Below are 41054 nucleotides of genomic sequence, written 5' to 3'. Positions count from 1 at the left end.
GCGGCAAAGCCGTCCACCCTACGTGATACCGCGGCGAGATTCAGGGCGCCAGCGCCGCCAGCACCTGCCCTTTCAAGGCCTTGATCAGGGACGTCTCATCCGGCGGCACGCCCTCCGGCGCGGGATTGGTGCGGTCCGCGTAGAACAGCCCCAGCTGCGCCTTGCCCACTACCAGCGGCAGGACGATGAAGCTCTTGGCGTCCGGCAGCAGCTCCTTGTGCCAGGCCGGCAGCAGGTCGCGGATCTTGGGGCTGCCTGCGTCCGAGATCATCAGGTCGGCGTCGTTTTCCATCGCCAGGTGGAACAGGTCGCGCCCCGCCGCGGCCGGGAAGGCGAAACCGGCCTGCAGGCGCGCGCCGTCCTCGCCCAGGGACACGCGGGCCCGGTACTGGCCGGCGCGCGCGTCCTTCAGGCAGACGCAGGCGAAGCGGAAGCCCAGCGCCCCGTACAGGGTCTCGAGCACCGCGAGGATCACGTCGTTGACCTTGCCCTCGCCCGAGGCGCGCAGCTGGGTCACGTCCTGCACGCCCGCCAGCAGCAGTTCGCGCGCGTTCTTCGGCTTGCCGCTCGGGTGCACGCCGTCCTGGTCGTCCTCGCCGGCGTCCAGCGTGGCCAGCAGCAGCACGTTGGGCAGCCCGCTCGCGCCTTCCGGCTCGGCCTTGGGCGCGGGCTCCATGTTCATGCTCTGCAGCAGGGCGCTCATGCCGTCCTGTACGGCGGAGAACATGGCGTCCATGCGCTCCTTGTCCAGGTCCAGCGCCTGGCCGTAGCGCAGCAGCAGCGTGCGCGCCTCGAGGGTATCGGCCGGGTCGTGGCTGCGCGCCATCAGGCGCGCCATGTCGAGGCCGAAGGCGGCCACCTGGCGCATCCATTCGCCGCGGTTGGCCGCCACCCGCACGGCGGTCGGCGGCAGCGCGGCCTGGGCGCGCACGATCACGTCCGGGATCTTCCATTCCGCCAGCACGGCCTCGGACAAGGCGTCGTAGCTGCAGCCCAGGATCAGCTGCGATGCCTGGCCGGCGGTGTGCTTGCCGCCCGCGGTGAGGGCCGCGATCTCGCGGTAGCGGTCGTGCTCGTGGCAGGCCACCAGCAGCGGGCCCAGGTTCTTGAACAGCGCGCAGATCGCCGCTTCCTCGGCGCCCTGGTAGAAGCTGTGGCGCGCCATCTCGCGCCCCACCAGGCTGGCGCACAGGGCGGCTTCCAGTTCCACCCGCACGCTGCCCGCATGCTCGCCGCTGTCGAGGGCGTCGACCAGCAGCATGGCCAGTGCGGTGGCCTTGACGTTGTCGAAGCCGAGCAGCGAAATCGCGCGCGAGATCGTGGTCACCGGCGTGCCGGACGCGGTGCGGTACTGGACGGTATTGGACAGGCGCAGGATGCGCTGGGTCAGCGCCATGTCCGAGACCACGTAATAGGCCAGGTCATGGGTGCCCTGGTCGTCGCTGGAGGCCATCTCGACCACGCGCGCGACCGAGGCCCCGAGGGCGAACATCTCTTCGTCGCCGCAGACCTTGTGCATCAGGGCTGCGCGCACGCGGCGGGTCACGCCTTCGGGTGGGCGGGTGGTCATGGCGGCTTATTGTGCTTTCTGTGCGGCGCCCAGCACGGGCACGGCCAGCGCGGACGGCGCTGCGGGCGGGCGCGCGGCGGCCGCCGCGGGACGGGACACGGCCTTGTTGTATTTCTTGAGCACCTGCTGGTGCAGGGACGACAGCGCGCCCAGCTTGGCGTTGGCTGGATCGAGCTGGCGGATCTTGCCGATCAGTGCCGGCACCTGCTGGCCGAGGCGATCTTCCCAGCCTTCGTGCTCCAGGCAGCGCAGCACCGCCAGCGCGGCGTTGAAGGCCACGGAAGGGTTCTGCGGCAGCTTGACGGCCGCTTCCAGCATCAGGGTCACGGCGCCCTTGTAGTCGCCGCTCCTGGCGCGCGCGGCGCCGCCGGCGACCAGGTCGACCACGTGCTGGCGGCTTTCCTGGGCCAGGGTGCGGGCCAGTTCGGGGAAGCCGGCCTGCTCCATCACGCCCATGGCGCGCGTCATCACGGCGTCGCTCGAGGCATTGCGCATCACGTCGCGCACGATGTCCGAGGCGCCCTCCTCCATGTTGTTCTGGAGGCAGGTGCGGGCCAGCTCCAGCTTGAGGTCGGAGGACAGGGTGGGCGCCTCCTTGCAGGCCGCCAGCGCGGTGTTGAGGGCGTCGTTCAGGCGGGTCTCGTTGCCGGTGTATTCATGCAGCAGGGCCGAGGAGATCGCGCTGCACAGGGCGGTGTTCGGGCGTCCGCCCATCGAGCGGTCGAGGTCGCGGATCACCGAGGCGGCGGCCACCGGGTCGCCCTTGACGACCAGGGCGCGCACCAGCTTGACGTGGTCTTCGGGATCGCGGAATTCGGAATACTTGGCCTTGTCGACCACCTTCCTGAAGGCCTTTTCGGCGGCCTCGGCGTCGCCCGCCTCGAACGCGGTCTCGGCCAGGGTGCGCAGGCGCCTCACGGCGTGCGGCGACACCGCCACCGCCTCGTTCAGCACCGCCTGCGACTTGGCCAGGTCGCCCACCGCGGCATGGGTGCGGGCCAGCCAGTCGGCGGCGTCGACGAAGGTGCGGTTGGAGGACACCAGGTCTTCCAGGATCTCGCGCGCCTCCTCGAAGCGCTTGCGCACGAACAGGGTCTTGGCCAGGCCCAGGCGCGCCCAGGCGATCGCCTTGGCCTCGGCCAGCTGGCGGTAGATCGGCTCGGCCAGGTCGGCTTCGCCCAGGAACATGTGCAGCTCGGCGCGCAGGCGCAGGAAGTCGATGGCGTAGCGCGGATACTGGGCCTGGGCCTCGATGCAGACGGCGATCGCCTCGCGCTGGTCGCCGGCGTCCATCAGGGCGTAGACCGGCAGGAAGGCGTTGCGCCGGTCGAGGGCGCGCGCGATGCGCTCCAGCAGGCGGTCGGCGGTGAAGGGCTTGAGCACGTAGTCGGTCGGCGCCAGCTCGGCGGCGCTGACCACCTTGCTCTGGTTGCCTTCGGCCGTGACCATGAAGAACATGGTCGACAGGGGCATCAGCTTGTGGTGGCGCAGGTCTTCCAGCAGCTGCTGGCCATCCTGGCCGCCCTCGAGGTCGTACTCGCACAGGATCAGGTCGAACGCGCGCAAACCCAGGTGCTTGACGGCCTGGTTCGAGCTGCTGGCGTGCTCGATCCGGGTCAGTCCACACAGGTTGAGCATGCTGTGGATGTTGGCGCGCATCCCTGCATGGGGCTCGATGATCAGGGCGGTGAGGCCTTCAAGTTCGTTCATGGGTTCCGTTTTCAGCCTGCGTTGGGCGTGCCGGCCGGGCTGCATGGGCGCACGGCATCGACCCAGTATATTACGGCAGGGGAACAAAATAATTAAATCGGGTAAATACGACAATACCGCCGTGGCCGGGGTGCGGGGAAAATGCGACAGCCGGCTGGCCGCTCAGCCTTCCGGGGTGACGGCGGCGGCCTGGCGCAGCGGCAGGCGGCGGCCGTTGACGCACTCGCCCCGCGGGGCGCCGACCAGGATGTTCTGGTAGCGGACTTCGTACTTGCCGGCCGCAAGCTTGTCGATCAGGAAGCTTTCGCGCGCCTGGACGAAGGCGTGGCGCACGTTCGAGCGGCGGTCCAGGTCGTAGACCTTGACGAACACGGGCGAGGTATTGGCGCTGTTGTCGACCACCACCTGCATCTCGCTGCCGCTGTTGCCCACCGGGTAGCCGGCCAGGTAGCCGGAATCCTCGGGCCAGGGGTCGCCGGTGGGGGCATGTAGGGTCTGCAGGTCGGTGCCGCAGTCCGGCGCGCGCTGGGGCACGATCAGCTGGGTGACGGCGAGCGCCTTGATCTCGGGCGGCGGCTCCTTGCCCGCCTCGCCGCTGTAGCGGCGCGCCCAGCCTTCGATGCTGGTATCGTTGCCCAGCTCGTCCTGCGGGGCCGGGTTGGCGGCCGCCGTGTCGGCGGGGCCGGCGGCCGGTCCCGGCTTGCCGGGCCAGGCCAGGGCGCTGGGCAGCATGCTGGGCTGCTGGGCCAGCAGCACCGCGCAGGCGGCGCCGGCCACGAAGCAGGTGGTCAGGCCCAGCCACCAGCGCGGATCGCGCAGCAGGCGCGCGCGGCGCGGGCCCTCGGGCGGACGCGCTTCCCAGCTTTCCGGGCGGCCGCTGCCTTCCTCGGCGTTCGAGCTTTCCACCCACTCGACTTCCCATTCCTCGGACGCGATCCAGTCGTCGTGCTCCTTGCGGCGCACCGGGTCGGACAGGGTGTTGTAGGCGGTGTTGACGATCGCCATGATGCGGGCGGCCTTTTCGTCGCCCGGATTCTTGTCGGGATGGTATTTCTGGCTGAGGGCCTTGTACGCCGCACGAATGACTTCCTGCGGCGCGCCGCGCGCAACCTTCAGGTTGTCATAGTGGGTGTGGATCTTGGCCATGGTGTGTGGTGTGCGTGTTCAGCGAATGATAGCCGATCCGGCTGCCGCGCCACCGTACAGCTTAGCCGGATTTGTGTCCGCTGTGCAAGTTATTACCGGGTCTAGAGGCGGTGGCTGCGGTCGGCCGCCGCGATGGCGTCCGGCAGGTCCACGTCGCGGCCCACCACCAGCACCTTGAACAGTTCGCCCATCTCGGCCGGCGAGACCAGTTTCTGCACCGCCTTGGCCTGGGGCAGGAAGCGCAGCGCGTCTTCCGGATCGTGCTCCATCAGCAGCTCGCCGATGCCGGCGCCCAGCAGGAAGGAGGCCTGGTTCATGTAGGCCAGCACCGGCAGGCCGGCTTCCTGGGAGGCCAGCGCCATCGCCGTGAAATCGACGTGGGCCGTGATGTCCTGCAGTCCCGGCAGGTAGAAGGGGTCGGGATGGGAGTGATGGCGATAGTGGCACATCAGGGTGCCGCCCATGCGCTGGTCGAGGTAGTACTCGTGGGCAGGGAAGCCGTAGTCCAGCAGGATGGCCGCGCCCTTGCCACCTTCGAACATGGCGGCCAGCGAGCGCATGAAGCCGGCGCTTACCGGGTGCAGCTCGGTCAGGTAGCCTTCCGGGCGCGCGTCGTGCTCCGGCACCTGGCGCGCCAGCTGGGCTTCCAGTTCCGCGCCCAGCGGCTGCTGCACGAAGGCGAACGCGCCGTTCTCGATGGTCACCATCTGGCGCCGCCAGCCGGCGGCCGTGTTCAGCACCAGCTCGACCGGCATGGCGTCGAGCACCTCGTTGGCCAGCACCACGCCCGAGAAGCGCTCGGGCATGGCGTCCAGCCAGCGCACTTGGGGCAGGTCCTTCAGGGCTTCCTGCTGGCGCGCGCGCAGCTCGCCCGAGAGTTCGATGATGGTGTACGAATTCACCGCCACGCCCTGGGCCGCCAGCGCGGCGAGCACGTCGCGCGCCAGCTTGCCGGTGCCGGCGCCGAACTCGATGATGTCGGGCGCGCTTTGGGCGATAATAGCGGCGGCCACGCGCGCGAGCGCCGCGCCGAACAGCGGCGAGATCTCGGGCGCGGTGGTGAAATCGCCTTCCGCGCCGAGCTTCGAGGCGCCGCCGCTGTAGTAGCCGAGCCGGGGCGCGTACAGCGCCAGCTCCATGAAACGCGAAAACGGAATCGCTCCGCCCTGCCCTTCGATCTCGTCGGCGATGAGCTGTTGCAGGGAATGGGACGCGGCGAGGGCGTCGTGGTCGGGTGCTGGCAGGGACATGCCGGCATTGTAGCGAGATCGGCCCGTATCAACAATTTAGCTGCTTTGACGACACCAAGATGACGGAAACCGCTTCGACCGCCCTGCCCAGGGTCGCGCTCGTGACCGGCGGCGCGCGCCGCCTGGGACGCGCCATCGCGCTCGGCCTGGCCCACGCCGGCTGGGACGTGGCCGTGCACTACCGCCATTCCGAACCGGATGCGCTGGCCACCGTCGACGCCATCCGCGCGCTCGGCCGGCGCGCCGTGGCGCTGCAGTGCGACCTCGCCAGCGAGGACGCGGTGCGCGCCCTGCCCGGCCGCGCGGCCACCGAACTCGGCCCCCTGTCTTGCATTGTGAACAACGCTTCGTTGTTTCAATACGACAGCGCCACCGAATTCTCCCCGTCCCTGCTGGCCACCCACATGCAGGCCAACGTCGCTGCGCCGCTGCTGCTGGCCCAGGCCCTGCACGCGGCCACGCCGGAAGGGGGGCAGTCCGTGGTGATCAACTTGCTGGACCAGAAACTGTACAATCTCAACCCGGATTTTCTGTCGTACACGCTGTCGAAGGCGGCGCTGCACAGCGCCACCACGATGCTGGCCCAGGCGCTGGCGCCGAAGCTGCGCGTGGTCGGCGTGGCGCCCGGCATCACGATGGTGTCGGGAGAACAGAGCGAGGAAGGCTTCGCGCGCGCCCACCGGGCGACGCCGCTGGGGCGTTCCTCGACCCCGCAGGACATCGCCGACGCGGTGGTCTACGCCGCCGCGGCGCGCGCGCTGACCGGCACCACCCTGCTGGTCGACGGCGGCCAGCACCTGGTGCCGCTGGGCCGCGACGTGATGTTCCTGACCGAAGCACCTCATTCTATTTAATCAATAAGGCTAACCATGTTGTCCGCCCTGTCCCACCCGAGCTTGCGCGATTGCCGCCGGCTGTTCCTGCGCAACTACGAAGTGATGATCAACATCGGCGTCCACGACTTCGAGAAGAAGGCGGAACAGCGTGTCCTGATCAACGTCGACCTGTTCATCCCGCTCGAGCAGTCGACCCCGAAGGCCGACCAGCTGTCGGAAGTGGTCGACTACGACTTCATGCGCGAGACGATCGCCAAGCGCGTGTCCAAGGGCCACATCCACCTGCAGGAAACCCTGTGCGACGACGTGGTCAAGGCGATGCTGACCCACCCGCGCGTGCGCGCGGCCCGGGTGTCGACCATGAAGCCCGACGTCTACCCCGACTGCGAAGGCGTGGGCGTGGAAGTGTTCCAAGTGAAGGAAGAAGCATGAGCGAAGCGGATCTCGACCAGCTGGCGGTCGACACCAAGAAGGCGGAAAAGGTCGCCTACGAGAACAACAAGCTGCACAAGCGCCTGTGCCGCCTGGTGGGCCAGGCGATCGGCGACTTCAACATGATCGAGGACGGCGACAAGGTGATGGTCTGCCTGTCGGGCGGCAAGGACAGCTACGCCCTGCTCGACATCCTGATGACCCTGCGCGAGCGCGCGCCGATCCACTTCGACATCGTGGCGGTGAACCTCGACCAGAAGCAGCCGAACTTCCCGGCCGAGGTGCTGCCGGCCTACCTGGACAAGCTCGGCGTGCCCTACCACATCGAGAACCAGGACACCTACAGCATCGTCAAGCGCCTGATCCCGGAAGGCAAGACCACCTGCTCGCTGTGCTCGCGCCTGCGGCGCGGCATCCTCTACCGCGTGGCGGACGAGCTGGGCTGCAACAAGATCGCCCTGGGCCACCACCGCGACGACATCCTCGAGACCTTCTTCCTGAATATGTTCTTCGGCGGCAAGCTGAAGGGCATGCCGGCCAAGCTGGTCTCGGACGACGGCAAGCACATGGTGATCCGCCCGCTGGCCTACGTGAAGGAAGAAGACACCGAGCGCTACGCCGCGGTGAAGGGCTTCCCGATCATCCCGTGCGACCTGTGCGGCTCGCAGGAAAACCTGCAGCGCAAGCAGATCAAGGCCATGCTGCGCGAGTGGGAAAAGAAGCACCCGGGCCGCGTGGACAATGTGTTCTCCTCGCTCAGCACCGTGGTGCCTTCGCACCTGCAGGACCGCAACCTGTTCGGCTTCGCCGACCTGAAGGTGGACGGCGTGGCGAATCCGAACGGCGACATCGCCTTCGACGAGGAGCCGTGCTCGACGCCGGCCCCGAACACCATCTCGCTGACCCAGCTTTAAGCCGGCCGGTCACGGGATGAAACGGAGAAGCAGGGTCGTGGTACCCTGCTTTTTTTTCGCTCGAAAGGATCGGAATGTGCGTGACTTCCCGCCTGCTGCGGCAGCTGACCCTGGCCCTGGCCATCCTCCTGCCCTGCGCGGCGATGGCTGAACCGACCATCATCTACCTGGTGCGGCATGGCGAAAAGGCCGCCGTCGGCCAGGATCCCGAGCTCACCCCGCAAGGACAGGCGCGGGCGCGCAATATCGCCACCATCCTGGGGCGCGCTGGCATCACGGCCATCTTCAGCACGCCGTATGCGCGTACCCAGCAAACCGCGAAACCGCTGGCCGCGTCTCTGGCGCTGGAGGTGCAGAGCTACGATCCGCGCGCGCCGAAGGCGCTGGTGGAGAAGGTCAGGACGATCCAGGGCCCGGTGCTGGTGGTGGGGCACTCGAATACGCTGGGGGAGCTGGTGACGCTGTTCGGCGGGGCGCCGGGAACGGAGATCGGGGATGACGAGTATGACCGGCTGTACCAGCTGATCGGGGCGGAGGGGAAGGTGACGACGGTGATGTTGAGGTCGGTGGGGCAGTGATTTCCACCGTCGGCGCTTGAACCGTCATCCCCGCCAGTGGCGGGAATGACGGTTTTTAGGCTAGGGGTGAAAGGGCGTGACGCCGTCATTCGCCCAATCACAACGCCACATTCGTCCGCATCACCGGATACAGGTTGAAGCGCTCATCCCACGACGCATGCCGCTTCGCGAAGAACTCCAGGCGTGCGTGCGGGTTCTTGGCGAAGGCCGGGTCGGTCGCCAGCAGGCGCTGGAACTCCGCGGCCACCTGCGGATCGGCCGCCATCTGCTCGCGCGCCACGTCTTCCGCCACGTACTCTTCCATGTATTCCTTGCGCTCGTAGGCGGTGTTGAACAGGCCCCAGCCGGCCAGCGAGTCGGGCGCCTGCGGCTCCAGCATCGCCATCACCAGGCGCGCCTTCGGCTGGTCGATCGGCACGAACAGCGCGCCGCGCCCGATGGTGCGCGCCTCGGTCTTCCACTGGCCATCCAGGGTCAGGCGCTGGTGGCCTTCGAAGGAGGTGGCGCCGAAGCTGGCCTTGTCGGCGCGGAAGGTCTCGACCTCGGCGCGCTCGACGGCCTTGTCCAGCTTACGGAAGGCGATGCCGTGCAGCTTGAGTTTGGCGGCCACCTGCGCCGCATGCGCGGCCGGCACGATGTAGCCGGCGCGCGGCGCGGTCACTTCCAGGTCCGGCACCACTTCCTGGCGCAGCGGCACGCGCCACACCTGCGGCTTGCTTTCGTCGTAGCGGGTCATCAGCATGCCCGACACGTCCGAATGCTGGCGCGTGTACTCGTAGCCCTGGAAGTCGACCATCTCGGTCTTGTCGGTGGTGCGGTAGGTCAGCGCCACCTTGGCTTCGGCCAGCTTCGCGGCGCGCGCGTCGGCGGCCCAGGCGGCCTGCTGCCAGGCCTTGCCGTGTTTGGCGACCTGCTCCAGGATCGAAATCACGGTGTTGTGGGTGACGCGCACGCGGGTCGGGTAGTCCTTCCACGAATGGGTCTCGACCAGCAGCGCCATGCGGTTGCGCAGCTGGAAGTAGCCGGTCGAGAAGCGCGGTTCGGACACGCTGTCGACGAAGCCCGACATCGGGTCGTCGGTCTTGGCGAAGGACATGTAGTAGGACTGCGGCGTCGAGCCCTGCCTGGCGATGTCGGCGATGACGTTGGTGCGCAGCGCCAGGCCGGCCTTGCGGAATTCCGGGTCGCCCGAATACACCGGCTCGACCTGGATCGAGACGTCGTGCTGGAACTTGGCGCCGTCGGTCACGTGCAGGTCGACATAGGTCAGCGGATCCCAGGCGTTCACCAGGCCCAGCATGGCCTGCATCTCGGGCGCGTCGGCCTTCACGTAGTCGCGGTTCAGGTTGTAGTTCTGGGCGGTGGTGCGCCAGCCCATCTCGACCGGGCCGCGCTGGTTCGGGCGGTTCCACTTGCCGAAGCGCTCGTGGCCGTCGACGTTGAACACCGGGACGAAGAGCAGCACCTGCTTGCTCAGCGCGCCCTTGGCCAGGCGCCCTTCCAGTATTTCGCGCAGGGCCAGGAAGCCGGCGTCCTTGCCGTCGATCTCGCCCGCGTGGATGCCGCCCTGGATCAGGGTCACCGGCAGGCCCTGGCGCTTGGCGTCGAGCGGCGTGAAGGCGCCGCTGGCGCTCACGATCAGGGCTTTCATCGGGCGGTCTTCCGGGGTGCGGCCGAAGTCGATGCACTTGACCTGCTTCGGATAGGCCTTCTGGAAGGCGGCGCACAGGGCGATCACTTCCTCGTAGCGGCCGGTGGCCTGGAAGCCGGAGCGTTCCGAGACGGTGCTCAAGGCGGAAGCGGGAGCGGCATGGGACAGCGGCGCGGCGGTAAGCAGGGCTAGCAGGAACGCGGAACGGATCATCGGGAAGGTCTCCGGCAAGTGAAGAGGTCGCAAAGCCGGAGATTATAGACGCGTTGCCCGACGCCGGAAGGCATCGGGTAACGGGAAGTGCAGTTTAGCGGCGCTCGGGGTAGATCGCGATTTCCTTCGCCTGCGGGCGCACCAGTTCCATCTTGACTTGGCGCGCACGGCTCTGCGCCGACGGCGCCGGGCAGGCGTTGCTGGTGCGGTAGGCCAGGGCCGCGGCCAGCAGGCCTTCGGCCGGGTCGCCCACCGGGCGCGACAGGTCGTCCGCCACCTGGCAGGTTGGCGCCAGGCCGTCCGCGAAGTCGCCGTAGCCCTTGTGGTTCACGCCCTTGAACTCGATCGAGAAATAAGTCGTGCCGCAGTTCGGCACCGGCGTGAAGCCATAGGGCTTGCCGCAGGTGGCGCCGCCGATCTGGATCACCTCGATGTCGGCGCCGCGCAGGCCGTTAATGACCGCCTCGCTGGCCGAGCAGGTGCCCGAGGTGCTCAGCACCGTCACGCGGTTCAAGCCCAGGTAAGGCAGGGCCGTGCCGCCGCGGATCGGGTCGGGCGAGGAGAAGCCGTAGGCCGTGGAGCGGAACATGATCGGCGCCTCGGCGCCCTGCTTGTCGTTGTACTGCGGGCGCTCGAACACCTTGCCGGCGGTGGCCGCCGGGCCGGCGATCATGTAGGCCAGCTCGCTGGCGACGTAGAGCAGGCCACCGCCGTTGTAGCGCATGTCCAGCACCAGGTCGCTCACGCCCTGCTGCTTGAAGGTGGTGAAGGCGTCCACCAGCTGCTTCTCGGACACGCCGTTATGCGTGTCGAAGGTCAGGTAGCCGACCTTGCCGTTGGCGGTGTCCAGCACCTTGACGTTCTTCACCGGATCGACGCGCACTTCGGCGCCGGTCATGGTGACCTCGAAGGGCGCGCCGGCGCGCTGGAAGGTGAAGCGGTGCGCCGTGCCCGCCGAGGTCGGGAACAGGCCCTCGTTGATGGCGTCGACCGCGGCGTCGCCGCTGGCATTGATGAAATCGATGTTGTCGACCCGGGTCAGCATGTCGCCGCGGCGCACGCCGGCCGCTTCCGCCGGCGAGCCCGGTTCGACCGCGGTCACCAGCCAGGTGCGCGGGATCTTCGGCTCGGTGTTGCGCGAGAAGGTAAGGCCGTAGCCCAGGTCGATGCCTTCGTTCTGCATCGCTTCCCATTCCGCGGTCGGATAGGTGAAGTGATACCGGTCCTTGGCCTTGCCCGAGGCGGTCAGCGCCGGGGTCTTGAGGACGTCGAAGTAGTCGAGCGCGCTGGTGAAATCCGCCATCCGGTAGGTGTTCGGCACCTCGTTGTACCAGAGGTAATACTCGTTGGTCCAGGCGCGCAGGAACTTCAGCTCGTCGAGCAGGGTGCCCTGGCGGTCCGGGAAAGGCCGGCCGCTGGCGTCGACGCCGGTGCGCGGGGCGGCGCACAGGTTCCAGTAGGTGCCGAAGGCCTCGCCCAGCAGGTTGGGATTGAGGTCTTCCGGCGACTGCTGGCCGGCGGGCGGCGGCGGAGGCGTCGTGGCCGGGGGCGGCTGCTGGCCGGTGGGCGGAGGTGTCGTCGTGCCGGCCGTGGCGCCGGGCGAGCCTCCCCCACCGCCGCAAGCGGCGAGCAGCAGCAGCGCTGCGAGCGAGGTGGAGACGAGGCGGAGGGAGGCGGAAGGCGTTCTCATGCGCCCGATTATAGACGTGCATATCGGGCGCAAGTGCAAGCAACTGTAACAGTTGGGTCTGCCGAACAACAGGTGATGCTAGAGATACATTAATTGTAGGGTTGGCGATTTCGCCGCCGACGCGTTCAACGGTTGCCGGAACCGATGCGATATTGATACGTTACGTATCACCGCGTCGGCGGCAAAGCCGCCAACCCTGCGGCTTATGCAGCCTGCGACGCCGCGCCGGCCGGCGCATGGAAAGCCTGCACCAGCGCGGCTTCCTTCTGCTTGGCCGCCTTCAGGTGGCGCTCCTTCACGTGGCCGTAGCCGCGGATGTCTTCCGGGATGCTGGCGATCGCCACGGCCTGAGGAAGGTTTTCGAGCGTTAGCTTCGGCAGCAGCGCCTCGACGGTCGCACGGTATTCGCCGATCAGGGCGCGTTCGGTGCGGCGCTCGGCGGTGTAGCCGAACACGTCGAGCGGGGTGCCGCGCAGACCCTTGAACTTGGCCAGCACGCCGAAGGCGCGCATCATCCAGGGACCGTATTCCTTCTTGATCGCGCGGCCTTCCTTGTCGTGCTTGGCCAGCAGCGGCGGCGCCAGGTGGAACTTGAGCTTGATGTCGCCTTCGAACATGCCCGCGATCTTGGCCTTGAAGGCCGGATCGGTGTGCAGGCGGGCGACTTCGTACTCGTCCTTGTAGGCCATCAGCTTGTAGAAGTAGCGCGCGACCGCCTCGGCCAGGCGGGTGCCCTTGCCCAGCTTGGCTTCCTCGGCGCGCACCTGGTCCACGAAGGCCTTGTACTGCGCGGCGTAGGCGGCGTTCTGGTAGGCGGTCAGCAGCTCGACGCGGCGGTTGATCAGCTCGTCCAGGGTCTGGGTGCGCTTGAACTCGATCACCTGGGCCGGGGTGGTCAGCTTCTTGACCGCTGCCAGGTCGTGCGCCGCGGTGCGGCCCCAGTTGAAGGCGGCCTTGTTGAAGGGCACCGAGACGCCGTTCAGTTCGATCGCCTTCAGCAGCGAGGCTTCCTGCAGCGGCACATGGCCCTTCTGGAAGGCGTAGCCCAGCATGAACATGTTGGTCGCGATCGCGTCGCCCATCAGGGCGGTGGCGATCTGGCCGGCGTCGACGAAGTCGACGTTCTGGGCGCCGCAAGCCTGCAGGATGGCGCCGCGCGAACCCTCGGCCGGGAATTGCCAGTCCGGGTTCTTGACGAAGGCCGCGGTGGTGGCGCCGGTCGAATTGACGGCGGCCCAGGTACGGCCTTCGCCCATGCGGCTCAGGGCGTCGCGGCTGGAGGTGACGATCTGGTCGCAGCCGATCACGAGGTCGGCGCTGCCGGTGCCCACGCGGGTCGAGTGCAGGTCGGACTGGCGTTCGGCCAGGCGCACGTGCGACATCACCGGGCCGCCCTTCTGGGCCAGGCCGGACTGGTCGAGCACGATCGCGCCCTTGCCTTCGACGTGGGCCGCCACCGCCAGGATCTGGCCGACGGTGACCACGCCGGTGCCGCCGACGCCAGCGACCAGGATGCCGAAGGGCTCGGCCACCGACGGGATGGCGGGCGACGGCAGGGCCGGCGGAGCCGCTTCGGAAGTCGCCGCTTTCTTCGGCTTCTTCAGGCCGCCGCCTTCGACGGTCACGAAGCTCGGGCAGAAGCCCGACACGCAGGAGAAGTCTTTGTTGCAGGAGGACTGGTTGATCTGGCGCTTGCGGCCCAGTTCGGTTTCCAGCGGCTCGACCGACAGGCAGTTCGACTGCACCGAGCAGTCGCCGCAGCCTTCGCACACGGCTTCGTTGATGACGGCGCGCTTGGCCGGGTCGGGGAACTCGCCTTTCTTGCGGCGGCGGCGCTTCTCGGAGGCGCAGGTCTGGTCGTAGATCACGGCCGACACGCCCGGCATCTCGCGCAGTTCCTTCTGCACGTCCATCAGTTCGGAACGGTGGCGCACGGTGACGCCTTCGGCCCAGGCGTAGTCGTCCGGGTATTTCTCCGGCTCGTCGGTGACCACGATGATCGGGCGCACGCCTTCGGCCGCGATCTGGCGCGTGATCATGCCCGGATCGAGCGGGCCGTCGACGTTCTGGCCGCCGGTCATGGCGACCGCGTCGTTGTACAGGATCTTGTAGGTGATGTTGACCTTCGCGGCCACGGCCGCGCGGATCGCCAGGATGCCCGAGTGGAAATAGGTGCCGTCGCCCAGGTTGACGAAGACGTGCTTCTCGTCGGTGAACGGCGACTGGCCGATCCAGGTCGTGCCTTCCGCGCCCATGTGGGTGAAGGTGGAGGTCTCGCGGTCCATCCACAGCACCATGTAGTGGCAGCCGATGCCGGCCATGGCGCGCGAGCCTTCCGGCACCTTGGTCGAGCTGTTGTGCGGGCAGCCCGAGCAGAAATAAGGAATGCGGTCGGTCTGCGGATTGCCCTTGGCCGGGATGTTCTTCAGCACCAGTTCCTTGGCTTCCAGGAAGGCGATGCGTTCCTTCACGCGCTGCTCGACCGGGTGGCCGGCGCAGTAGTGCGAGATGCGCGACGCGATGGCGCGCGCGATCTGGGCCGGGCTCAGCTCGTAGGTGGCCGGCAGCAGCCAGTCGCCGTGGCCCATGCGGTCCTTGTTGCTCCATTCGCCAGTGTCATCGAACTTGCCGACCACGCGCGGGCGCTCGCTGTCCGGCAGGTTGTACAGGGCTTCCTTGAGCGCGTATTCCATCACCTGACGCTTTTCTTCGACCACCAGGATCTCGTCCAGGCCGCGCGCGAACTCGTGCACGCCTTCGGATTCGAGCGGCCAGGTCATGCCGACCTTGTACAGGCGCAGGCCGATGTCGCGCGCCGCTTCTTCGTCGATGCCGAGGTCGGCCAGGGCCTGGCGGGTGTCGACATAGCTCTTGCCGGCGGTGATGATGCCGATCTTCGGCTTCGGGCTGTCCCAGATGATGCGGTTCAGCTTGTTGGCGCGCGCGTAGGCCAGCGCGGCGTACCACTTGAAGTTGTTCATCCGGACTTCCTGGTCCAGCACGGCGTCCGGCCAGCGGATGTTCAGGCCGCCCTGGGGCAGTTCGAAGTCGGTGGGGGTGACGATCTGGACGCGGTCCGGGTCGAGGTCGACCACGGCGCCCGATTCGATGATGTCGGTCACGCACTTCATCGACACCCACAGGCCGGTGTAGCGGCTCATGGCCCAGGCATGCAGGCCGAAGTCGATGTATTCCTGGACCGAGGACGGGTACAGGACCGGGATGCCGCAGTGGGTCAGGATGTGGTCGGACTGGTGCGCGGTGGAGGAGGACTTGGCCGCGTGGTCGTCGCCGGCCAGCACCAGCACGCCGCCATGCTTGGCGGAGCCGGCGTTGTTGCCGTGCTTGAAGACGTCGCCGCAGCGGTCCACGCCCGGGCCCTTGCCGTACCACATGGCGAACACGCCGTCGTACTTGGCGTCCTTGTACAGGTTGGTCTGCTGGGTGCCCCAGACGGCGGTCGCCGCCAGGTCTTCGTTCATGCCCGGGTGGAACTTGACGTGGTGGGCCTCGAGGTGCTTCTTCGCCTTCATCGCGGTCTGGTCGACCGAGGTGACCGGCGAACCGCGGTAGCCGGTGATGTAGCCGGCGGTGTTCAAACCATCCTTGAGGTCGCGCTCGCGCTGCAGCATGGGCAGGCGGATCAGGGCCTGGGTGCCGGTCATGAAGGCGCGGCCGCGCTCGAGCGTCCACTTGTCGTCGAGCGTGATGTCGTGCGGCAGCGCCAGGTCGGCGCGCTCCAGGGGTGCGTTCATTGGTGTCTCCGTGTTTCGCTTCAGATGAGCGGAAGGCGGCTGGGCGCCGCCGGTCCGCATGGCGAACTGGCCTGCGTGGCGCCGGCGCGACGGACTCTTCTTGGTCTTGTGGTCGCGCGGCAGGCGTGGGTCAGTCTCCTCCCGTGTTGCGGAGAGTATAGTCCTGGCCTCCAAGCATTAAATTCCAAACAATTCCCCCCACTTCGCAATTTGCGCAATAAAATTGCGGTATGCACGAGAACACCGAGGGAAGCATGTCAAAGATTGAGCTGGATAAAACCGACCGCAAGATTCTTGAAATCCTGCAAACAGACGGGCGCCTGTCGAACCAGGACGTGGCCGAGCGCGTGAACCTGTCGCCCTCGCCCTGCCTGCGCCGCATCAAGCGGCTGGAGGAAGCGGGCGTGATCCGCCAGTACGTGGCCCTGCTCGATCCGGACAAGATCGGCCTCGGCCTGCTGGCCTATGTGAACGTGCGCCTGGAAAAGCACAGCGAAGTGGCCAGCGCCAGCCGCGCCCCGGGCCTGCCGGCCACCTCGCCGCGCAACGACTTCGCGGTGTCGGTGGGCTCCTGGCCGGAAGTGGTCGCCTGCTATGCGATGACGGGCGAGATGGATTTCCTGCTGCGCGTGCATGTGGGCGACATGGACCACTTCTCGCGCTTCATGATGGGGACCCTGCTCAAGCATCCGGCGGTGCTGGATGTGAAGTCGAGCTTTGCGCTGCAGCGGATCAAAGAGACCACGGCGATGCCATTGGTATAAGAGGCGTCAGCTGATTTTGTTCAGCTCCGCCTCATACGTCGTCCCCGCGCAGGCGGGGATCCAAGTTTGCAAGCGTATCGATGATGCAAGCAGAACTTGGGTCCCCGCCTTCGCGGGGATGACGTTTTTAAGCTAACGATTATTGTCGCGTCGAACGTTCACACCCTGATCTCACCAAAAAACCCCAGCTGCAAACTCGACGCGATCCGTTCCGCCACCAGGATCGCCTCCTTCGCCTCCTCCGCGCCGAACACCTCCACCGTGGTCAGCTTGAACAGCATCAGCCAGCGGATGAAATGCTCGCCCTCGATGCCGCTCAGCGCCATGTGCTTGCCGAACACATTGCCCTCGAACTCGCCGGTGCCGAGCAGGACCTTGGTCCAGAACCCATACATGCGCGGCATGTGTTCCTGCCAGCGCCCGGCCAGCTTGGCCTCGAACACGGGACCGAGCACGGCGTCCTCGCGTACGCGCCCGTAGAAGGTATCGACCAGCCGGATGATGGAAGACGGGGTGATTGCAGGTGCGGTCATCGCTTGCCTCTGATGGAATGCCCCATTCTATCAAATATGCATTTTCTATGCAGCTTAAAGCCGGCAGTGGCCGCCTGCCTGTCACCAAATTTCCACTTCCTCCTTGCGCCCCCCGGATTCCGACCTAAGCTGAGTAGGCGTGGCCATGTTGGCAACGCCGTGCCGCGCCCGCCAGGCGCGCCGACCACGTCGATCATCCCGGAGGGAATGATGAACCATCGCCTGATCTTCCGACTCGCAGCCGTCCTTGGGGTGGGTTTCGGCCTCATGCTGATGCTCACGCCGGATGCGCTGATGAGCGCCTATGGCGCGGAAAGCATGAATATCACGGGCCGCCACATGGCCATGCTGTACGGCGCATCGCTCGCCGGCTACGGTCTCATGAACTGGGGCGCCAGCCGCGCCGTCGAACTCGCCGAGATCCACTACGTCCTGATCGGCAACCTGGCCGGCCACGGGCTCGGGCTGGTGGTCAGCCTCTACCGCCAGCTGATGGTGCCGGGGACGCCGGACACCGCCTGGCTCAACGTCCTGATCTTCCTGACCTTCAGCATCCTGTTCGGCTACCTGTACCGAACCAGCCCGGCCGGCTACCGCCTGCATGCGGCGGCCCGCCACGCCTAGTCCGGCGCCAGCCCCGCATACCACTGCGCATAGGGCGTGTTGGCCACCATGCGCCGGTTGTGGTCCGGGGCCCCGTCGGTCCACCAGACGGGGCCGCGCTCCCCCAGCGCGCGCTTGGCCGCATCGACCGCGGCGCGCGCACGGCGTTCGGCCTCGGCGTCCTTCGCCTTGACGGCCAGGCCCACCTGGCGCCGCGCGCCCATGAGCGCATTGACCAGTTCCTGGCGCTGCTCCGGCGCCAGTCCCGGATTGCTGGCGCGCCACAGGCGGCCGTCCACCACGAAGTAGCGGCCGTCCGGCGTGACGGGATGGTGGGCGGGAGCGGTCATGGCCCCTACTTTACCCAGGTTCAGCGGCCGGCGCCGTCCTCCAGGTCGCGGATGCGCAGGGTCGCTTCCAGCCCGCCCTGAGGGTGGTTGCGCAGTTCCAGCGTGCCGTTCATCGCCGTCGCCAGCTGCCGGGCGATGGCCAGCCCCAGGCCGGTGCCGCCGGTGTCGCGGTTGCGCGAGGCTTCCAGCCGGTAGAAGGGCTCGAACACCTTCTCCAGTTCGGCCTCGGGAATGCCGGGGCCGAAATCCCTGACCCGGATCGTCACCTCGCCAGGATGCTCCCGGGCCACGCCGACCCGCACCGCGCCTGCGTACTTCAGGCCGTTGTCGATCAGGTTGCCCAGCACGCGGCGCAGGGCCTGGGGACGCGCCGCGATCGAGACGCCGGCCTTGCCTTCCAGGCTGACGTCCTGGCCCGCATCGCGGTAGTCGCCGGCCAGGCTTTCCAGCATGGAGTCCGGGTCGATCCGGACCGGCGCCTCGCGCGCGCCGTGCAGGGTGCGCGCATAGGCCACGCCGTCCTTCACCAGGGCTTCCATCTCGCGCAGGTCGCGGTTCATCTTGTCGCGCTGGACCTCGTCGTCCATCATGTCGGCCCGCATGCGCATGCGCGTGATCGGCGTCTGCAGGTCGTGCGAGATCGCGGCCAGGATCTGGGTGCGCTCGCTCATGTAGGAGGCGATGCGCTCCTGCATCGCATTGAAGGCCCGGGCGGCGCGCGCGACTTCGAGCGGGCCGGATTCGGGCAGCCGTTCGGACTGCAGGTCGGGCCCCAGGCTGTCGGCCGCGCGCGCCAGCTGGGCCAGCGGGCGGGTCGCCAGGCGCACCCCGGCCCAGGTGCACAGCGCCAGCAAGACCAGCTGGCCCGCCAGCACGGCGGGCAGCCAGGGCGACACCGGCATGCCGGCCGGCCGCATGTCGATGGTCAGGGGCATGCCGTCGCTCAGGATCACGTGGGCCTGGACCCGGTTCGGATGGCCCGGCGCGGCGCTCGCCGTGACCCGGTAACGCCGTCCGATGGACTCGACGAAGGAATCGGCGATGCGCTTCGACAGTTCGGTGTCGGGCATATGCCCTGGCTCGCCGGGACCGATGGCGAAGCGGTAGGTGCGGCGCGCCAGCCGGGGCAGCCAGTCGGCGCGCTCGGCGGCCGGAAGCCGGTCCAGCAGGGCGACCGAGCTGGCCACGTCCTGTTCCAGGAAGTTGAGCATCAGGCCGACCGTGGCTTCGCGGCGCTCGCTCATGATCCAGACATAGGTCAGCGCCTGCGCCAGCGCCAGCCCGGCCAGCAGGACCAGCATCAGCCGCATGAACAGGGAGCGCGGCAAGCGCAGTGCGCCCATGTTCATGGCGCGCCGTCCACGAACTCCACCGGCGACGAGAACACATAGCCTTCGCTGCGCAGGGTCTTGATATAGCGCGGCTCGCGCGCATCGTCGCCCAGGCGCTGGCGCACGCGGCTCACCAGGAGGTCGATCGAGCGGTCGAACAGGTCAGCCTCGCGGCCCTGGGTCAGGTTCAGCAGCTGGTCGCGGGTGAGCACGCGCTGAGGATGGTCGAGGAAGACCCGCAGCAGGCGATACTCGGCCCCGCTCAGGGACACCATCGTGCCCTCGCGGTCCAGCAGGTGGCGGCCGACCGTGTCGAGCCGCCAGTCGCCGAAGGCGATGAACTGCCCGGGCTCCTTGACCTCGAGATTGGGCGGCAGCATGCGGGTGCGGCGCAGGATCGAGCGGATGCGGGCATACAGCTCGCGCACCGCGAAGGGCTTGGTGAGGTAGTCGTCGGCGCCCATTTCGAGGCCGACGATGCGGTCGGTTTCCTCGTCGCGCGCGGTGAGCATCAGGACCGGCATGCTGCGCCACTTGCCGGCGCGCAGGTCGCGGCACAGGGTCAGGCCGTCCTCGCCCGGCATCATGAGGTCGAGCACCACCAGGTCGAACTGGTGCTGCTCCATCAGGCTGCGCATCTGGCGCCCGTTGGCGGCGGTGGCGGCGCGCATGCCCTGCTTTTCCAGGTAGGCGGCGATCAGTTCGCGGATCTCGAGGTCGTCGTCGACGATCAGGATGTGGTCGGGAGTGTCCATGGTTTCCTGGTAAAGGTTTCTTCGCTTGCTTTCACGGCTTCTTTATACCCGTCTCGCGACGGACTTTTGTATCCCAGTGTATCCGGCCCGGGAATCGGTACAGTACATTGCAAAAACCCCGGCCGTGGACACAGCCGGGATACGCCGGGGCGATGTAATGCGGTCATCCAACCAGGAGGACCGACACCATGCAACATCTTATCGACGCCCCACTCGCCCTGCTCGGCGGCGTGCTGACCATCGCCTCGCCCTGCGTGCTGCCCATCCTGCCCATTGTCCTGGGCGGCTCCTTGCAAGACACGGACCGCAGCCGCCCCGTCTTCATCGTCGCCGGCTTCGTGCTGGCCTTCGCCTCGCTTGGCCTGCTGCTGGCCGGCGCCTCGCAGCAATTCGAGCTGGCCCACGAGACCCTGCGCCTGGCCGGCATCGCCATGCTGGCGCTGACCGGGCTGGCCATGCTGTGGAAGGCGCCCTATGCCTGGGTGATGAACCACGCGGCCCGCTTCGCCGGCGCCCTGCTGCCCGCCTCCGCGCCGAAGCGTGCGGGCAAGCTGGGCGGCCTGCTGCTCGGCATGTCGCTGGGCGCGGTCTGGACGCCCTGCGCCGGCCCGGTGCTGGCCTCGATCCTGGTGCTGGTTGCCCAGGCACAGGATATCGGCTGGTCCGCGACCCTGCTTCTCCTCTACGCCATAGGCGCGGGCATTCCGATGCTCGCGATCGCCTACGGCGGCCAGTTCATGCGCCAGCGCATCCGCAGCGTGGCGCGCTACACCGACCGCCTGCAACAGGTGTTCGGCCTGCTGATCCTGCTGACCGCCGGCGTTATTTACTTCCAGCTCGACGTCCTGCTCTACGCCCACCTCGCCAATGTCATCTCGCTCTGAAAGGAAACACCATGAAAACCCTGATCGCCGCATTGTTCGCCGCCGCCAGCTTCTCCGCCCAGGCCGCTTCCGCCAGCCCCGCGCCCGAATTCACCGGCATCAACAACTGGCTGAACTCGCCCCCGCTGAGCATGCAGCAGCTGCGCGGCAAGGTGGTGCTGGTCGACTTCTGGACCTACACCTGCATCAACTGCATCCGCACCCTGCCCTACGTGAAGAGCTGGCACGAGAAGTACAAGGACAAGGGCCTGGTGGTGGTGGGGGTGCATACCCCCGAATACCCCTTCGAGCGCTCGAGCTCGAACGTCCAGGCGGCCATCAAGCGCTTCGGGATTCCCTACGCGGTCGCCCAGGACAACCGCTACGCCACCTGGCAGGCCTATGCGAACCAGTACTGGCCGGCGGTCTACCTGGTCAACAAGCAGGGCCAGGTCGTGTACTCGCACTTCGGCGAGGGCGACTACGCGGAGACCGAGGCCAGGATCCGCGCCCTGCTCGCGGAAGCGAACTGAGCCGACCCATTTTTGTATCCCAGTGTATCCGGGCCGGTGCCGTACACATGCGATTGCAGTCGGCTTGGATCCCGACACAGTGGGGATACCTGCAGGATTTTTAATAGAGCCATACCAAACACCAAGGACCGGACATGAACAACGCTAGCACCCAGAACAAGACCGCCCTCGTCATCGGCGGATCGCGCGGCATCGGCGCCGCCATCGCCCTGCGCCTGGCGCGCGACGGCGCCAACGTCGCCCTGACCTATGCCAGCGCCGGCGCCAAGGCGGCGGAAGTCGCCGCCGCCATCGAGGCGCAGGGCGTGCAGGCCCTGGCGCTCAAGGCGGACAGCGCCAGCGCGGCCGAGCTGCAGGACGCCGTCGGCCAGGCCGCGACGCGCTTCGGGCGCATCGACATCGTGGTCGTCAACGCGGGCATCCTGCACATCGCCGACGTGGCCGCCTTCAGCCTGGAACAGCTCGACCGCATGCTGGACGTGAACGTGCGCGGCGTCTACCTGGCGATCCAGGCGGCGCTGCCGCACATGCCGGCGGGCGGGCGCGTGATCACCATCGGCAGCAATGCCGCGGTGCGCAGCGGGCATCCGGGCTCGAGCGTGTACTCGATGACCAAGGGCGCGGTCGCCGTCATGGTCAAGGGGCTGGCGGTCGACCTGGCGCCGCGCGGCATCACGATCAACAACATCCAGCCCGGCCCGATCGAGACCGACATGACGGCCGACATGATCGAGATGGTCAAGGAATGGATACCCGTGAAGCGCGTGGGCCAGCCGCATGAAGTCGCCGCCCTGGCGGCCTACCTGGCCGGCGCCGAATCCGGCTACATGACCGGCGCCAGCCTGACCATCGACGGCGGCATGTCGCTGTGACCCCATCCACCGAGACCCTGGAGAAGATCATGAATGAGACCAACCTGAAACGCCGCAGCTTCCTCAACACCGCCTCGCTGGGCCTGGCCGCCGCCCAACTGGGCCTGGCCGGCAGCGTGCACGCCGCCGTCTCGTCCTTGGCCGTCGGCATCACGCCCGCCAGCAACACCTTCACCGACATCAGGCAGGTCCGCGCCGGCGTGCTGGACGTGGGCTATGTCGACGCCGGCCCGCGCAACGGCTATCCGATCGTGCTGTTCCATGGCTGGCCCTACGACATCCACGCCTTCATCGACGTGGTGCCGGTGCTGGCGGCGGCCGGCTATCGGGTGCTGGTGCCGCACCTGCGCGGCTACGGCAGCACCCGTTTCCTGTCCACGGACACGCCGCGCAACGGCCAGCAGGCCAGCTTCACCGCGGACGCCATCGCCTTCCTGGACGCGCTCAAGATCGACAAGGCCATCGTCGCCGGCTTCGACTGGGGCGCGCGCATCGCGGCCACCCTGGCGGCGCTGTGGCCGCAGCGCTGCACGGCCCTGGTGTCGGTCAGCGGCTATCTGATCGGCAGCCAGGAAGGCAACCGCAAGCCGCTGGCCCCAAAAGCGGAACTGCAGTGGTGGTACCAGTATTACTTCGCCACCCCGCGCGGCGAACAGGGCTACCGCGAGAACACCCACGCCTTCGCGCGCCTGATCTGGGAGCTGGCCTCGCCGGAATGGAAATTCGACGACGCCACCTTCGCGCGCTCGGCCAAATCGCTCGACAACCCCGACCACGTCGCGATCTCGGTCAGCAACTACCGCTGGCGCCTCGGCCTGGCGCCCTCGGAAGCGCGCTACGATGACCTGGAGCAGCGCCTGGCCCGCTTCCCGGACGTCAGGGTGCCGACCATCACCATGGAAGGCGACGCCAACGGCGCCCCGCATCCGGATCCCAAGGTCTATGCGAAGAAATTCCTTGGCAAGTACGAGCACCGCCACCTGACTGGCGGCATCGGCCACAACCTGCCGCAGGAAGCGCCGCAAGCCTTTGCCCAGGCCATCCTGGACGTGGCCAAGTGGATCTGACTCATCGTTGAAAGGAAACCTCATGTTCAATTCTTCCCGCCGTTTCGCCGCCCGCAGCCTCGCCGCCGGCGGTCCCACCCAGGACATCACGGTCTATGTCGCCGAATCCGGCGACGGCCGCTAAATCTTTTCACCCCACCACGAAGGAATGCATCATGCGTGATACCACCACTGTGCTTTACACCGGCAAGACCCGCACCACTGGCGGCCGCGACGGCTCCGCCCGCAGCACCGACGGCCGCCTCGACGTCAAGCTGTCCTCGCCCGGCTCGCACGGCGCCGGCACCAATCCGGAACAGCTGTTCGCTGCCGGCTGGTCGGCCTGCTTCATCGGCGCCATGGGCCTCGCTGCGGGCAAGCTCGGCCTGAAACTGCCTTCCGAGTCCTGCGTCGATGCCGAAGTCGACCTGGCCAACCTGAACGGCGAATATTTCCTCCAGGCGCGCCTGAACGTGCACCTGCCGGGCCTGCCCGCCGAGGTCGCGCAAGCGCTGGTGGACGCCGCGCACCAGACCTGTCCCTATTCGAAGGCGACGCGTGGCAATATCGACGTCGATATCCGCGTGATGTAAAAAGACCTGCCGGCATGTCGAATTCCAGTCCGCCCGTTCGTCGTGCCGGCAGAGGGCCGTCCTCTGCCACTGTCGAAAAAGGAATCGATCATGTCCACCAACAGCGTTGAACTGCACCGTGTCCTGAAAACCACCCCGGAGCGCATCTATCGCGCCTTCACCCACCCGGACGCCTTCGCCAAGTGGCTGCCGCCGCACGGCTACTTCGGCACCGTGCACGAGATGGACGCCCGGGTCGGCGGGCGTTACCGGATGTCCTTTACAGCCCTAGCGACCGGCAACAGCCATGCGTTTGGCGGCGAATACCTGGAGCTGGCGCCGGGGGAACGCCTGCGCTACACGGCCGAGTTCGACGATCCCGGCCTGCCAGGGCGGATGCAGACCACGGTCACCCTGCGCCCGGTATTCTGCGGGGTCGATGTGCGGATTACGCAGGAAGGGATTCCCGCCGCGATTCCGGCCGAGATGTGCTATCTCGGGTGGCAGGAGTCGCTGCAGCTGCTGGCGCAGCTGGTCGAGGCGGAGATCAAGGAGTAAGGTGGCGGATCGTTGGATCGGCGGCGGAGCCGCCAACCCTACGATATCTACTTCTTTGGCGAGAACCACTTCACGGCGGCGCGGGCGTTGGCCTTGACGGTGTAGTCGATGACGGCGAACTGCTCTTCCAGCGCCTCGGCCATCACGCTGCCCGGGCTGGGCGGCGGCAGTTGCAGGTAGGCGTCGGCTTCGCCGTATTCGCGCTTGATCTGCATGCCGGCCTTCTTGGCGATGTGCATCATGGTCTTGTTGGTGGACAGGCACTGCATGTACAGGGTGTCGATGTCCGAATTGCGGCAGTGGATCGCGGCGCGCTGGAACAGGCGGGTGCCGACGCCCTGCCCGCGCGCGGATGCCGAGACCGAGACGCCGAATTCGGCCACCCGCTCCTTGCTCGTGGTGCCGCGTCCCTCGGCGGTCGAGAAGGCCAGGTGGCCGACGCCGACCAGCTGGAAGACGCGGTTGACCACGCCAAACACGATGTCCTGCGAAAAGTCGATCCTGGCGACATAGGCCTTGATCTGCTCGTCAGGGATCATGCTGCCGAAGCGCAGCAGGCGGTCGTTGGCGTCCAGCGCCAGGAAATGCTTCAGCACGCGGCGGCGGTCGCGCTCGGCCAGTTCCTTGACCAGCACGGTCGGCTGGCCTTTCTTTCCGCCCAGGCCCTGGAGCCAGCGGCGCAAGGGATTGTCCAACATGGTCGCACCTTTATTGTGCACTGCAACAAACAGCATTCTAGCCGAACCCGGCTGTCCTCGCTGATTGTCGCGCTTGCCGTGCAGAAATGCCAGCGAATCCTAGACCGGGCCGATCCACTGGGATTGCGAGCTGACCACGAAGGTGCCCTTGCCCGACTGCTTGGCCTCGTACATGGCCTTGTCGGCGTCCGCCAGCAGGGCCGCCTGGCCGCGCGCGGCGCCAGCCTGGCCTTTGGCCGCGGCAATGCCGATGCTGGCCGAGATCCGCACCGGATTGCCGTCGGCTTCGGTGATCGACTCGATCTGCTCGAGCGCCAGCCTGGCCACGCGCAGCGCGCCGTCGCGCGAGCTGACGTCTTCGAGCATGATCACGAATTCGTCGCCGCCCAGGCGCGCCAGGGCGTCCTCGGCGCGCAGCTTGTCCTGGACGCGGCGCGCCACCATTTGCAGCACCAGGTCGCCGGTGGCGTGGCCCCAGGTATCGTTCACGGCCTTGAAGCCGTCCAGGTCGATGAACATCAGCACCACCACGCTGTCGCGGCGGTCGGCGCGCGCCAGGGCGCGGTCGAGCAGGCGGGTCAGCTGGCGGTAGTTGATCAGGCCGGTCAGGCTGTCGTGCTGGGCCAGGCGTTCGAGCTGCCTGGACTGGGTTTCCAGCTCGGCGGTGCGCTCGGCCACGCGCTGCTCCAGGGTTTCGTTGGCGGCCTGCAGGCGGTGGTTCACTTCGCCGATGATGCGGTAGCTGCGGCGCAGGCGCCAGCCGGCGTAGGCCAGCAGGATCAGCAGCACCGCCGAATAGGCGAACAGGTAGCCGCGGAAGCGCTGGCGCTCCAGCAGCACGGTGTCGAAGGAACGGTCGAACTCCTGGCCCAGGCGGTCGAGGGCGGCCCCGGTGCCGGCGGCGGCGATCTGCGCTTCGAGGCGGTTTTCCAGCGGACGCTTTTCCAGGATCACGCGGCAGCTGTGGATCAGGGCGTCCATCTTGTCGACCACGGCCGGCGAGAAGGCGATTTCCTGGGCCGCGACGTCGCCCAGGATCTCGTCGATGCGGGTCGCCAGCGCCGGGCTCGGCGCCAGGTTATAGCGCAGGATCTCAGTCAGCAGTGCATTCAGCGTGGTGTCGAGCCGGACCACGATGCGGGCCGGCGCCAGTGCGCCTTCGATACCGCTCAACTCCGTCTTGAGGTCGGCCACGGCCGGCGGCACGTGCAGCAGGGCGTCGCGCAGCGGCGGGTTGTGGACGGCGAACAGGGTGACCAGCTGCTCCTTGGTGCGCAAGGACTGGCGCAGCTGGGCGTAGGCGGCCGGCGCGGCGTCGCCGGTGGTGTGGGGCAGCGCCTCGCCCAGGCGGGCCATCAGGTCGTGCATGCGCGGCAGCTGGGTGGTCAGGCGCGCCTCCCGGGGGGCGCGGCCGATGTGGGCGCGCAGGATGTTGGCGTCCCATTCGGCGTCCAGCTTCTCGAGCTCGCGCAGGTTGAGCATGACCCGGTTGCGGATTTCCGGATCCACCGCCTCGGTGCGGACGAACAGGAAGATGAGCAGGAAGCTGAGCGCCCCCACCGCCAGGCCTGCCAGCAGCAGACGGCGGCGCGGACTCAGGCTCGCTACGCGCTGCGCCAATGTGGCAAGCATATTTTCCCCCAACGCAACAAATTACCGACAGGGAAGCATAGCAAAACTATTAACTGTATTGCAGGCAGGGTGTAAGCGAATGTAACACATGCATGGCGGGTTGCCCGTGTTCGACCCGGTTTTGTTCCGCTTCAGCGCATGGCGTCCAGCACAGCCGCTACCGCTTCCACCCTCCCCGCATGGACCGCGTGCGGAATCTGCTCCTTGTTCCCCGCATGCCGCTGGGCGATCTCACCCGCGTCCACGCCGCGCGCCGCCGCCAGCGCCGGCAGCAAGCGCGCTTCCTCGAGGCCTGGCGGCAGGCCCGCATCCGGGGCGGCGCAGGCGGCGGCCTGCAGCATCTGGACGAAGCGCTCCGGCTTGCGGAAGGCGTCGCAGCGCTGGAACAGCGCGACCAGGGCAGGCGCATCGGGTGCGCCCGCCTGGCGCGCCGCCAGGCCGAGTTCGCGCACCGTCATCAGGGCCAGGTCGCGGCATTCGTTGGGCGCCTTGAGGCGCTTGCACACGTCCTGGACAGGCGCCACATCGCCTTCGCCTGCAACCAGGCCGCACATCAGGACCGCGAAGCGTACCTCGAGCGGGTGCCCGCGCCGCGCCACCTCGTCGATCATGGCCACGGTGCGCGCACCGCTGTCGAGTTCGGGAAGGATGCGGGCCAGCGCGCCGCAGTCGTCCAGCACGGCCAGCATGCGCGAGGGGCGCACTTCCATCAGTCCACGCGCCAGCTCCTGCCAGACACGCTCCGGCACCAGGGCGTCGACCTCGCCCTGGTCCACCATGCGCCGCATCAGCGCGTTGGTGGCGGCGGCCACGCGGAACTCGGGCAGGCGCGCGGCGAAGCGCGCCACGCGCAGGATGCGCACCGGGTCTTCGGCGAAGGCTTCCGAGACGTGGCGGAACACGCGCTCGCGCAGGTCCCGTTGTCCGCCGTAGGGGTCGACGATCGCGCCGTCTTCGCCCAGGGCCATGGCGTTGATGGTCAGGTCGCGCCGCACCAGGTCCTGCTCCAGGGTGACGTCGGGCGCGGTGTGGAAGGCGAAGCCGTGGTAGCCCCTGGCCGTCTTGCGTTCGGTGCGCGCGAGCGCGTATTCCTCCTGGGTGGCGGGGTGCAGGAAGACCGGGAAATCCTTGCCCACCGGGCGAAAGCCGGCCGCCAGCATCTGCTCGGGCGTGGCGCCGACCACCACGTGGTCGCGGTCCTGCACGGGCAGGCCCAGCAGCTGATCGCGGACCGCGCCGCCGACGACGTAGCTGCGCATCCTCAGTCGCCCGGCAGCTCGGCGTCGTGCAGTGGGGTCGGGTCGTCCTCGAGCAGGGCTTCGTTCACCCAGCGGGCGACGGCCGGATGGGCCAGCACGCGGTCGCAATAGGCCTGCAGGGCGGGCGCCAGGGCCACGCCATAGGTGCGGAAGCGGGTCACCACCGGCGCGTAGAAGGCGTCGGCGATCGAGAACTCGCCGAACAGGAAGTGGTGGTGGCCGAAACGCGACAGGCAGTCTTCCCAGATCTCGCAGATGCGGCCGATGTCGGCCTGGGCGCCCGGCGTGCGGCCGCGGCCCGGCAGGTGGGCCTGGATGTTCATTGGCATCGCGCCGCGCAGTTCGGCAAAGCCCGAATGCATCTCGGCCACGATGGAACGGGCCAGCGCACGCGCCGCCACGTCCTGCGGCCACATGTGCTTGTCGGGGAACTGCTCGGCCAGGTATTCGGTGATCGCCAGGCTGTCCCAGACGGTCATGTCGCCAGCCAGCAGCACCGGCACCCGGCCCGCATGCGAGTAGCGCGCGATGTTGGCCGAGGTGTCGGGCTGGTCGAGCAGCACGCGCACCTCGGTGAAGGGAATGCCGAACGCGACCGCCGCGACCCAGGGACGCATCGACCAGGACGAGAGATTCTTGTTGCCGATGACGAGCGTGAGGCCCGGCCGGCGTGCCTGGTCCAGGGTGTGCGAGAGGATCGGGTCGAGTTCGATGGTCTGCATGGCGTTCCTGTGTGGTTCGTAGGGTGGACGGCTTTGCCGTCCACGCGGTGATCGTTATCGGTTCCGATTTCGCGCCGGATGAGCTTGCTGCCGACTATCACCACGTGGACGTTCGTCATTTAGGCCATTGGCCTGAATGACCCCGTCCACCCTACGGTAACGATAACGATGACATTCGTATTCTAAAACGAGTTCAGCGCCCTGCCCGGGCACGGAAAGCGTCGAGGGGATCCCTCGCCGCCAGATAGTGCGGCGCGGCGGCCTCGAGCGGTGTGAGCTTGATTCCGAGCGCCTCCGCTGTCAAGGCCTTCGTGGCCGGATCGACCACGTTGTCGGTCTTCATGGAGTCGAGGTTGTCGCGGCTGATGACGGGATCTCCGGGCAGCATCTCGAACATGCCCGCCTGGAGGCGCGCCATCCACCCGGGCAGCCCGACCACTGTGCGTTCGCAGCCCGCGTAGCGGCCGGCCAGGCGCACCAGTTCGGCCAGGGTGTAGACCCGGGGGCCGCCCAGTTCGATCACGGCGCCGCGCGTGTGCGGCTGGGCCAGCGCGCGCACGAAGGCGCTGGCGACGTCGCCGACATAGACCGGCTGGAAGCGCGCATTGGCGCAGGCCAGCGGGACCACGGGAAGGTGGCGCTGCAGGCGCGCGAACATGGTCAGGAAATGGTCGCCCGGGCCGAACACCACCGAGGGCCGGAAGATGGTGGCAGCTACCTGCGGCCGGCTGCGCGCGGCGGCTTCGCCGTCGGCCTTGGAGCGCTGGTACATCGAGGCGCCGTGCGGGCTCGCGCCCAGGGCGCTCATGTGCAGGTAGCGGGCCACGTCCAGGTCGGCGCAGGCGGCGGCGATGCGGTGCGGCAGGTCGACGTGCAGGCGCCGGAAGCCCTCGCCGTAGGGCCGGCCATGGCCGCCGTGCAGCACGCCGACCAGGTTGATCACGGCGTCGCAGCCTTCCATCAGGCCGCGCAGCACCTTGTCGTCGTGGATATTCGCCACGCGCAGGTCGACGTCAGGCAGCAGGGTCAGCTGCTTGGCGCTTTCGTAGTGGCGCGCCGGGACGATGACATCGACGCCCTCCTCGGCCAGCCGCGCCACCAGATGGCAGCCGATGAAGCCGGTCGCGCCGATCGCGACCACCTTGAGCGGGCCCATGGCGGTCTCAGGGCAGGACGGAACTGCTGCCGCGCGGCTGGATCGTGGACAGGCGCGTCTTGATCGATTGCGGCTTGTTGTCGAACACGGCGGCGTAGTTGGTGGCGTTGGCCATCACGTTGCGCACGTAGCCGCGCGTCTCGGAGAAGGGGATGGTCTCGACGAAGACCGCGCCCTCCATCGGTTCGCGCAGCAGGCCGCGCCAGGCGCGCGCGCGTCCCGGGCCGGCGTTGTAGGCGGCGGTGGCCAGCACCTCCGAGCCGTCGAAGTTTTCCAGCACCATGTTCATGTAGTTCGCTCCCAAGGTGATGTTGGTGCGCAGGTCGTTCAACATGTCGTGCACGAAGTTGTCCAGGCCGATCTTGGCGGCCACCCATTTGCCGGTGGACGGCATCACCTGCATCAGTCCCGAGGCGCCGACGCCGGAGCGCGCGTCCTGGATGAATCGCGACTCCTGGCGGATCAGGCCATACACCCAGGCCTTGTCCAGCCCGAGGTCTTGCGCGGTGGGGCGCAGGATCTCGAGGTGGGGCGCGGGGAAGCGCTGGGCGTAGTCGAGCTCGGTACGCGTGCGCAGCGAGGTCTCGACCATGCGGTCGAGCAGCTCGTTGCGGCGCGCGAATTCGGCCGCGGCCAGCAGCTGACGTTCAGACATCCCGCGCAAGGCCCAGTTCCATTCGCGGTTGCCATCCGCGCGCAGGCGCAAGGCATAGAACTTGAGTGCGCGCTGCAGGCTCGGATTGGCGGCCGCCTGCGCCAGCTCCGGGGCCGTGACCGGCGCCACCGGCGGCGGCGCCGTCACCATGCGGCCCAGTTCGTCCATCGCCAGCTGGCCATAGAAGTTCGACTGCACGGCGATGCGCTCGAACAGCTCGCGCGCCTGCTCGGCACGGCCTTCGGCCTTGTAGGCGCGGCCCAGCCAGTAGACCCAGGCCGGCTCGGCGCGCAGGCCGGCGGGCATCGCCTCGATGGCGGCGCGCACGCCCTTCCAGTCGCCGTTGCGCAGCGCGATGCGGGTCTTCCACTGCATCTGCTCATTGGTCAGGCGGGCGCCGTTGGCGCGCCGCCAGTAGTCGTCCGCCTCCGGCGACAGGCCGATCGAAGCGGCCAGCGCCAGGTTGGCCCAGCCGGTGGCGCGCTCGTCCTGCGAAAGCTTGGGGCTGTTCTTGTTCAGGGCGACGCTGGCCAGCTTGAGGCTCGAGCGCGCCATGCGGCCGAGGGCGACCAGGTAGATGGCGCGCTCGGCGCGGGTCTTGCCGATGCCGCGCGCCATGGCCACGGCCGGCAGGTCGACCGCCTGCGCCGCGCGGGTGTCCGAGGCCCCCAGCAGCAAGGCGGTGCGGCGCGCCGGGCCGGTGGCGTTCATTTCGCCGGCCAGGCGCAGTTGCCACAGCAGGTCGGCTTCGGTGAACTGGCCGGCCTGCGCCAGCTGCGCCATCAGGGCAGCGCAGGCTTCGCCGTAGGCGGGAGGGTTGGTCAGGAGCGCACGCGCCTCCTGCAGGACCTGCTCGCCGCGGCTGGCGCGCGCCAGCAAGGCGTAGCAGCGGATCTGCAGCTCGCCGTTCTGGGCCAGCGTGCCCGCCTCGCGTTCGAAAGTGCTCCAGTCGCGGCGCCGGCCCAGCTCCAGCAGCCAGTCGGCGCGCAGGCGCTCGGCGATGGCGCTGCCCTCGTGGCGGCGCAGCACCTCGCGGATTTCCTCGGGCGCGGCCTCGCGCAGGCGTGGTTTCAGACGATAATAGTCGACATAGGAGGCCAGCGGATACTGCGCTGGCAGGCGCGACACCAGGGCCTGGATCTTCGCGCTGTCGTTCTGGCGCGCGGCTTCGCGCAGGAGCAGGAAGTTGCTGTCGTCGTCGGCCCTGGGGTCCGCGGCTGGCGCTCCCGGCACGGTCGGCGCGCCGGGCGGCACGGGCTGCACGGACGATGGCGCCTGCTCGGGCTGGGGGGCCTCGGGGTCTTCCTGGGCCGAGGCAGGCGGCATCCATGCAAGGGCCAGAAGCAGGGCAATAGCGGTCGGCAAGACGCCGGCTGTCAAACTCGATCGAAACATCAGAACTCTCAAAGTACGCTGCATTCAAACCATGACCGGCGATTCAAGAATACCACGCGCATCCGGCGCTCTGCCAGACGGCACCGAGGTCATCACAAGCGCTGATGACCTTCTACAACAGGACAAATCCGCCCTGCGCAGCGCGCTCAAGGCGCGCCGCCGCGCCATCGACCACGCCACCAGGCTGGCCTGGGACGACCGCATCGGCGCCCAGGTGCTGGCCTGGTGGCAGGCCGATCCCCAGGCGATGCTGGGGGTGTACTGGCCGCTGGCGGGCGAGCCGGACTTGCGTCCAGCCTACGCGGAATTGGCGCAGGCAGGCGTACGGCTGGCGCTGCCGGTGGTGCTGGCGCGCGACGCGGCGCTCGGGTTTGCCGAATGGATACCGGGGGAGCCGACCGTGACCGACCGGCTGGGCGTGGCGGTGCCAGCCGAACTGCGCCTGGTGGCCAGGCCGCCGGCGCTGCTGGTGCCCTGCCTGGGCTTCAACGCGCAAGGATACCGGCTGGGGTATGGGGGCGGGTTCTATGACCGCACGCTGGAGGCGCAGCCGCGGCCGCGGACCTTGGGGATCGCGTATGCCTGCCAGCTGGCGGAATTCGCGGGCGACGTGCATGACGTGCCGCTGGATCGGGTGATTACCGAGGAAACGTGATCGACCGGTGTCGTCACGGGTGTGCGAAAGCGAGTTGAACGCGTCGGCGGCATAGCCGCCAACCCTACGGTAGGGTTGGCAGGTCTCCTGCCGACGCGTTCAAGCGGCGTCGATTACTTCACCAGCCGCTGCCAGATCGCGGTAGTCGCCACCGCCTGGTTCATGCTGTAGAAATGCAGCCCCGGCGCGCCGCCGGCGAGCAGGCGTTCGCACAAGGCGGTGACCACGTCCAGGCCGAAGGCCTTGATCGAGGCGCTGTCGTCGCCGTAGCTGGCCAGCTTCAGGCGCACCCAGCGCGGGATCTCGGCGCCGCACATGTCCGAGAAACGCATCAGCTGCGTATAGTTCGTGATCGGCATGATGCCCGCCACCACCGGGACATCGACACCCAGCTTGCGCGCGTTGTCGACGAACTGGAAATAGGCGTCGGCGTTGTAGAAATACTGGGTGATGGCCGCATTCGCGCCGGCCTGGACCTTGCGCGCGAAGTTCTGCAGGTCGTCCTGGGGCGAACGCGCCTGCGGATGCATCTCGGGATAGGCCGCGACCTCGATGTGGAACCAGTCGCCGGTTTCCTGGCGGATGAATTCGACCAGCTCGTTCGCGTAGCGGAACTCGCCGGCGCCGCCGTAGCCGCTCGGCAGGTCGCCGCGCAAGGCTACCAGGCGGCGGATGCCGTGGTCCTGGAACTGCTTGAGGATGGCGCGGATCGAGTCGCGGTCGCCGCCGATGCAGGACAGGTGAGGCGCCGCATCAATGCCCTCCTGCTGGATCTCGAGCACGGTCTGCAAGGTGCCGGCCTGGGTGCTGCCGCCGGCGCCGAAGGTCACCGAAAAATACTTGGGCTGCAGCTCGGCCAGCTTCTGGCGCGTGGCGCGCAGCTTTTCCGCGCCCTCAGCCGTCTTGGGCGGGAAGAACTCGATACTGAAATTAGGAGTTTCCATCTTTGTCTGAGAGGAGCAAGGTTGAAAGCGCCCACGAAATGATGCTGTACAGGATGGCCGCCAGGAAGGCCGACCAGAACCCCGCCACCTCGAAGCCCTCGATCCAGTGCGCCACCAGCCAGAACAGCAAGGCGTTGATCACCAGGATGAACAGGCCCATCGACACCAGGGTCACCGGCAGGGTCAATACCACCAGCACGGGACGGATCAGGGTATTGACCAGTCCCAGCACCAGCGCGGCGACGAAGGCCGTGCTCAGATTGGTGATCTGGACGGAGTGCATCAGGTAAGGCAGGGCCATGAGGGCGGCGGCATTGATCAGCCAGGTCAGGAGCAGGCGCATCGGGCATCGCTTTCGTGGTACGCGGGCGTGCGGGGGCACGCCCGGCTTGGGGAAGACGCCGGGCCGCGGCAACAGCGTGCGGCCCGGCGTGGCGGTACAGCGGAACTACCGGATCAGTAGCGGTAGTGTTCCGGCTTGTACGGGCCTTCCTTGCTCACCGAGATATAGGCTGCTTGCTCTTCGGTCAGTTCGGTCAGCTGCGCGTTCAGCTTCTTGAGCTGCAGGCGCGCCACTTTTTCGTCCAGTTTCTTGGGCAGCGTGTAGACGCCGACCGGATATTGCGCGGTGTTGCTGAACAGTTCGATCTGGGCGATGGTCTGGTTCGCGAACGAGGAGCTCATCACGTAGGACGGGTGGCCCGTGCCGCAGCCCAGGTTCACCAGGCGGCCTTCGGCCAGCAGGATGATGCGGCGGCCAGTCGGGAAGATCACGTGATCGACTTGCGGCTTGATGTTTTCCCACTCGTACTTCTTGAGCGCGGCGACTTCGATTTCGTTGTCGAAGTGGCCGATGTTGCAGACGATCGCCTGGTCCTTCATCTTGAGCATGTGCTGCTCGGTGATGACGTGGTAGTTGCCGGTGCAGGTGACGAAGATGTCGCCGTGTTCGGCGGCGTAGTCCATGGTCACGACGCGGTAGCCTTCCATCGCGGCCTGCAGGGCGCAGATCGGATCGATCTCGGTGACCCAGACCTGGGCCGACAGCGCGCGCATGGCCTGGGCCGAGCCCTTGCCCACGTCGCCGTAGCCGGCGATGACGGCGATCTTGCCGGCCACCATGACGTCGGTGGCGCGCTTGATGCCGTCCACCAGCGATTCGCGGCAGCCGTACAGGTTGTCGAACTTCGACTTGGTAACCGAGTCGTTGACGTTGATCGCCGGGAAGGCCAGCTTGCCGTCCTGGTGCATCTGGTACAGGCGGTGCACGCCGGTGGTGGTCTCTTCGGTCACGCCTTTGATGCATGGCAGGCGCTTCGAGTACCAGGCCGGATCGCGCGCGAGGCGGCCCTTGATGGCGTTGAACAGGCAGATCTCTTCGTCCGAACCCGGCTTGTCCAGCACCGAGATGTCCTTTTCCGCGCGCACGCCCAGGTGCAGCAGCAGGGTGGCGTCGCCGCCGTCGTCCAGGATCATGTTGGCGTGGTTGTCGCCCGGCCATTCGAAGATGCGGTGGGTGTATTCCCAGTATTCGTCCAGGGTCTCGCCCTTGACGGCGAACACCGGGGTGCCGACCGAGGCGATGGCGGCGGCGGCGTGGTCCTGGGTCGAGTAGATGTTGCACGAGGCCCAGCGCACTTGCGCGCCCAGGGCTTCCAGGGTGCGGATCAGGACCGCGGTCTGGATGGTCATGTGCAGGGAACCGGCGATACGCGCGCCCTTCAGCGGCTGGGCGGCGGCGTATTCCTCGCGGATCGCCATCAGGCCCGGCATCTCGGTTTCGGCGATGCGGATTTCCTTCTCGCCCCAGGATGCCAGGGAGATGTCGGCGACGAGGTAATCGGGGGATTCTTTGAGTACGGCGCTCATCACGCCCTCCTTTCAATGTTTAGAAAAAAGTAACGTGAGCGCAGTTGCTGATATCCGAGCCTGGCGAAGATGAACATCTTCGTCGCAACGCTCCTCGGAATGGGCTAGTTTAACACGAGTGTGCTGAAGGTGGGCCCGAGGTGTTGTTTGATTGCTTGCTGCGGAGGGGGTGCAAGGAGACGTTCCAAGTGTGTGCTGCGAACTTGGGTCCCGGCCTTCACCGGGACGACGTTGGTAAGAGTAGGATGAAGACCACGTAAGCAACTTCGGCCACGATCGTCAAAACGTCATCCCGGCGAAGGCCGGGATCCAGGTTTGTTCGCGCAGACGAACGCCTGCGCTCGCAACTATTACAGACCCGCTTCCGCGCGCAGCAGCGCCGCCTTGTCGGTGCGCTCCCAGGTGAACTCCGGCTCTTCGCGGCCGAAGTGGCCGTAGGCCGCGGTCTTGGCGTAGATCGGGCGCAGCAGGTCGAGCATCTGCACGATGCCTTTCGGGCGCAGGTCGAAGTGTTCCATCACCAGCTGGGCGATCTTCTCGTCCGAAATCACGCCGGTGCCTTCGGTGTACACGGTGATGTTGATCGGGCGCGCCACGCCGATGGCGTAGCTGACCTGCACCTGGCACTGGCGCGCCAGGCCGGCGGCGACGATGTTCTTCGCCACGTAGCGGGCGGCGTAGGCTGCCGAGCGGTCGACCTTGGACGGGTCCTTGCCCGAGAACGCGCCGCCGCCGTGCGGGGCCGCGCCGCCGTAGGTGTCGACGATGATCTTGCGGCCGGTCAGACCGCAGTCGCCCTGCGGGCCGCCGATGACGAAGCGGCCGGTCGGGTTGACCAGGAACTTGGTGCCGTCCAGCCATTCGCGGGGCAGGACCGGCTTGATGATCTCTTCGATGACCGCTTCCTGGATCTGCGAGTGGCTGATCTCGGGCGCGTGCTGGGTCGACAGCACCACGGTGTCGACGGCCACCGGGCGGCCGTTCACGTAGCGCAGGGTGACCTGCGACTTGGCGTCCGGACGCAGCCATGGCAGGCGGCCATCCTTGCGCAGCTGCGACTGGCGCTCGACCAGGCGGTGCGAATAATAGATAGCGGCCGGCATCAGTTCCGGGGTTTCGTCGCAGGCATAGCCGAACATCAGGCCCTGGTCGCCCGCGCCCTGGTCGAGGTCGATGCCGGCGCCTTCGTCCACGCCCTGGGCGATGTCCGGCGACTGCTTGTCGTAGGCGACCAGCACGGCGCAACCCTTGTAGTCGATGCCGTACTCAGTGTTGTCGTAGCCGATGCGCTTGATGGTGTTGCGCGCGACCTGAATATAATCGACGTTGGCGTGGGTCGTGATTTCGCCGGCCAGCACCACCAGGCCGGTGTTGCACAGGGTTTCGGCAGCGACGCGCGCGCGCGGATCCTGTTCCAGGATGGCGTCGAGGATGGCGTCGGAAATCTGGTCGGCGACCTTGTCGGGGTGGCCTTCCGAGACGGATTCGGAAGTAAAGAGGTAGTCGTTGGACATTCGGGCTCCAAGTTACTGGTCAAAAAACTGCCGCAGCAACTCGTGCCTGCGACGCTTTAGCGACATTTATATTCCGCTTCGCAAGTTGTCATTAACTCGGCGGATCCTGCATAAAGTGGTATTTTACGCTCCTTGTGAATTTTGGTGTGGAAACTCGCACACCTTTCAAACCTGATCAATCGCATGCTAGTCGTCCTCTTCCGTATCCTGTCCGTGTTTCCCTTGCCAGTCCTGCATGCCCTGGGAGCGGCGCTGGGCTGGCTCGTCTATGGGCTGTCGCCCTCCTACCGGCGCCGCCTGCGCGCCAACCTGCGCCAGGCCGGCTATGAGGCCCACTGGCGCGCGGCCGTTTCCGAAGCCGGCAAGGCGATCGTCGAGCTGGCTTTCGTGTGGTGCGCCCGGCCCGAGCGTGTTGCCCGTCATGCAAGCGTCGAGAACTGGGAACTGGTCCAGGCCAGGCTGGACGCCGGCCGCGGGATTGTGTTCCTGACGCCACACCTCGGCTGTTTCGAGATGACCGCGCAGCAGATCGCGCTGCATACCGCCCTGACCGTCATGTACCGGCCGCCGCGCAAGAGCGCGCTCAAGCCCCTGGTCGAAGGCGCCCGCGCGCGCCACAACCTGCACCTGGCCCCGGCCACCCTGGCCGGCGTGCGCATCCTGGCCAAGACCCTGAAAAGCGGCCAGCCGATCGGCATCCTGCCCGACCAGGTGCCGCAGGAAGGCGAAGGCGCCTGGGCGCCCTGGTTCGGCCGCAACGCCTACACCATGACCCTGCCGGCCAAGCTGGCCCAGCTGGGCAAGGCCGACATCCTGCTGGTCTATGCCGAGCGGCGCCCGCGCGGCGCCGGGTATACGGTGCGCTTCGTGCCCTTCGAAGGCGAGCTGTCGGGCCCCCCGGCCGAGCAGGCCGCCGCCATCAACCGCGCCATGGAGCAATTGATCGCGCGCTGCCCGGCCCAGTATTTCTGGAGCTATAACCGCTACAAGCAGCCGGAAGGCGTGGCGGCGCCGGACGCCGAGGTGCCGGCATGAGGGCCCTGATCTTCCTCATGTGGCTGCTGCACTTCCTGCCCTTGCCCATCCTGGGGCGCCTGGGCGAGTCAGTCGGCAGCCTGATGTTCCTGATTCTCGGCAAGCGCCGCCACATCGCGCTGACCAACCTGCGCCTGTGCATGCCGGAACTGGACGAGGCCCAGCGCCGCGACATCGCGCGCCGCCATTTCCGCGCGTATGCGCGCAGCATTTTCGAGCGCTCGATCCTGTGGTGGGCGCCGGAGGAGCGCGTGCGCAGCCTGATCCGGGTCGAGCCCGCGGTGCCCCAGGCCGAGATGGAAGCCGGCCCCACCATCCTGCTGTGCCCGCACTTCGTGTGCCTGGACGTGGCCGGCGTGGCCGCGCGCGTGATCCCCGTATGCAGCATGTATGTGCCGCAGAAAAACGAAGCCTTCGACAAGCTGCTGCGCCACGGGCGCGAACGCTACGGCCCGGTGCGCCTGGTGACGCGCAAGGAAGGCATCAAGCCGATCCTGCGCGCCCTGCGCGACGGCCTGCCCTACTTCATGCTGCCCGACATGGACTTCGGCGAGAAGGATGCCGAGTTCGTGCCCTTCTTCGGCGTCCCGGCCGCCACCCTGACGGCCCTGGGCCGCATCGCGGCCACCACCGGCGCCAAGGTGATCCCGGTGATCGCCACCTATCTGCCGAATTACGAGGGCTGGCGTGTGGTGTTCTACCCTTCGTGGGAGAATTATCCCGGCGAGGACATGGTCGCGGCGACGCGCCGCATGAATGCCTTCATCGAGGACCGCGTGCGCGAAGCGCCGGAACAATATTTCTGGACCCATAAGCGTTTCAAGACCCGCCCGCCGGGCGAGCCTTCGCTCTATTAACAAGCTGCCATGAAACTGAAATTCACCAAGATGCACGGCGCGGGCAACGATTTCATCGTGGTCGACGCCATCAACCAGGACGTCTCCCTCAGCACCGAACAGTGGCGGCGCCTGGCCGACCGCCGCTTCGGCATCGGCGCAGACCAGATCCTGATCGTCGAGCGCCCGAGCGAGCCGGGGGTGGATTTCCGCTACCGCATCTTCAACAACGACGGCAGCGAAGTGGAACAGTGCGGCAACGGCTCGCGCGCCTTCGTGCGCTTCGTGGTCGACAAGGGCCTGAGCCGGGAGCGCAGCATCCGCGTCCAGACCATGTCGGGCATCATCAACCCGCGCATGGAAGAGGACGGCAGCATCACGGTGGACATGGGCGCGCCGCGCCTGGAGCCAAGCGAGCTACCCTTCGACGCCGCCGGCCTGGCCGGCTGGGCCGAGGGCGAGGACACCCTGTGGCCGCTGCCGGTACAGGGAAAGACCGTGTTCGTGTCGGTGGTCTCGATGGGCAATCCGCATGCGGTGCAGGTAGTCGACGACGTCGACAGCGCCCCGGTGGCCCAGACCGGCCCGCTGATCGAAACCCACCCGCGCTTCCCGAAGCGGGTCAACGCCGGCTACATGCAGGTGTTGGACCGCCATCACATCCGCCTGCGCGTGTTCGAGCGCGGCGCCGGCGAAACCCTGGCCTGCGGCACCGGCGCCTGCGCGGCGGTGGTGGCCGGCATCCGCCGCGGCCTGCTCGATTCGCCGGTGCGCGTGTCGGCGCGTGGCGGCGAACTGAGCATCGCCTGGGCGGGACCGGGCCAGCCGGTCTACCTCAGCGGCCCCGCGGTGACCGTATTCGAAGGCGAAGTCGAGATCTGACGCCCCTGTCGCCGGCGCTCAGGCCGCCAGGCCGATGTCCGCCGTCCCGCCAGGCGCTCCCGTCCCCGACGATCCTGTCCCGGCCGTTCCTGTGGTTGGCGCCGCGGCGGGCATCCCTGCCCCGGATGCCGGCGCCTCGTCCTCCTCGCCGGGCGCCGCCGTACCCAGCACGGTGCGCAGGCGGTACAGGCGCTGGCGGTAATTGCCTTCGGGCCCGGACGGCCCGCAATCGACATGTTCGAACATGCGCACGATGCGGTCGAGCGCCAGGCGCTCGGCACCCGGCTCCACCAGCACCAGGCGGCGCTTGCTGCGCCCATAGCTGGCGCGGATATCGATCACCAGGCAATGTCCCTGGTCGGCCGCCTTCACGTCCAGCAGCAGGGCTTCGGCGCGCGTCAGCCCGAACAGGGCGGCCAGCTCCAGCCTGGCGCTCAGCAGCGGATGGGCCCGCTGCAGGGCGCTGCGCGCCGCGCCGGTGCGCGCCGCCAGCAGGGCGCCGGTTTCCTTGTACAGGGGCGTGGCCGGACGCGGTGCGATGCGCGCCAGCAGCGCGCCAGCCTCGCCCGAACCCTGGGCCGCCGCCTTCTGCAGCCAGTAGGCCGCCCGCACGTCGTTGTTCTCGTTCTCGCGCCGCGCGCGCCAGGCGTTGTGGCCGCATTCGAGCTGGGCCTCGCGGTAGCCCATCCCGGCCGCCCGCTCCAGGTATTTTTGCGCATCGGCGACATTGCGCTGGGAGAATTCCGGCTTGATATAGATGCGCGACAGCGCATACCAGGCCTCGGCCAGGCCTTGCTCGCCGGCCAGGCTCAGCCAGCGGATCGCCTTCCTGAAGTTGGCCGGGGCGCTGCGCTCTCCACCCCTGCCGCCGGCGATCCGGCGGCCGTCGGCCTGCATCCGCGCGCAGCGCAAGCCCATCGCCAGCTGGGCATGGCGGTCATGCTCGGCGGCCGCCAGCTCCCAGAAGCAGTCGGGCTCGCCCGGGCCCGGCGCCAGGCCCAGGGCGCCGCCGTCGAGCAGGCGGGCGCAGCGCGACAACAAGGCGATCTCGTCGGGCGCGAAGCGCCGCAGCTCGCCCTGCTCGGCCCTGAGCCGCACCAGCTCGCGCGCCAGCGGCAGTGCGCGCTCCAGGTAGTCCCTGGCCTGGCCGGCGTCCCAGGCCTGCTCGAGCACCACGAACTGGGCGGACGCCACGCCGCTGTCGGCGGCGCGCTGCAGCCAGCTGGACGGCGCGCCGGGACCACGCGGCGGCGGGGCGGACACGGGAGCGGACGGAA

At 67.7% G+C, this 41054-nt stretch carries 37 protein-coding genes, 1 pseudogene and 1 riboswitch; of the genes and pseudogenes, 16 read left to right on the top strand and 22 right to left on the bottom strand.

The annotated features are described in order from the left end of the window. Positions 1 to 40: 40 nt before the first annotated feature. The 4 genes and pseudogenes from KBW98_RS15355 to KBW98_RS15340 form a co-directional block, all read right to left on the bottom strand. Complete coding sequence (locus KBW98_RS15355) at positions 41 to 1570, bottom strand: HDOD domain-containing protein (protein ID WP_211521023.1); 1530 nt, start codon at positions 1568 to 1570, stop codon at positions 41 to 43. 6 nt (positions 1571 to 1576) lie between these two features. Continuing rightward, complete coding sequence (locus KBW98_RS15350) at positions 1577 to 3280, bottom strand: tetratricopeptide repeat-containing response regulator (RefSeq protein ID WP_211521022.1); 1704 nt, start codon at positions 3278 to 3280, stop codon at positions 1577 to 1579. A 954-nt stretch (positions 3281 to 4234) separates the two neighbouring features. Beyond that, a pseudogene (locus KBW98_RS24210) lies at positions 4235 to 4426 on the bottom strand (J domain-containing protein); the annotation flags it as partial. A gap of 101 nt (positions 4427 to 4527) precedes the next feature. After that, entirely contained in the window at positions 4528 to 5676 is a 1149-nt protein-coding gene (locus tag KBW98_RS15340) for a class I SAM-dependent methyltransferase (RefSeq protein ID WP_211521020.1), read from the bottom strand. 59 nt (positions 5677 to 5735) lie between these two features. Between KBW98_RS15340 and KBW98_RS15335 the strand changes: the two genes are divergently transcribed. The 4 genes from KBW98_RS15335 (at position 5736) to KBW98_RS15320 (ending at position 8436) form a co-directional block, all read left to right on the top strand. Next, complete coding sequence (locus KBW98_RS15335; RefSeq protein ID WP_211521019.1) at positions 5736 to 6530, top strand: SDR family oxidoreductase; 795 nt, start codon at positions 5736 to 5738, stop codon at positions 6528 to 6530. 15 nt (positions 6531 to 6545) lie between these two features. Then, positions 6546 to 6944: a dihydroneopterin aldolase gene (locus tag KBW98_RS15330; protein ID WP_211521018.1), complete on the top strand. Its 399-nt coding sequence runs from the start codon at positions 6546 to 6548 to the stop codon at positions 6942 to 6944. Then, positions 6941 to 7858: a tRNA 2-thiocytidine(32) synthetase TtcA gene (gene ttcA / locus KBW98_RS15325; RefSeq protein ID WP_211521017.1), complete on the top strand. Its 918-nt coding sequence runs from the start codon at positions 6941 to 6943 to the stop codon at positions 7856 to 7858. The genes KBW98_RS15330 and ttcA overlap by 4 nt, the downstream gene beginning before the upstream one ends. A 74-nt stretch (positions 7859 to 7932) precedes the next feature. Further along, complete coding sequence (locus tag KBW98_RS15320) at positions 7933 to 8436, top strand: histidine phosphatase family protein (RefSeq protein WP_211521016.1); 504 nt, start codon at positions 7933 to 7935, stop codon at positions 8434 to 8436. 97 nt (positions 8437 to 8533) lie between these two features. Here KBW98_RS15320 and KBW98_RS15315 read toward each other — a convergent pair whose 3' ends face one another. The 3 genes from KBW98_RS15315 to KBW98_RS15305 all read right to left on the bottom strand — a co-directional run bounded on the left by KBW98_RS15315 (position 8534) and on the right by KBW98_RS15305 (position 15745). Next, on the bottom strand, positions 8534 to 10300 hold the full coding sequence (locus KBW98_RS15315) for a M14 family metallopeptidase (RefSeq protein WP_211521015.1): 1767 nt from the start codon (positions 10298 to 10300) through the stop codon (positions 8534 to 8536). A gap of 94 nt (positions 10301 to 10394) precedes the next feature. Further along, on the bottom strand, positions 10395 to 11990 hold the full coding sequence (locus tag KBW98_RS15310; protein WP_211521014.1) for a S41 family peptidase: 1596 nt from the start codon (positions 11988 to 11990) through the stop codon (positions 10395 to 10397). A 203-nt stretch (positions 11991 to 12193) separates the two neighbouring features. After that, positions 12194 to 15745 carry an indolepyruvate ferredoxin oxidoreductase family protein gene (locus KBW98_RS15305; RefSeq protein ID WP_211521013.1) on the bottom strand — a complete coding sequence of 1184 codons (3552 nt, stop codon included), beginning with the start codon at positions 15743 to 15745 and terminating at the stop codon, positions 12194 to 12196. Between the two features lie 254 nt (positions 15746 to 15999). Between KBW98_RS15305 and KBW98_RS15300 the strand changes: the two genes are divergently transcribed. After that, positions 16000 to 16509, top strand: coding sequence for an Lrp/AsnC family transcriptional regulator (locus tag KBW98_RS15300; protein WP_211521012.1), 510 nt, complete (start codon positions 16000 to 16002; stop codon positions 16507 to 16509). A gap of 158 nt (positions 16510 to 16667) precedes the next feature. On the opposite strand, the gene KBW98_RS15295 is transcribed toward KBW98_RS15300, so the two are convergent. Continuing rightward, a complete protein-coding gene (locus tag KBW98_RS15295) occupies positions 16668 to 17042 on the bottom strand; it encodes a group III truncated hemoglobin (protein WP_211521011.1) in 375 nt (124 codons plus the stop codon). A 207-nt stretch (positions 17043 to 17249) separates the two neighbouring features. Between KBW98_RS15295 and KBW98_RS15290 the strand changes: the two genes are divergently transcribed. Next, positions 17250 to 17666, top strand: coding sequence for a hypothetical protein (locus KBW98_RS15290; RefSeq protein WP_211521010.1), 417 nt, complete (start codon positions 17250 to 17252; stop codon positions 17664 to 17666). On the opposite strand, the gene KBW98_RS15285 is transcribed toward KBW98_RS15290, so the two are convergent. From KBW98_RS15285 to KBW98_RS15275, 3 genes are read right to left on the bottom strand one after another with little or no spacing between them, the layout of a single operon-like run. Next, the gene (locus KBW98_RS15285; RefSeq protein ID WP_211521009.1) at positions 17663 to 17995 is read right to left on the bottom strand and encodes a hypothetical protein; all 333 of its coding nucleotides are present in this window, start codon (positions 17993 to 17995) and stop codon (positions 17663 to 17665) included. The two genes, KBW98_RS15290 and KBW98_RS15285, sit on opposite strands and share 4 nt — an antisense overlap. Before the next feature lie 20 nt (positions 17996 to 18015). Continuing rightward, entirely contained in the window at positions 18016 to 19344 is a 1329-nt protein-coding gene (locus KBW98_RS15280; RefSeq protein ID WP_211521008.1) for an ATP-binding protein, read from the bottom strand. After that, the gene (locus KBW98_RS15275; protein ID WP_211521007.1) at positions 19341 to 20081 is read right to left on the bottom strand and encodes a response regulator; all 741 of its coding nucleotides are present in this window, start codon (positions 20079 to 20081) and stop codon (positions 19341 to 19343) included. The genes KBW98_RS15280 and KBW98_RS15275 overlap by 4 nt, the downstream gene beginning before the upstream one ends. 188 nt (positions 20082 to 20269) lie before the next feature. On the opposite strand from KBW98_RS15275, the gene KBW98_RS15270 reads away from it, so the two are divergent. From KBW98_RS15270 to KBW98_RS15245, 6 genes are all read left to right on the top strand, one after another. Beyond that, positions 20270 to 20965 carry a cytochrome c biogenesis CcdA family protein gene (locus KBW98_RS15270; RefSeq protein WP_211521006.1) on the top strand — a complete coding sequence of 232 codons (696 nt, stop codon included), beginning with the start codon at positions 20270 to 20272 and terminating at the stop codon, positions 20963 to 20965. An 11-nt stretch (positions 20966 to 20976) separates the two neighbouring features. After that, positions 20977 to 21477, top strand: coding sequence for a thioredoxin family protein (locus KBW98_RS15265; protein ID WP_211521005.1), 501 nt, complete (start codon positions 20977 to 20979; stop codon positions 21475 to 21477). A gap of 134 nt (positions 21478 to 21611) precedes the next feature. Beyond that, entirely contained in the window at positions 21612 to 22349 is a 738-nt protein-coding gene (locus KBW98_RS15260; protein ID WP_211521004.1) for an SDR family NAD(P)-dependent oxidoreductase, read from the top strand. A 26-nt stretch (positions 22350 to 22375) separates the two neighbouring features. After that, positions 22376 to 23416 carry an alpha/beta fold hydrolase gene (locus KBW98_RS15255; RefSeq protein ID WP_373888954.1) on the top strand — a complete coding sequence of 347 codons (1041 nt, stop codon included), beginning with the start codon at positions 22376 to 22378 and terminating at the stop codon, positions 23414 to 23416. Positions 23417 to 23571: 155 nt separating this feature from the next. Beyond that, entirely contained in the window at positions 23572 to 23988 is a 417-nt protein-coding gene (locus KBW98_RS15250) for an organic hydroperoxide resistance protein (RefSeq protein WP_211521002.1), read from the top strand. Between the two features lie 90 nt (positions 23989 to 24078). Then, positions 24079 to 24525, top strand: a complete 447-nt coding sequence (locus tag KBW98_RS15245) for an SRPBCC family protein (protein WP_211521001.1) — start codon at positions 24079 to 24081, stop codon at positions 24523 to 24525. Positions 24526 to 24572: 47 nt separating this feature from the next. Here KBW98_RS15245 and KBW98_RS15240 read toward each other — a convergent pair whose 3' ends face one another. The 6 genes from KBW98_RS15240 to KBW98_RS15215 form a co-directional block, all read right to left on the bottom strand. Then, positions 24573 to 25223, bottom strand: a complete 651-nt coding sequence (locus KBW98_RS15240) for a GNAT family N-acetyltransferase (RefSeq protein ID WP_211521000.1) — start codon at positions 25221 to 25223, stop codon at positions 24573 to 24575. Between the two features lie 99 nt (positions 25224 to 25322). Beyond that, entirely contained in the window at positions 25323 to 26855 is a 1533-nt protein-coding gene (locus tag KBW98_RS15235; RefSeq protein ID WP_211520999.1) for a diguanylate cyclase, read from the bottom strand. A gap of 131 nt (positions 26856 to 26986) precedes the next feature. Beyond that, positions 26987 to 28114 (bottom strand): multifunctional CCA tRNA nucleotidyl transferase/2'3'-cyclic phosphodiesterase/2'nucleotidase/phosphatase, encoded by a 1128-nt coding sequence (locus tag KBW98_RS15230; protein WP_211520998.1) that lies wholly within the window; start codon positions 28112 to 28114, stop codon positions 26987 to 26989. A gap of 2 nt (positions 28115 to 28116) precedes the next feature. Further along, positions 28117 to 28836, bottom strand: a complete 720-nt coding sequence (locus tag KBW98_RS15225) for a glutathione S-transferase family protein (protein WP_211520997.1) — start codon at positions 28834 to 28836, stop codon at positions 28117 to 28119. A gap of 193 nt (positions 28837 to 29029) precedes the next feature. Continuing rightward, positions 29030 to 29992 (bottom strand): complex I NDUFA9 subunit family protein, encoded by a 963-nt coding sequence (locus tag KBW98_RS15220; RefSeq protein ID WP_211520996.1) that lies wholly within the window; start codon positions 29990 to 29992, stop codon positions 29030 to 29032. 7 nt (positions 29993 to 29999) lie between these two features. Next, on the bottom strand, positions 30000 to 32012 hold the full coding sequence (locus tag KBW98_RS15215; protein ID WP_229429222.1) for a lytic transglycosylase domain-containing protein: 2013 nt from the start codon (positions 32010 to 32012) through the stop codon (positions 30000 to 30002). Positions 32013 to 32073: 61 nt separating this feature from the next. Between KBW98_RS15215 and KBW98_RS15210 the strand changes: the two genes are divergently transcribed. Then, on the top strand, positions 32074 to 32697 hold the full coding sequence (locus KBW98_RS15210) for a 5-formyltetrahydrofolate cyclo-ligase (RefSeq protein ID WP_211520995.1): 624 nt from the start codon (positions 32074 to 32076) through the stop codon (positions 32695 to 32697). Positions 32698 to 32810: 113 nt separating this feature from the next. Here the strand turns inward: KBW98_RS15210 and metF are convergent, their stop codons facing one another. The 4 genes from metF to metK form a co-directional block, all read right to left on the bottom strand. Continuing rightward, positions 32811 to 33641, bottom strand: a complete 831-nt coding sequence (metF, locus tag KBW98_RS15205) for a methylenetetrahydrofolate reductase [NAD(P)H] (protein WP_211520994.1) — start codon at positions 33639 to 33641, stop codon at positions 32811 to 32813. Then, on the bottom strand, positions 33628 to 33984 hold the full coding sequence (locus KBW98_RS15200; protein WP_211520993.1) for a phage holin family protein: 357 nt from the start codon (positions 33982 to 33984) through the stop codon (positions 33628 to 33630). The genes metF and KBW98_RS15200 overlap by 14 nt, the downstream gene beginning before the upstream one ends. A gap of 113 nt (positions 33985 to 34097) precedes the next feature. After that, positions 34098 to 35510, bottom strand: coding sequence for an adenosylhomocysteinase (gene ahcY / locus KBW98_RS15195; protein WP_211520992.1), 1413 nt, complete (start codon positions 35508 to 35510; stop codon positions 34098 to 34100). Positions 35511 to 35539: 29 nt separating this feature from the next. Continuing rightward, positions 35540 to 35612, bottom strand: a riboswitch (S-adenosyl-L-homocysteine riboswitch). A 248-nt stretch (positions 35613 to 35860) separates the two neighbouring features. After that, positions 35861 to 37024 carry a methionine adenosyltransferase gene (gene metK / locus KBW98_RS15190; protein ID WP_211520991.1) on the bottom strand — a complete coding sequence of 388 codons (1164 nt, stop codon included), beginning with the start codon at positions 37022 to 37024 and terminating at the stop codon, positions 35861 to 35863. Between the two features lie 144 nt (positions 37025 to 37168). On the opposite strand from metK, the gene KBW98_RS15185 reads away from it, so the two are divergent. The 3 genes from KBW98_RS15185 to dapF are packed head-to-tail and all read left to right on the top strand — an operon-like array spanning position 37169 to position 39777. Beyond that, positions 37169 to 38059: a lysophospholipid acyltransferase family protein gene (locus tag KBW98_RS15185; protein WP_373888953.1), complete on the top strand. Its 891-nt coding sequence runs from the start codon at positions 37169 to 37171 to the stop codon at positions 38057 to 38059. After that, on the top strand, positions 38056 to 38916 hold the full coding sequence (locus KBW98_RS15180) for a lipid A biosynthesis acyltransferase (protein ID WP_211520990.1): 861 nt from the start codon (positions 38056 to 38058) through the stop codon (positions 38914 to 38916). The genes KBW98_RS15185 and KBW98_RS15180 overlap by 4 nt, the downstream gene beginning before the upstream one ends. Before the next feature lie 9 nt (positions 38917 to 38925). Next, positions 38926 to 39777, top strand: a complete 852-nt coding sequence (dapF, locus tag KBW98_RS15175) for a diaminopimelate epimerase (protein WP_211520989.1) — start codon at positions 38926 to 38928, stop codon at positions 39775 to 39777. 18 nt (positions 39778 to 39795) lie between these two features. Here dapF and KBW98_RS15170 read toward each other — a convergent pair. Then, positions 39796 to 41054, bottom strand: a 1259-nt coding sequence (locus KBW98_RS15170) for a tetratricopeptide repeat protein (protein WP_229429220.1), incomplete at its 5' end; no start/stop codon positions are given.

Origin of the sequence: Massilia sp. ST3 (assembly GCF_018119405.1) — a bacterium.
GTDB lineage: Bacteria > Pseudomonadota > Gammaproteobacteria > Burkholderiales > Burkholderiaceae_D > Telluria.
This window is presented reverse-complemented; position numbering and strand designations above follow the sequence as displayed.

Bases quoted from the DNA above. Each gene is read 5' to 3' on its own strand.
- KBW98_RS15355 (WP_211521023.1), bottom strand. From the start codon at position 1,570: ATGACCACCCGCCCACCCGAAGGCGTGACCCGCCGCGTGCGCGCAGCC.
- KBW98_RS15350 (WP_211521022.1), bottom strand. From the start codon at position 3,280: ATGAACGAACTTGAAGGCCTCACCGCCCTGATCATCGAGCCCCATGCA.
- KBW98_RS15340 (WP_211521020.1), bottom strand. From the start codon at position 5,676: ATGTCCCTGCCAGCACCCGACCACGACGCCCTCGCCGCGTCCCATTCC.
- KBW98_RS15335 (WP_211521019.1), top strand. From the start codon at position 5,736: ATGACGGAAACCGCTTCGACCGCCCTGCCCAGGGTCGCGCTCGTGACC.
- KBW98_RS15330 (WP_211521018.1), top strand. From the start codon at position 6,546: ATGTTGTCCGCCCTGTCCCACCCGAGCTTGCGCGATTGCCGCCGGCTG.
- ttcA (WP_211521017.1), top strand. From the start codon at position 6,941: ATGAGCGAAGCGGATCTCGACCAGCTGGCGGTCGACACCAAGAAGGCG.
- KBW98_RS15320 (WP_211521016.1), top strand. From the start codon at position 7,933: ATGTGCGTGACTTCCCGCCTGCTGCGGCAGCTGACCCTGGCCCTGGCC.
- KBW98_RS15315 (WP_211521015.1), bottom strand. From the start codon at position 10,300: ATGATCCGTTCCGCGTTCCTGCTAGCCCTGCTTACCGCCGCGCCGCTG.
- KBW98_RS15310 (WP_211521014.1), bottom strand. From the start codon at position 11,990: ATGAGAACGCCTTCCGCCTCCCTCCGCCTCGTCTCCACCTCGCTCGCA.
- KBW98_RS15305 (WP_211521013.1), bottom strand. From the start codon at position 15,745: ATGAACGCACCCCTGGAGCGCGCCGACCTGGCGCTGCCGCACGACATC.
- KBW98_RS15300 (WP_211521012.1), top strand. From the start codon at position 16,000: ATGTCAAAGATTGAGCTGGATAAAACCGACCGCAAGATTCTTGAAATC.
- KBW98_RS15295 (WP_211521011.1), bottom strand. From the start codon at position 17,042: ATGACCGCACCTGCAATCACCCCGTCTTCCATCATCCGGCTGGTCGAT.
- KBW98_RS15290 (WP_211521010.1), top strand. From the start codon at position 17,250: ATGATGAACCATCGCCTGATCTTCCGACTCGCAGCCGTCCTTGGGGTG.
- KBW98_RS15285 (WP_211521009.1), bottom strand. From the start codon at position 17,995: ATGACCGCTCCCGCCCACCATCCCGTCACGCCGGACGGCCGCTACTTC.
- KBW98_RS15280 (WP_211521008.1), bottom strand. From the start codon at position 19,344: ATGAACATGGGCGCACTGCGCTTGCCGCGCTCCCTGTTCATGCGGCTG.
- KBW98_RS15275 (WP_211521007.1), bottom strand. From the start codon at position 20,081: ATGGACACTCCCGACCACATCCTGATCGTCGACGACGACCTCGAGATC.
- KBW98_RS15270 (WP_211521006.1), top strand. From the start codon at position 20,270: ATGCAACATCTTATCGACGCCCCACTCGCCCTGCTCGGCGGCGTGCTG.
- KBW98_RS15265 (WP_211521005.1), top strand. From the start codon at position 20,977: ATGAAAACCCTGATCGCCGCATTGTTCGCCGCCGCCAGCTTCTCCGCC.
- KBW98_RS15260 (WP_211521004.1), top strand. From the start codon at position 21,612: ATGAACAACGCTAGCACCCAGAACAAGACCGCCCTCGTCATCGGCGGA.
- KBW98_RS15250 (WP_211521002.1), top strand. From the start codon at position 23,572: ATGCGTGATACCACCACTGTGCTTTACACCGGCAAGACCCGCACCACT.
- KBW98_RS15245 (WP_211521001.1), top strand. From the start codon at position 24,079: ATGTCCACCAACAGCGTTGAACTGCACCGTGTCCTGAAAACCACCCCG.
- KBW98_RS15240 (WP_211521000.1), bottom strand. From the start codon at position 25,223: ATGTTGGACAATCCCTTGCGCCGCTGGCTCCAGGGCCTGGGCGGAAAG.
- KBW98_RS15235 (WP_211520999.1), bottom strand. From the start codon at position 26,855: ATGCTTGCCACATTGGCGCAGCGCGTAGCGAGCCTGAGTCCGCGCCGC.
- KBW98_RS15230 (WP_211520998.1), bottom strand. From the start codon at position 28,114: ATGCGCAGCTACGTCGTCGGCGGCGCGGTCCGCGATCAGCTGCTGGGC.
- KBW98_RS15225 (WP_211520997.1), bottom strand. From the start codon at position 28,836: ATGCAGACCATCGAACTCGACCCGATCCTCTCGCACACCCTGGACCAG.
- KBW98_RS15220 (WP_211520996.1), bottom strand. From the start codon at position 29,992: ATGGGCCCGCTCAAGGTGGTCGCGATCGGCGCGACCGGCTTCATCGGC.
- KBW98_RS15210 (WP_211520995.1), top strand. From the start codon at position 32,074: ATGACCGGCGATTCAAGAATACCACGCGCATCCGGCGCTCTGCCAGAC.
- metF (WP_211520994.1), bottom strand. From the start codon at position 33,641: ATGGAAACTCCTAATTTCAGTATCGAGTTCTTCCCGCCCAAGACGGCT.
- KBW98_RS15200 (WP_211520993.1), bottom strand. From the start codon at position 33,984: ATGCGCCTGCTCCTGACCTGGCTGATCAATGCCGCCGCCCTCATGGCC.
- ahcY (WP_211520992.1), bottom strand. From the start codon at position 35,510: ATGAGCGCCGTACTCAAAGAATCCCCCGATTACCTCGTCGCCGACATC.
- metK (WP_211520991.1), bottom strand. From the start codon at position 37,024: ATGTCCAACGACTACCTCTTTACTTCCGAATCCGTCTCGGAAGGCCAC.
- KBW98_RS15180 (WP_211520990.1), top strand. From the start codon at position 38,056: ATGAGGGCCCTGATCTTCCTCATGTGGCTGCTGCACTTCCTGCCCTTG.
- dapF (WP_211520989.1), top strand. From the start codon at position 38,926: ATGAAACTGAAATTCACCAAGATGCACGGCGCGGGCAACGATTTCATC.